General features: G+C 37.3%; 55 protein-coding genes (1 of these 55 running past the window's edge). 21 read left to right on the top strand and 34 right to left on the bottom strand.

Annotation, left to right across the window (positions count from 1 at the left end; all coding sequences use genetic code 11):
- Window positions 1-414: 414 nt before the first annotated feature.
- From ABS917_RS05580 to ABS917_RS05625, 10 genes are all read right to left on the bottom strand, one after another.
- Window positions 415-897 (bottom strand): flavin reductase family protein, encoded by a 483-nt coding sequence (locus tag ABS917_RS05580; RefSeq protein WP_350478069.1) that lies wholly within the window; start codon window positions 895-897, stop codon window positions 415-417.
- Window positions 898-917: 20 nt separating this feature from the next.
- Window positions 918-2,420 carry a 4-hydroxyphenylacetate 3-hydroxylase family protein gene (locus ABS917_RS05585; RefSeq protein WP_350478070.1) on the bottom strand — a complete coding sequence of 501 codons (1,503 nt, stop codon included), beginning with the start codon at window positions 2,418-2,420 and terminating at the stop codon, window positions 918-920.
- Window positions 2,421-2,587: 167 nt separating this feature from the next.
- Window positions 2,588-3,874, bottom strand: a complete 1,287-nt coding sequence (locus tag ABS917_RS05590) for a PucR family transcriptional regulator (protein ID WP_350478071.1) — start codon at window positions 3,872-3,874, stop codon at window positions 2,588-2,590.
- Window positions 3,875-4,033: 159 nt separating this feature from the next.
- A complete protein-coding gene (locus ABS917_RS05595; RefSeq protein WP_350478072.1) occupies window positions 4,034-5,506 on the bottom strand; it encodes an aldehyde dehydrogenase in 1,473 nt (490 codons plus the stop codon).
- The gene (locus ABS917_RS05600) at window positions 5,493-5,699 is read right to left on the bottom strand and encodes a tautomerase family protein (protein WP_350478073.1); all 207 of its coding nucleotides are present in this window, start codon (window positions 5,697-5,699) and stop codon (window positions 5,493-5,495) included. The genes ABS917_RS05595 and ABS917_RS05600 overlap by 14 nt, the downstream gene beginning before the upstream one ends.
- Window positions 5,681-6,493 (bottom strand): 2-keto-4-pentenoate hydratase, encoded by an 813-nt coding sequence (locus tag ABS917_RS05605; protein ID WP_350478074.1) that lies wholly within the window; start codon window positions 6,491-6,493, stop codon window positions 5,681-5,683. The genes ABS917_RS05600 and ABS917_RS05605 overlap by 19 nt, the downstream gene beginning before the upstream one ends.
- A gap of 10 nt (window positions 6,494-6,503) precedes the next feature.
- Window positions 6,504-7,280 (bottom strand): 2-keto-4-pentenoate hydratase, encoded by a 777-nt coding sequence (locus ABS917_RS05610; RefSeq protein ID WP_350478075.1) that lies wholly within the window; start codon window positions 7,278-7,280, stop codon window positions 6,504-6,506.
- A 4-nt stretch (window positions 7,281-7,284) separates the two neighbouring features.
- Window positions 7,285-8,295 carry a 4-hydroxy-2-oxovalerate aldolase gene (gene dmpG, locus ABS917_RS05615; RefSeq protein WP_350478076.1) on the bottom strand — a complete coding sequence of 337 codons (1,011 nt, stop codon included), beginning with the start codon at window positions 8,293-8,295 and terminating at the stop codon, window positions 7,285-7,287.
- Window positions 8,292-9,200 (bottom strand): acetaldehyde dehydrogenase (acetylating), encoded by a 909-nt coding sequence (locus ABS917_RS05620; protein WP_350478077.1) that lies wholly within the window; start codon window positions 9,198-9,200, stop codon window positions 8,292-8,294. Before ABS917_RS05620 ends, dmpG begins: the two co-directional genes overlap by 4 nt.
- A gap of 13 nt (window positions 9,201-9,213) precedes the next feature.
- The gene (locus ABS917_RS05625; RefSeq protein ID WP_350478078.1) at window positions 9,214-10,194 is read right to left on the bottom strand and encodes a catechol 2,3-dioxygenase; all 981 of its coding nucleotides are present in this window, start codon (window positions 10,192-10,194) and stop codon (window positions 9,214-9,216) included.
- 182 nt (window positions 10,195-10,376) lie between these two features.
- Between ABS917_RS05625 and ABS917_RS05630 the strand changes: the two genes are divergently transcribed.
- The 3 genes from ABS917_RS05630 (at window position 10,377) to ABS917_RS05640 (ending at window position 14,515) form a co-directional block, all read left to right on the top strand.
- Window positions 10,377-11,147 carry an IclR family transcriptional regulator gene (locus ABS917_RS05630; RefSeq protein ID WP_350478079.1) on the top strand — a complete coding sequence of 257 codons (771 nt, stop codon included), beginning with the start codon at window positions 10,377-10,379 and terminating at the stop codon, window positions 11,145-11,147.
- A gap of 88 nt (window positions 11,148-11,235) precedes the next feature.
- A complete protein-coding gene (locus tag ABS917_RS05635; RefSeq protein ID WP_350478080.1) occupies window positions 11,236-11,625 on the top strand; it encodes a (deoxy)nucleoside triphosphate pyrophosphohydrolase in 390 nt (129 codons plus the stop codon).
- Window positions 11,626-11,644: 19 nt separating this feature from the next.
- Complete coding sequence (locus tag ABS917_RS05640) at window positions 11,645-14,515, top strand: DEAD/DEAH box helicase (protein WP_350478081.1); 2,871 nt, start codon at window positions 11,645-11,647, stop codon at window positions 14,513-14,515.
- 54 nt (window positions 14,516-14,569) lie between these two features.
- On the opposite strand, the gene ABS917_RS05645 is transcribed toward ABS917_RS05640, so the two are convergent.
- On the bottom strand, window positions 14,570-15,481 hold the full coding sequence (locus tag ABS917_RS05645) for an HNH endonuclease (RefSeq protein ID WP_350478082.1): 912 nt from the start codon (window positions 15,479-15,481) through the stop codon (window positions 14,570-14,572).
- Between the two features lie 259 nt (window positions 15,482-15,740).
- On the opposite strand from ABS917_RS05645, the gene ABS917_RS05650 reads away from it, so the two are divergent.
- From ABS917_RS05650 to ABS917_RS05680, 7 genes are all read left to right on the top strand, one after another.
- On the top strand, window positions 15,741-16,493 hold the full coding sequence (locus ABS917_RS05650; protein WP_350478083.1) for a DeoR/GlpR family DNA-binding transcription regulator: 753 nt from the start codon (window positions 15,741-15,743) through the stop codon (window positions 16,491-16,493).
- A 15-nt stretch (window positions 16,494-16,508) separates the two neighbouring features.
- Window positions 16,509-17,795 (top strand): four-carbon acid sugar kinase family protein, encoded by a 1,287-nt coding sequence (locus tag ABS917_RS05655; RefSeq protein WP_350478084.1) that lies wholly within the window; start codon window positions 16,509-16,511, stop codon window positions 17,793-17,795.
- A gap of 12 nt (window positions 17,796-17,807) precedes the next feature.
- Window positions 17,808-18,821 carry a 4-hydroxythreonine-4-phosphate dehydrogenase PdxA gene (gene pdxA / locus ABS917_RS05660; RefSeq protein WP_350478085.1) on the top strand — a complete coding sequence of 338 codons (1,014 nt, stop codon included), beginning with the start codon at window positions 17,808-17,810 and terminating at the stop codon, window positions 18,819-18,821.
- A gap of 74 nt (window positions 18,822-18,895) precedes the next feature.
- Entirely contained in the window at window positions 18,896-20,269 is a 1,374-nt protein-coding gene (locus tag ABS917_RS05665) for a GntP family permease (RefSeq protein ID WP_350478086.1), read from the top strand.
- 199 nt (window positions 20,270-20,468) lie between these two features.
- Entirely contained in the window at window positions 20,469-22,172 is a 1,704-nt protein-coding gene (locus tag ABS917_RS05670; RefSeq protein ID WP_350478087.1) for an ABC transporter ATP-binding protein, read from the top strand.
- Window positions 22,173-22,245: 73 nt separating this feature from the next.
- Window positions 22,246-23,163: a dipeptidase gene (locus tag ABS917_RS05675; RefSeq protein WP_350478088.1), complete on the top strand. Its 918-nt coding sequence runs from the start codon at window positions 22,246-22,248 to the stop codon at window positions 23,161-23,163.
- A 70-nt stretch (window positions 23,164-23,233) separates the two neighbouring features.
- Entirely contained in the window at window positions 23,234-23,431 is a 198-nt protein-coding gene (locus ABS917_RS05680) for a YwbE family protein (RefSeq protein ID WP_340799923.1), read from the top strand.
- Window positions 23,432-23,709: 278 nt separating this feature from the next.
- On the opposite strand, the gene ABS917_RS05685 is transcribed toward ABS917_RS05680, so the two are convergent.
- The 4 genes from ABS917_RS05685 to ABS917_RS05700 all read right to left on the bottom strand — a co-directional run bounded on the left by ABS917_RS05685 (window position 23,710) and on the right by ABS917_RS05700 (window position 26,877).
- The gene (locus tag ABS917_RS05685) at window positions 23,710-24,063 is read right to left on the bottom strand and encodes a VOC family protein (protein ID WP_350478089.1); all 354 of its coding nucleotides are present in this window, start codon (window positions 24,061-24,063) and stop codon (window positions 23,710-23,712) included.
- A gap of 168 nt (window positions 24,064-24,231) precedes the next feature.
- Window positions 24,232-25,302: an anti-sigma factor domain-containing protein gene (locus ABS917_RS05690; RefSeq protein ID WP_350478090.1), complete on the bottom strand. Its 1,071-nt coding sequence runs from the start codon at window positions 25,300-25,302 to the stop codon at window positions 24,232-24,234.
- Window positions 25,302-26,057, bottom strand: coding sequence for an RNA polymerase sigma-I factor (gene sigI / locus ABS917_RS05695; RefSeq protein WP_350478091.1), 756 nt, complete (start codon window positions 26,055-26,057; stop codon window positions 25,302-25,304). Before sigI ends, ABS917_RS05690 begins: the two co-directional genes overlap by 1 nt.
- A 118-nt stretch (window positions 26,058-26,175) precedes the next feature.
- Window positions 26,176-26,877, bottom strand: a complete 702-nt coding sequence (locus tag ABS917_RS05700; RefSeq protein WP_350478092.1) for a hypothetical protein — start codon at window positions 26,875-26,877, stop codon at window positions 26,176-26,178.
- Window positions 26,878-27,231: 354 nt separating this feature from the next.
- Here ABS917_RS05700 and ABS917_RS05705 point away from each other — a divergent pair, with 354 nt between their 5' ends.
- The gene (locus ABS917_RS05705; protein ID WP_350478093.1) at window positions 27,232-27,633 is read left to right on the top strand and encodes a DoxX family protein; all 402 of its coding nucleotides are present in this window, start codon (window positions 27,232-27,234) and stop codon (window positions 27,631-27,633) included.
- Window positions 27,634-27,704: 71 nt separating this feature from the next.
- On the opposite strand, the gene ABS917_RS05710 is transcribed toward ABS917_RS05705, so the two are convergent.
- From ABS917_RS05710 to ABS917_RS05730, 5 genes are all read right to left on the bottom strand, one after another.
- Window positions 27,705-28,730 carry a M14 family zinc carboxypeptidase gene (locus ABS917_RS05710; protein WP_350478094.1) on the bottom strand — a complete coding sequence of 342 codons (1,026 nt, stop codon included), beginning with the start codon at window positions 28,728-28,730 and terminating at the stop codon, window positions 27,705-27,707.
- A gap of 272 nt (window positions 28,731-29,002) precedes the next feature.
- A complete protein-coding gene (locus ABS917_RS05715) occupies window positions 29,003-29,635 on the bottom strand; it encodes a 3-oxoacid CoA-transferase subunit B (protein WP_483316048.1) in 633 nt (210 codons plus the stop codon).
- A complete protein-coding gene (locus ABS917_RS05720) occupies window positions 29,635-30,333 on the bottom strand; it encodes a CoA transferase subunit A (protein WP_350478095.1) in 699 nt (232 codons plus the stop codon). Before ABS917_RS05720 ends, ABS917_RS05715 begins: the two co-directional genes overlap by 1 nt.
- Before the next feature lie 105 nt (window positions 30,334-30,438).
- A complete protein-coding gene (locus ABS917_RS05725) occupies window positions 30,439-30,621 on the bottom strand; it encodes a phosphomannomutase (protein ID WP_350478096.1) in 183 nt (60 codons plus the stop codon).
- A 52-nt stretch (window positions 30,622-30,673) separates the two neighbouring features.
- On the bottom strand, window positions 30,674-31,300 hold the full coding sequence (locus ABS917_RS05730; protein ID WP_350478097.1) for a YflT domain-containing protein: 627 nt from the start codon (window positions 31,298-31,300) through the stop codon (window positions 30,674-30,676).
- A gap of 276 nt (window positions 31,301-31,576) precedes the next feature.
- Between ABS917_RS05730 and ABS917_RS05735 the strand changes: the two genes are divergently transcribed.
- Entirely contained in the window at window positions 31,577-31,990 is a 414-nt protein-coding gene (locus ABS917_RS05735) for an MFS transporter permease (RefSeq protein ID WP_350478098.1), read from the top strand.
- Window positions 31,991-32,052: 62 nt separating this feature from the next.
- Here the strand turns inward: ABS917_RS05735 and ABS917_RS05740 are convergent, their stop codons facing one another.
- From ABS917_RS05740 to ABS917_RS05755, 4 genes are all read right to left on the bottom strand, one after another.
- Complete coding sequence (locus ABS917_RS05740) at window positions 32,053-32,580, bottom strand: hypothetical protein (protein WP_350478099.1); 528 nt, start codon at window positions 32,578-32,580, stop codon at window positions 32,053-32,055.
- A gap of 126 nt (window positions 32,581-32,706) precedes the next feature.
- The gene (locus ABS917_RS05745) at window positions 32,707-34,680 is read right to left on the bottom strand and encodes a methyl-accepting chemotaxis protein (protein ID WP_350478100.1); all 1,974 of its coding nucleotides are present in this window, start codon (window positions 34,678-34,680) and stop codon (window positions 32,707-32,709) included.
- 209 nt (window positions 34,681-34,889) lie between these two features.
- Window positions 34,890-35,453, bottom strand: coding sequence for a nitroreductase family protein (locus ABS917_RS05750; RefSeq protein ID WP_350478101.1), 564 nt, complete (start codon window positions 35,451-35,453; stop codon window positions 34,890-34,892).
- 179 nt (window positions 35,454-35,632) lie between these two features.
- Window positions 35,633-36,127, bottom strand: coding sequence for an amidase domain-containing protein (locus ABS917_RS05755; protein ID WP_350478102.1), 495 nt, complete (start codon window positions 36,125-36,127; stop codon window positions 35,633-35,635).
- Window positions 36,128-36,271: 144 nt separating this feature from the next.
- Here ABS917_RS05755 and ABS917_RS05760 point away from each other — a divergent pair, with 144 nt between their 5' ends.
- Complete coding sequence (locus ABS917_RS05760) at window positions 36,272-37,294, top strand: DUF2804 domain-containing protein (protein ID WP_350478103.1); 1,023 nt, start codon at window positions 36,272-36,274, stop codon at window positions 37,292-37,294.
- 20 nt (window positions 37,295-37,314) lie between these two features.
- Window positions 37,315-39,537, top strand: coding sequence for an RNA polymerase recycling motor HelD (gene helD / locus ABS917_RS05765; RefSeq protein ID WP_350478104.1), 2,223 nt, complete (start codon window positions 37,315-37,317; stop codon window positions 39,535-39,537).
- A gap of 182 nt (window positions 39,538-39,719) precedes the next feature.
- Here helD and ABS917_RS05770 read toward each other — a convergent pair whose 3' ends face one another.
- From ABS917_RS05770 to ABS917_RS05795, 6 genes are all read right to left on the bottom strand, one after another.
- Window positions 39,720-40,454: a LytR/AlgR family response regulator transcription factor gene (locus ABS917_RS05770; RefSeq protein ID WP_350478105.1), complete on the bottom strand. Its 735-nt coding sequence runs from the start codon at window positions 40,452-40,454 to the stop codon at window positions 39,720-39,722.
- Between the two features lie 5 nt (window positions 40,455-40,459).
- Complete coding sequence (locus ABS917_RS05775; RefSeq protein ID WP_350478106.1) at window positions 40,460-41,761, bottom strand: sensor histidine kinase; 1,302 nt, start codon at window positions 41,759-41,761, stop codon at window positions 40,460-40,462.
- Window positions 41,762-41,891: 130 nt separating this feature from the next.
- Entirely contained in the window at window positions 41,892-43,094 is a 1,203-nt protein-coding gene (locus ABS917_RS05780; protein ID WP_350478107.1) for an ABC transporter permease, read from the bottom strand.
- Window positions 43,087-43,986: an ABC transporter ATP-binding protein gene (locus tag ABS917_RS05785; RefSeq protein ID WP_350478108.1), complete on the bottom strand. Its 900-nt coding sequence runs from the start codon at window positions 43,984-43,986 to the stop codon at window positions 43,087-43,089. Before ABS917_RS05785 ends, ABS917_RS05780 begins: the two co-directional genes overlap by 8 nt.
- Before the next feature lie 113 nt (window positions 43,987-44,099).
- Entirely contained in the window at window positions 44,100-44,687 is a 588-nt protein-coding gene (locus ABS917_RS05790; protein ID WP_350478109.1) for a glycosidase, read from the bottom strand.
- A 172-nt stretch (window positions 44,688-44,859) separates the two neighbouring features.
- Window positions 44,860-45,735: a GNAT family N-acetyltransferase gene (locus ABS917_RS05795; protein WP_350478110.1), complete on the bottom strand. Its 876-nt coding sequence runs from the start codon at window positions 45,733-45,735 to the stop codon at window positions 44,860-44,862.
- Window positions 45,736-46,045: 310 nt separating this feature from the next.
- Between ABS917_RS05795 and ABS917_RS05800 the strand changes: the two genes are divergently transcribed.
- Window positions 46,046-48,049: a sensor domain-containing protein gene (locus ABS917_RS05800; RefSeq protein ID WP_350478111.1), complete on the top strand. Its 2,004-nt coding sequence runs from the start codon at window positions 46,046-46,048 to the stop codon at window positions 48,047-48,049.
- Between the two features lie 34 nt (window positions 48,050-48,083).
- Here the strand turns inward: ABS917_RS05800 and ABS917_RS05805 are convergent, their stop codons facing one another.
- A complete protein-coding gene (locus ABS917_RS05805; protein ID WP_350478112.1) occupies window positions 48,084-48,569 on the bottom strand; it encodes a threonine/serine exporter family protein in 486 nt (161 codons plus the stop codon).
- Between the two features lie 65 nt (window positions 48,570-48,634).
- On the bottom strand, window positions 48,635-49,381 hold the full coding sequence (locus tag ABS917_RS05810; protein ID WP_350478113.1) for a threonine/serine exporter family protein: 747 nt from the start codon (window positions 49,379-49,381) through the stop codon (window positions 48,635-48,637).
- Window positions 49,382-49,554: 173 nt separating this feature from the next.
- Here ABS917_RS05810 and ABS917_RS05815 point away from each other — a divergent pair, with 173 nt between their 5' ends.
- Window positions 49,555-50,946: a polysaccharide deacetylase family protein gene (locus ABS917_RS05815; RefSeq protein WP_350478114.1), complete on the top strand. Its 1,392-nt coding sequence runs from the start codon at window positions 49,555-49,557 to the stop codon at window positions 50,944-50,946.
- Window positions 50,947-51,286: 340 nt separating this feature from the next.
- Window positions 51,287-51,541 carry a GlsB/YeaQ/YmgE family stress response membrane protein gene (locus ABS917_RS05820; protein ID WP_350478115.1) on the top strand — a complete coding sequence of 85 codons (255 nt, stop codon included), beginning with the start codon at window positions 51,287-51,289 and terminating at the stop codon, window positions 51,539-51,541.
- Between the two features lie 137 nt (window positions 51,542-51,678).
- Here ABS917_RS05820 and ABS917_RS05825 read toward each other — a convergent pair whose 3' ends face one another.
- On the bottom strand, window positions 51,679-51,822 hold the full coding sequence (locus tag ABS917_RS05825; RefSeq protein WP_350478116.1) for a hypothetical protein: 144 nt from the start codon (window positions 51,820-51,822) through the stop codon (window positions 51,679-51,681).
- Window position 51,823: 1 nt separating this feature from the next.
- Complete coding sequence (locus ABS917_RS05830) at window positions 51,824-53,116, bottom strand: helix-turn-helix domain-containing protein (protein WP_350478117.1); 1,293 nt, start codon at window positions 53,114-53,116, stop codon at window positions 51,824-51,826.
- Between the two features lie 481 nt (window positions 53,117-53,597).
- Here ABS917_RS05830 and ABS917_RS05835 point away from each other — a divergent pair, with 481 nt between their 5' ends.
- The 4 genes from ABS917_RS05835 to ABS917_RS05850 all read left to right on the top strand — a co-directional run.
- A complete protein-coding gene (locus tag ABS917_RS05835; RefSeq protein ID WP_350478118.1) occupies window positions 53,598-54,998 on the top strand; it encodes a tetratricopeptide repeat protein in 1,401 nt (466 codons plus the stop codon).
- Window positions 54,979-56,139 carry an MFS transporter gene (locus ABS917_RS05840; RefSeq protein WP_350478119.1) on the top strand — a complete coding sequence of 387 codons (1,161 nt, stop codon included), beginning with the start codon at window positions 54,979-54,981 and terminating at the stop codon, window positions 56,137-56,139. The genes ABS917_RS05835 and ABS917_RS05840 overlap by 20 nt, the downstream gene beginning before the upstream one ends.
- A 400-nt stretch (window positions 56,140-56,539) precedes the next feature.
- The gene (locus tag ABS917_RS05845; RefSeq protein WP_350478120.1) at window positions 56,540-57,151 is read left to right on the top strand and encodes a hypothetical protein; all 612 of its coding nucleotides are present in this window, start codon (window positions 56,540-56,542) and stop codon (window positions 57,149-57,151) included.
- A 16-nt stretch (window positions 57,152-57,167) separates the two neighbouring features.
- Window positions 57,168-57,671 carry the 5' portion of a hypothetical protein gene (locus ABS917_RS05850; RefSeq protein WP_350478121.1) on the top strand. Its footprint extends 159 nt past the window's final position, so 504 of the gene's 663 nt are visible here — the first part of the coding sequence; it begins with the start codon at window positions 57,168-57,170; the stop codon falls past the right edge of the window.

Below are 57,671 nucleotides of genomic sequence, written 5' to 3' on the forward strand. Positions count from 1 at the left end.
GAAGTTGAAATCTATTGTTTGCTTCATTTAAGAAGCTTGTTTCATTAACGTTGCTTGTTCAGTTTTCAAGGTTCATTTTGTTTCGTTTGTCGCGGTAACTCCCGGCGACTTGTATAACTATACAGCCTATTCTATTAAACGTCAACAGTTTTAAATAACTTTTTTTATCTTTTTTATTTGACTCTGTTTTCTTCCTATTTAAAAGTTACCATAATAAATATTAAAACTAACCGATAAAATCCATATCTTTTACTCTATTCTAGTCAAACCCAATAAATAAAATCTCATTCTTACCACTTATCATAAGCTCACCTATATAAACGGAGAAATCAAAAAACTCCAATCATTCAAAATCCCAGCCTCAGCTTTGGAACCTTCGAATATTTGGAGCATTTTTCACTTTAATAAAATAATTTAAGTTTTTTGAATTACTTCCAGCTCTTCAACTTGCCGATATTTACCTTGGTAAAATAATAATGGCTCGCCTTCATTAACTTCGATCAACTTCGGCTTGCCTAAAAAGATTGTATGATCGCCTGCCTCGATTTGTTCAATTACTTCACAAACCGTGCGCATGATTGAATTAGGGATTAACGGAAAATTATCGACGTATTCAAATTCAAAAGGGCTATCTACTTGAATTTGACCTGCGAATCTTTTGGAAACATCGATTTGTTCATACTGTAAAATACTAACACCGAACATATTTGATGCTTTGATTTTATTTAATGTTGCTGCCTTCTGTCCGATTGAAATTGCTACTAATTCAGGCTCCAGCGAGATTGACATAAAACCGTTCGCCGTCATGCCGTGTGGCTCTGCATCATTTAGAGTAGTAATTACAGTCACACCTGTTGCAAATTGTCCCATAGCTTTCCTAAATGAAAGTTCTGTCATCAATTTCTCCTCTTTTCCTGTTATATTGTAACGTTTGATTTTGTTTTCCAGACCGGGTTCGTCCATCCATTTAAATCATAGTCAGACATCGCACTGTCCACGACAGATTTGAAATAGTCCACATTCCCAGTAGCCATACCATGGTATAATGCTTCCAGTCGAATGTTTTCATGGTTGCCTGCATAGTTCACTTCGTATAATTCATGGCGACCACCAAACTCAGACCCGATTGCATCCCATACCATTTTCAATAGTTTCACACGTGATTCAGCATCTACACCTGAGCCGCGATAATACTCATCTAAGTAAGGACGAATTTCAGGATTATTGAAATCAGCTGCACTTGATGGTAGCTGAATCAGACCTCCCGCAACTACTTGTTCGAAAATATGAACGACCTTTACCCATACTTCCGGTGCAAGGACGCGATATGCACTGGCAGCCTCACCATTTGGAACAGCAATTCCGCTCTTCCCTATATCAGGATTAGTAGCCATAGCTGTAGATAAAGACCAAATCATATTTCGCATCGCAACAATTTCACCTATATTTGCCTGAACACCTCTAAATTGATGCGTACCAGAAGACTCCGTTGCCTTTAAAATTAGTCCTAACATAAAGTCCAGTTTAACACCTAAACGCGTACACCCGTGGAAGCTGAAACGATTAACGAAATGTGTGGCCGGCACGAAATTGTTAGAGACTTCAACATTTTTATAAGCTAGAACATCTTCCCATGGGATAAATACATTATCCAAAACAATAACCGCATCATTTTCATCAAAACGGCTTGATAAAGGATAGTCGAATGGAGAACCGTTTACTTTAGCACTAAACTCATATGATTGACGACTGATCATTTTTAATCCCGGTGCATTCATTGGGAGAAGGAAGATCAATGCATGACTCACATCTCCATCACCAAGGGATTTCGGTCCATAGTTAGCGACAAAATTATAATGAGTCAAAGCTGCGGATGTCCCTACCATTTTTGCCCCTTTTACGATAATCCCGTCGTCCCGTTCTTTCACAACACGAACGAAAACGTCTTTATTTTCATGCAATGGTTTTGAACGATCCATTTGCGGATTAATGACCGTATGATTGACAAATGGCAGCTCTTTCGATGCTTTTCGATACCATGCTTTTGCATTCTCTTCAAACCCTACGTAATAATCCGAGTAGGCATTTAAATGGCCGAGGAACGAGGCTTTGTAATCAGGTGTGCGGCCCATAAATCCAAAATTTAATTTAGACCATTCTGCAATAGCATCACGCGCCCCTAATAAATCGTCCGCATTCTTTGGAGTTATAAAAAATTTATGTGTACGGTCACCATACTCATTAATTCCTGTTAATATTGATTGTTTTTCCGGATCATGCAATGAATCATAAAGACGTGAATATGATTTTGCAGAATTTTCATAGGCGGGATGTTCTACGACATTATCAATCTTTTCACCATTCAAATAAACCACACGACCATCATTTAGGCTTTCCAAGTAACTTTTACCAGTATACATAACTTATAACCCCCTTTGATTTAACTTTAGTGTAAATGAGGTAAGCGTTTTCACATATTGCAGTTCATGTCTAAATTTTTCGCTTTCACTAACAGCAAATGCTAGTTTCACAATAAAAAATCATTTAATGACCCGATTGAGTCGTTAAATGATTTATCAATACTAATTTATATTGCGGGGAGATTTAAAACTTTGAGTACTTTTAAATTTAATAAAAGCTGAAATCGGATTTTAGGACATCGTAAATCAATTTGTAATAACTCCTTTATATTTTGTAAACGATACCTGACCCCTCCGACCGATAAATTCGTTAACTTGGCTGTTTTCTCCAAATTACCGCCATTATCTAAAAAATAATAAAGTGTATGCATCAAGTCCTCTTCAGGGAGAATTTCCAGAAGATCTCTTTCTACTATACTTCTAAGTAATTGATGATGTTCCGTGTATAATAATGCTCCCAGTATGCCGATATCCCCGAACTGCATGACCGTCTCATTGGAAGTGGACACTCTTTCAGCAATAATTGCCTCTTTAATAGATTGATTAAGGCATTCCAATGTATTTGTTGTCGAACTTATACCGACACGACAAATAATCGAATCCTGATATTTATCAATTGAATGCAGAAATTTTTCCGGTGCCCCGTCTAAGAGGGGGTCATCAAAAGAAATGGGGACAAAACATAAAACCCCTTGCCCACGCTGAACAATTAATACTTCCAGATTTAGTTTTTTGAAAAAGGTAACGATTTCACGATACACTTTTACAAACATCTGTAAGTTATCATCACTTGATTTATCTTTGTAGTTAAAGGAAATATAGGCAATATGGTAACTTTCCTGCACATAAATATTCAATAATTTCAGTTCCCGTAACAGCTCTTTATAATCCGTAATTTCTCCAATAATAAGCTTTTCGAATAATACGGCTTTCATTCGTTCATTTGCATCGAACATCGCTTTTTTATTGATAAGAACAATACTGCAAATAGTGCTGATTCGCTCGAGTATCATTTTTTCTTCTTCTGTAATGATTTCATCTTTATGATAGAAAAATCCGCAATATTGGAATACTTCCTGATCGACCATTATCGGTGAAATAAGGATTCCCCCGCTGTCCAAACTGATTTTGCGTATCTCCCGGAACTTCCAATTCGCATATTTCTTCTTATATTCCAAAATAAATTTTTCCAGTAGTGCCGATTGAGAGGATGAATAGCAAAGGTCACCTTCAAGATCAAATAAAGCAATCTCTCTTCCTACCAATCGGTTGCATTCCTTTAATATTTCAATTAAATTTTGTTTATTGACGAGCATCTCATTTAATTTATTGTAGATTGTGATTACATTTTTCAGTTGCAGATTTTCCTTAACCATCTTATTCACATCGATTTGTTGCTTCGGTTTTTGCATTGGTATAAAGGTAGTAAGATTTTTTTCCAAATCAAAATTCAATAATAATCCACGCCTTTCAATATATAATTCAATTCCTACTCAATATTTAGAGCCTCAATAAACACCAGGAACATAACCACTTTTCAAAATCGATTTCTGCCTATAATATAAATAAAACCTATCACCCTATCCGGATTTCCAAATAGGATGATAAGCATTTTAGTTTAAGGAGATGCAAATATTTTTCGCTTCTGTAAAGAATTCCATACTGTGACGCCCGCCTTCTCGGCCAACACCGCTCTTTTTGAAACCGCCAAATGGAACACGTAAATCACGAACAAACCAGCAATTCACCCAAATTGTCCCTGCACGGACAGCATGTGACACACGGTGTGCTCGCTTTAGATTTTCTGTCCAAATGACCCCGTTTAAGCCATAATCCGTACTGTTCGCAATCGTTAAAGCTTCTTCTTCCGTATCGAACGGTAAAATCGTTACGACCGGACCAAAAATCTCTTCCTGGCATGTACGTGCATTCGGATCATGATGCAGGAAGATCGTCGGGGCAATGTAGTAGCCTTTCGCCAGATCATCCGATAATTGTAGCGGCTGGTCACCTGTAACCAGTTTAGCCCCTTCTTCCTTGGCTAACTCAATATAATAGTTCACTTTATCATACTGAACTTTACTTACTAACGGACCTGTTGTCGTTTTCGGATCTTGCGGATCACCAACGACTAATGCCTCTGCTGCAGCTTTAAATTTCTCCAAAAACTCATCTAAAATTGTACGCTGCACTAAGATGCGTGAACCGGCTAAACAAACTTGCCCGGAATTTAAAAATGCTGCCTGAATCGACGTCGGTACAGCTTTTGATAAATCTGCATCTTCGAAAATAATATTTGCCGCTTTACCACCAAGTTCGAATGATGTTTTCTTTAATGTATCCGCACCATTTTTAATAATCTGTTTTCCTGTAACAGTCGATCCTGTAAATGAAATCAAATCAATTTCAGGCTGTTCTGTTACCCAAGTACCGACTGTTCTTCCGCTTCCGTGAATCACGTTCACCACACCATCAGGGATACCTGCCTGTTGTGCAATTTCACCAAGCAACGAAACCGATAATGGAGTCAGTTCAGCCGGCTTAATGACAGCTGTATTCCCCGCTGCCAGGCATGGGCCCAATTTCCATGTTGTTAACATGAATGGTGCATTCCAAGGCGTAATCAAACCTGCTACACCAACCGGCTCATATCGTGTATAGTTGATAAAGTTTTCATCCATTGGATATGCTTCATCCCCCTGCTTCTCTACAAAATCTGCAAAGAACCGCAAATTATGGGCAGCACGTGGAATATCGGAGCCTACTGCATGCCGATATGGCTTCCCTACATCCATTGCTTCAAGGCGGGCAATTTCTTCTTTTCGTTCAACGATAATATCTGCCATCCGTCGAATTTTCGCACAACGCTCCGCTAACGGCATTGTACGCCATTCACTCTGTTCAAAAGCTTTACGCGCACTATTGGCAGCTTCCGTAACGTCCTCTTCCGATGCTTCCGAAACAATCGCAATTAACCGTTGATTAGAAGGATCATGTACTTCAAATGTTTTTTTTGTTGCAGACTGTCTGTATTGTCCATTAATAAAATGATTAACCGTTAACACTTCTTTTTCAGTTGTTAGCATCTGTCTCTCTCCTTTTGGCAACGGATTTCCCTGCTATGCCCCAATGTGTTGCAGCCGTTTCCTGTAAATGTACGCGCACGGTTTCCAGTGGCGCATTCAATACATCGCTGGCTGTCTTGCTCAATTGTTCGATAAGGCGCTCTTTTTGCTCAGGTGTACGGCCCTCTAAAATTGTTACTTGGATGAATGGCACTCTGCCGCACCTCCAGTAAATGAAACTGAAATCGTACCTAAGCTTTGGAAACTTGCATGGAAAAAATCCCCCGGTTTTATTGCAATTGCTTCACTAATGGATCCGCTTAAAATTAAGTCACGCGGTTTTAGATGCAAGTCACGCTCATGAAGCTTTTGTGCTAACCATTGAATGCTTATAAGCGGATTTTGCATGACCGCACCGGATGTTGTCGAAGCAACGATTTCTCCATTTTTATAATAAATAACCCCTAATGCATCAATAAAATCGGCATCCAGTTTTATTGGACGGTTGCCCAAAATATACCGACTCGAAGATGAATTATCGGCAATCGCATCTAGTAGTGTAAACTTGAAGCGTTCAAATCGACTGTCAATGATTTCGAAAGCCGGTAAGACAAAATCAATTGCGTCAATTACTTCTTCTAGTGATGGTGAACCTTTTAACGGCTTTTTTAATACGAAAGCGAGTTCAGGTTCCAGTTTCGGATGGATGTAAGGTGTTAAATCATGTTTACCTCCTTCGAATAAGTACATGTTTTTCAAAAGCACCCCATATGACGGTTCATGAACCCCCATCATCTGCTGTTTTGCTTTCGATGTTAGTCCCAACTTCCACCCGATCTGTTCCGTTTGTTCTTGCTCAATTTTTTTATCTACTAGTAATTGCTGGATTTCATAAGCTTCACGTTCTGAGATACCATCTATTTTATTCGCAAACTGTTCAAGTGTTTGCGCATTTTTTTCAGCCCAATACAACTCATCTACAACCGATAATTTCGTTATACTCGTCATATGAATCCCCCTATACAAACTTCACTTCAACCGAACCAATTTGTCCGAAGGCTGCCTTAAAATGATCACCTTTTTTTATTGGTACCGCCGATGTAAATGCGCCAGTTAAAATCACTTCGCCAGCAAGTAGCGGAACATTAAATTGTTGTAATGCGTTCGCTAACCAAACTGCAGAGTTAATCGGACTGCCTAAAACATTACTTCCTGTACCCATTTCAATGAGTTCGCCGTTCTGATACGTATTTAAACCGATTGTTGCTAAGTCAATATCATAAATCGAAAGACGTTGTTCCCCTAATACGACCAAGCCTGACGAGCCGTTATCTGATACCGTATCTTCGAATTTAATTCGCCAGTCTGCAATACGGCTGTCGATTATTTCAAATGCCGGCACAATATAATCAATCGCCAATAGGACATCTAGAGGTGTAATATTAGGACCTTTAATCTCTTCTTTTAAAACGAAGGCAAGTTCTGATTCAACTTTAGGCTGAATCAGGTGATCAATGTTGATCGTATCACCCGATTTGTATAACATATAATCGAATAAATGACCGTAATCCGGCTGATTAACGTTGAACATATTTTGAATTGCTTTACTCGTAGCGCCAATTTTTTTGCCGATTACTTTATGACCCGCCTGTTTTTTTTGCTCTACATAAGCAAGTTGGATTTCATAAGCCTGCTCTAAAGAAATTGTAGGCGCAAGCTGTGTGAACGGTTCAATTGGTACCTTCATCTGCTCAGCTTCCAAAAGCATTGAAGCAAAACCTTGTGCATTTGACATACTATCAGACCTCAACTTTCTTTGTAGATAGTTCCATTGCAACATCGATAATCCAGTCTTCCTGTCCCGCAACGGCATTTCGCTTCCCAAGTTCTTCGATAATACTTACCGCATCTACCCGGAATTTCTCTGCAGCTTTTCTTACGTGTAACAGGAAACTATTGTACACACCGGCATATCCTGATGATAAATTTTCACGGTCAATAAACGGCAAGTAATGCATTTCTGGAGCCACTAATTCTTCCGCAGCATTCATCAGTGTTGAAAGGACGATTGGTGTTTCAATATCCGATTTCATCATTGCTGCAATAAGGACTTCTAATGGTGCATTCCCAGCACCTGCACCTAATCCACGAAGTGTCCCATCAATTAATGTCGCACCATGTTCAATCGCTGTTAACGAGTTGCCAACTGCCAACCCTAAATTATTATGACCATGGAATCCTATATGAATTGACAGTGTCTCTTTTAATGCATGTATCCGTTCAATGACTGTTTTTGGCACTAATGCCCCAGCAGAATCGACGATATATACACCATCTGCACCGTACTCTTCCATTTTCTTCGCTTCTTCCGCTAAACGCTGCGGCGTCGTACTGTGGCTCATCATCAAAAATCCGTAAGCACCTAGATTTTGCTTTTTCGCTTCTTCGAAATATTGTTGTGAAATATTCGCCTCTGTACAGTGAACTGCGATACGGAGTGCATCAATTCCAATATTGGCGGCTTCTACAATGGCAGGACGTGTTCCAATGCCTGGAACGAACAGTGACGCAATTTTAGATTGGCCTTTTACTTTTACAGCAGCCTCAATCAGCTTCATTTCATCGTATTTAGAAAAGCCTTGCTGAATCGTGGAGCCTTGAAGTCCTGCACCATGACTTACTTCGATCAAAGGAACATTCGCTGCCGCTAATTCAACAACAATTTTTTCGACAAATTGCGGGGTAAATGAATGGCTGACAGCATGTGAACCATCACGTAATGTAGTGTCCCCGATTATGATATTGGTCACTTTAAAGCAGCCCCCTTCAGCATATTTTCTGCAATTTTTTCTCCTACTTGTAAAGCCGCAGCTGTCATAATGTCGAGATTACCGGCATATTTCGGAAAATAATCACCCGCGCCTTCCACCTCATTCATAATAATGACCACTTTACGGTTGCCCCAAGGTGTTTCGCGTTCATCGACAATCGGTTGCCCTTTCAATCGGTAACCCGGTACATATTGCTTCACCTTTTGCACGACATCTTCTACAGATTTCTGTAATTGAATTGGATCAATATCGTCTTCCAGTACCGCATAAACGGTATTGTTCATTAAAATAGGCGGCTCCGCTGCATTGATGACCGGCATGGCACGTGCTGATTGTGCACCACCAACTAATTTTGCGGCATTGGCAGTCGTAATCGTAAATTCATCCAAGTTCTGGCGGGTGCCTAAACCGATGGACGGGCTTGAAATCGTAGCGATAATTTCACTGTAAAGCACTTCTGCAATTTGGCTCACTGCATAAACAAGCGGCGTTGTCGCCTGACCGCTGCAGGACACCATATTGATATTCATTTCATTGATATGTTCTTCTATATTAATACTTGGAATAACATACGGACCGATTGCTGCAGGCGTTAAATCAATTGCCACAATGCCTTTTTCTTTTAGAATTTTAGCGTGTTCAATATGGGAATACGCACTCGTGGCATCAAAAACAATTTGGACGGAACCATGGTCGATAACTCCTTTAATACCCTCTGCAGTTGTTGTGATTCCGGCTTCTTTGGCACGCTTTAGACCATCTGAGGCAGGATCAATACCTGCCATCAGAACTAAATCTAAATGTCCATCAGCTTTTAAGATTTTCATCATCAAGTCTGTACCGATGTTGCCGCTTCCTAAAATTGCCACTGGAACTTTAGTCATCTGTTTACCCCCTCTATTCGTTTGTAACTTTTTCAGCGATTTTACCTACACCATATGTCCAGAATGAGTCAGGGAAAGCTGCCCCTATCCAAGTATCTCCGTTACCTGGAACATCGGCCATTTGCCAAGTAATCGTTTTCCAATCCGGGTCAAAGATCAAGTAGCCCGCATCCCCAAACAGCTCGACCCGTAATCCGCTAGGCTCATAGGCATACATACAAAATGCTTGGCTTACCCCATGCTTATTCGGCGGGATCTCAATAAAGTAACCATGGTCTTTCAACAAATCGCCGACTTCGTATAAGTTTTGAGGTACACCATACCAATAGCAAATATGATGCAATTTTCCTTTAGCCCCTGTAGGCTCAGCCATAAAAGCGATTTCATGAACAAGGTTAGAAGCACTAATCCAAGCCCCTACGACAAACTCACCGTCAACTATTTGTTCGCGAAGTTTAAAGCCTAATACTTCAACTAAAAATTCTGTATCGGCTTTCGGGTTCGAAGAGAATAAATTAATATGGTCTAGTCGACGCACTGGTACACCGCGATTTGGACGCTTACTAAATCGGGAAAGTAACTTAGACCTGTTCTCTTCAGGACAATCAAAGTACTCTACCTCCCAAAAGACTTCCATGTTATGCCCATCAGGAGTTGTAAATGCATAAGAAGGTCCATGTCCATAATTTTCGTTTTGCCAACCGATACCATACCCACTCGCCTCAATCGCCTTAACCCGACGCTCTAAAGCTTGTGGAGATGTTGTACGCCATGCTACATGTCCTAAACCTGAATAATCAGATTCAGTAATAATTAAGGAGTATTTATAATTTTCTTCATAAGCACGTAAAAATGTTTGATTTCCAATAACATCTACAACGGCCATACCTAACATTTCCGTGTAAAATTTAATCGATTCCTCCGGCGTGTTAGAAAGTACCTCAACATGTGCGATTTGTGCTACATCAAAGATTGGCTCTACATAATTATTCATGATTAATCCCCCTTGAATGTTATTCTTCGCTCTATTTTCTGAAAAATCGAAATAGAATGTAAATTAATCTTAACTGTTATTTTGTTATATACAACATGAAATTCCCTCCATGCGGGAAAGGTGAAAAATGTTTTTTAGAGAATAATATAAACATAAAATAGAATTTTGATGGAGGCATGCGAATGAAGAATAATGGCGAGCTTAATTCCGTTAAAAACGCCCTTAAAATATTGAAGGCTTTTAAAATAAACGACCATCAAAAAGGCGTGTTAGACCTTGCAGATGAATTGGGGATTAGTAAAAGCAGTGTACATAGACTATTAAAAACACTGGAATCAGAAGGCTTTGTAACAAAAGCTAGGAATAATGCCAAATATGAATTGGGCATGTCATTAATTGAATTGAACTCCATTTATTTAAAACATTTGGATATTTACGATGTGACGTTAGGAAGTATGATGAAACTCATTACGTTAACAGGAGAAACTTCTCATTTAGCCATTTTGAAAAATGATGCCATTGTTTATCTTAATAAATTATCAAACCAGCAAACGGTCGAAGTAGAATCACATATCGGGCATTCAAATTACTTGCACTGTACTGCAAGTGGCCGGGTATTATTGGCTTTCAGCAGCACTACTACGATTAAACGAATTCTCGAACAGCCTTTGGAACGGTTCACCCCCCGCACAATAGTAGATGCTAAACAATTGCAAAAAGAGTTGCAAAATACAAAAGAAAAGGGATATGCAGTTGTACGAGGCGAGTACCGCGCGAATATGACATCCATTGCCGTACCAATAAAAAACTTGCAAAGTAAAGTGATTGCAGCACTGAATTTAGTTGCCCCTACCAATCGGTTAACAGATGAAAAAATAAATTATTATATTAGATTACTTCGTGAAGAATCTGAAAAAATTACGAAGAAGATTGGGTATTTGTCTTTTCAGTGAGGGTTGGGGTTGCCAAATTTTATTGGCAGCAAATTCTTCCATGATCAGCTATATTATAGAGAGGATTAATAGATAGGATGGATGTAATATGAAAAAACAAGTACATGTAGTTGGAGCTATTATCGAAAACGATAAACAGGAAATTTACTGTGCACAACGTAGCCCTCAAATGTCATTGCCAAACTATTGGGAGTTTCCAGGTGGAAAGATTGAGGAAGATGAAACACCACAGCAAGCATTAAAACGCGAGATTTTAGAAGAATTTACTTGTGAAATAGCTATAGGTGATAAAGTTGAAGATACAACTTATGATTATGGTACGTTTATCGTTCGCCTTGAAACATATATGGCTAAAATTGTAAATGGAACACCAGTTGCTTTAGAGCATTCAGATACGAAGTGGGTAAAGCGTGCATCACTCAATGAACTACACTTTGCACCTGCAGATATTCCAGCTGTTGAAAAATTATTAAAATAAGTATAAAGGTGGTGCTTTTATGGAGCAGTTAGTTAAAAAACTTGAAGCCTCTTTACATAAAGGGTTTATCGATCAAACAAAGGCCGTCTCCTCACAGTTTAAACCGAAATTATTATCCAATAAAGCACATGAGAATGTCCTTTCGTCACTTTTACAAGAAATGAAAACATGTAAAACGTTCACCTTTTCTGTCGCATTCATAACTGAAGGTGGATTAGCAACAATTAAAACAATGCTGTATGACCTGGAGAAAAAAGGCATTCGTGGACGTATATTAACGTCTACATTTTTAAGCTTTAATCAGCCAAAAATGTTTAAAGAATTGCTCAAATTAACGAATGTAGAAGTTCGTGTTACCGATGTGAAAGGCTTCCACTCTAAAGGCTATATTTTTGAGCATGACCAACATTATTCTTTAATCGTTGGAAGCTCTAACTTAACGGATAGTGCATTGAAAGCAAACTTTGAATGGAATGTTTATTTAACTTCCCTTGAAAATGGTGAAGTCATCAACCATTTTAAAAATCAGTTTGAACAACAATGGAATAGTGCGATTCCGTTAAATGAAGAATGGATTGCTTACTATCAAATCAATTATGAAAAGCCCGAATTCAATAATAAAGTAGCTTCTCCACCTTTATATATAACGAACCCATTAAAAGAGAGTTTAAAAATACAGCCTAATAAGATGCAAACAGCTGCGCTTGAGCAGTTAAAGCTTCTTCGTCAAAGTGGTGCGAACCGTGGCCTTATCATTTCAGCAACTGGGACAGGTAAAACTTATTTATCTGCGTTTGATGTTCGAAATGCTGCACCAAAACGTATGCTATTTATCGTTCATCGTGAGCAAATTTTGAAAAAAGCGATGCAAGATTTCCGCAATATTTTACTAGGTGATCCGCAAGATTATGGGATTTTATCAGGCAACACAAAAGATTTAAATGCGCGATATTTATTTGCTACCGTTCAAACTATATCAAGAGATTCTTATTTACAGCAGTTTGCTAAAGATCATTTTGACTACATTTTAATTGATGAAGTTCACCGAGCAGGTGCGGAATCGTATTTAAAAATTATGAATTACTTTGAACCTCAATTTTTATTAGGAATGACGGCAACACCAGAACGTACAGATAACTTCAATATTTATGAACTATTTGATTATAATGTGGCCTATGAAATTCGTCTTCAAGCAGCATTAGAAGAAGATATGCTCTGCCCTTTCCACTATTTCGGTGTGACTGACTATGAACTTGATGGTGAACTTATTGATGAAACAGCAGATTTACAAAAGTTAGTTCATCGTGAACGAATCGACCATATTATCGAAAAAATTTCGTATTACGGGTTTTCTGGGGATCGTGTTCGTGGATTAATGTTTTGCAGTACGAAAGAAGAAGCCCATACTCTATCGAACTTACTGACTATGCGCGGATATAAAACGACTGCATTGACCGGAGATCACTCTCAAAAGGAACGCGAAGAAGCCATTGCTAAATTAGAAAATGGTGAGCTGGAATATATTTTAACAGTAGATATTTTTAACGAAGGTATTGATATTCCCTTCATTAACCAAATTGTAATGCTTCGCCAAACACAATCTAGCATCATTTTCATTCAGCAGCTTGGTCGAGGATTACGGAAACATAATGTGAAGGAATATGTAACCATCATTGATTTTATCGGCAACTACAAAAATAACTATTTAATTCCGATTGCCCTATCTGGTGATAAGTCGATGAACAAAGATAATGTTCGTCGCAACACGGTTAATACGGATTACATTCAAGGGGTTTCAACGATTAACTTTGAAGAGATTGCGAAGAAGCAAATTTATGATGCGATAAATAACGCGAATTTATCAACATTAAAAATGTTAAGAGATAGCTATTCTGAGCTTAAAAATCGGATTGGATGTGTTCCAATGCTTAAAGATTTTATTGAACAAAATTCTTTAGATCCCGAAGTCATTATTAGCTATACTCCTACCTATTATGACTTTTTAATGAAGATGAAAGAAGATATTGCTTCTATTACCGATTATGAAAAATCCGTTTTATCTTTCATTGGAAAGGACTTTTTATCAGGTAAGAGAATACATGAAATTTTATTGTTGAAACTTCTTTTAGAAGAAGAAACTATTTCAGAACAAAGTTATCTTTCAGCATTGCAAGCTCAAAATGCTTATATTCATAAAGGTACAATTGAAGGCATTGAAAATGTGTTTTCTTTAAGCTTTTTCGTAGAAGCTGACAATAAAAAATTTGGAAATAAACCTTTAATTATTAAATCGAATTTATGCTATATGTTTAATGAAGAATTGCAACTTTCACTTCAAGATGGAAATTTCAAACAGTACTTCGTTGATTTACTTGAATGTGCCTTTATGAAAAATAATCAATTCAATAATCACGAACCATTTAAACTATATGAAAAATACTCCCGCCGTGAAGTATGCCGCCTACTAGATTGGGAAAAGAACGAGGAAGGTACATTAAACGGTGGTCGTCCGAAAAATGGGGATTTCCCTATTTTCGTAAATTATCATAAAAATGATGAGAACGATCTTGAAACAAACTATATGGATGAATTTTTATCAGACGATACATTTAAATGGTGTTCAACAAAAAATCGTTATGTTGATAAATCAAAGGAAATGCAAATTCTCATTCACTCTGTTGAAAATGGGACAAATGTTTATCTGTTTGTAAAAAAAGACAATGGTGAAGGTAAAGATTTCTATTACCTTGGCCGATGTGCTGTAAATCCAAGTTCTGCAAAGCCAGAAAGAATTTTAGATAAAGGAAAATATTATCCTGTCGTTACAATGGAAATGTTTCTCGAACAACCAATCCAGTACGACATCTACCACTATTTAGTAGAGGAATAAAAAATAAAGCAAGGTGTAACCCAATTTTTGGTCACATCTTGCTTTTTCTCTTGATTATTCTTTGCCTCTAAATATCTCCCGCTTATGCCACTTGAAATATTTCTTATTCTCTTCTACCCTTGCAACGCGCATTTTCTCATGAATCCCGTATTTCACATAATCCATCTGTTCAATTTCAGAGGATATATGGATTTTCCCGGTTCCATCAAACGCGATATAGCCTTGGTCATATAACGCATCATGGTTATGACAGAGCAGAATACCATTGTATGGATCAAGCCGCTCATCATTCGTTGCATCTTTCCATGGTTTTGAATGGCTTGCACGTAATAACCCAGGTAACGAGATACCGCATAGCGCACATTGATTATTCCATAATGGCATCAGTTGCTTTCTAAATTTTTGCTGACCTTTACGGATTTTCACCTTTGCTTCCGCTTCTGTTTCAATTAATACAGGTGCCAGCGTATTGCGTTCTTTTTGTGCGATCAGGCCAATCGCAAATTCTAGCTGTTCTTCATTTTCCTCATAAATATTTGCATCACTCATAAGCTCAAGCAGCTTGATTGCTAGCATTTCATTACAAGGATATAAAAAGCCTTGGTTACCGTCACCATTATGTTGAAATGGCGAATATTTAACTGGGAGTAGTGGCTCGATTTCATTAAAATGTTCTTTTATCGAAATTGGAAAGTGTAGTTCCTCATAAATTGCGGGAAATTGGTGCCCCACCCCACCTGATTGATCAAAAGGATTCACACCTTCACCGCAATCTTCCTGAGCGGTACTGATCGCGACGATTTCCCCTTTAACACAGTGAAAAATCGCATCGCCTTTCTTTACTTCCTTCATCCGCTCCCAAGAATGTGGTGTTTGTCCACTATTATCTAAAATTGAGCACCATACGACCTGCTTTTCCTTCGCCTCATCGTATGTACGCCCTTGCATTACTATATAAAAATTCATACGTACACCTTCGCTTCTTTACTTTCTTTTAGTGTACCATTTTTTTAAATTGATACAGAATTTAAAGCACTTTAGAGTTATTTCTCATTAAATTCCGAGAAAAAATTATTTCCTCACCTAAACAAGTTCTATCAACAATTTTCGAACATTCAAATGTTTATAAATTACATGATTTTTCAAAAAACTCTTGACTTTATTGTTCGATTTTAACATTATAATAACTAATAGATGTTAAAAACGAACAGTTTAGGAGGCGAATATGTTACCTAAAGAACGTAGAGCTTTAATTTTAGAGCATTTAAACGAACATGAGAAAGTTGATATTGAACATATTGCTCATGAATTACAAGTTTCCACTATGACAATCCGACGTGATTTAAGTTATTTAGAAGAAAAGGATAAAGTCATTCGCACTCATGGCGGAGCTGTTTTAAATAAACCATTAGTAAACGAAACTTCTTTTTTAATTAAAGAGAGTAAAAATAATGCGCAGAAGCAGCTGATTGCCCAAATAGCTGCATCACTCGTTCAAGATAACTCAACCATTCTCTTGGATTCGGGAACGACGACAATTGAGATTGCAAAACTTCTAAGTAATAAGAAAAATGTAACCGTTATCACGAATGATGTATATATTGCCTCGGTGCTTATAAATAGCGAAGCAAAAGTCATTATTACCGGTGGCGAGCTTCAAAATAGTGTTGGCGCAATTTTCGGTTCCTTAACTGAAAGCTTATTAAAATCAATTCATGTAGATATATGTTTTTTAGGTGCCCATGCCTTCCATCCGGAAGCTGGAATTATGGCACCTACTTTCGAAAAAGCAGCGATTAAAAGGTTAATGATTGCCGCAGCTGAAACGACGTACTTAGTAGCAGATTCAAGCAAGGCAAATGAAAAGTCTACTGTCAAAGTTTGTGACTTTAGAGATATAAATGGTGGCCTTATTACGGATTATTTAGAAGAAGATCTTCATGTTCAGCTTTGTGAAAAAATAACAATCATTTCTTAATGAAAGGAGCTACCTATGAAAATTGGAATTATTGCAGATGATTTAACCGGCGCAAATGCAACAGGCGTTAAATTATCGAAACAAGGATTTTCAGCCACTACACTAACATCATTTCAAACCCCTCCTACTTTAGGGGCTTTCAATGCTGTATGTGTAGATACAGATAGCCGATATGTTCAACCAGATTTAGCAAAAGCACGTGTTCAAGCAGCCCTGCAAAATTTCCAATACTGGGAAGCTGATTTAATTTGTAAACGGATTGACAGTACGGTACGCGGCAATATCGGATATGAGGTCGATACCATCCTAGAGGCTTTAGGAGAAAAATCTATCGCAATTGTTGTAGCTTCATTCCCTGAATCAGGTCGTATCACATCTGGTGGATATTTATTAGTAAATGGTGTTCCATTGCAGACAACTGATGTCGCAAAAGACCCAGTTAACCCTTTGAAACAGTCATTTGTACCACATATCATTCAAAAGCAAAGTAAGTTTCCTGTTGTTCATATCGGTTTGGAAACAGTACTGCTAGAAGTACAACAACTGACAGATGCAATTAACAAAGAAATTTCCAATGGCAATCGCATAATTGTCCTTGATGCTGTGACAGATGATGATATTGATTGCATTACTGCAGCATTGTTGAAGATTAACAATTATACGTTAGTTCCTGTTGATCCAGGCCCTTTGACAGCAAAATATTCAAAAGCCATCTTAAATCAACAGTCGCAAAATAAGAAAATAGTGGCTTCCATCGGCAGTATTACACCAACTGCCTCCAAACAGATTCAATATTTACTGGAAAAAACAGATGCCTATCCGTATTACATTGATGCAAATCGTTTAACTCATCTAGACGAGAAATGGGATGCGGAAATTGAAGCGATATCACATGAAGCAGTTCAGTTTTTAGACACACATGACGTTTTAGTAATGACGACAAACTCACCACATCAGGACCAACTAAATTTAACTACCATTGCCAATGAATTCGAAACAACCGAAGAACATTTGGCAAAACGCATTGCAGCAGGCATCGGTATGGTCACGATGAAAGTTTTACAAAGTACAAATTACAGTGTTGGTGGCTGTTTCTCTTCTGGAGGCGATATTACTTCGTCCATTTGCACAATTAGTAATGCAGAAGGAATCAAATTGGAAGAAGAGGTACTCCCTTTAGTTGCATACGGTAAATTGATGGGCGGCGAGCTAGATGGCCTTCCTATCATTACAAAAGGCGGTATGGCTGGCGAAAAGGATGCCTTATATAAAAGTATAAAATTTTTAACAAATCATTGTTAGGAGGAACTTATTATGACAACAGAAAAACCAATTATCGCAATTCCAATGGGTGACCCGGCTGGCATAGGCCCGGAAATCACGGTGAAATCATTAACGAAAAAGGAAATTTATGATGTTAGTAAACCGCTAATTATTGGAGATTCAAAAGTAATCGAGCGTGCGATTGCTATCGTTAATGCAGACGTAACAATTAACGAAATCACATCTCCGGAAGATGGCAAATATGAGTTGGGTACAATTGATATCATCAACTTAAATAATATCAATATCGATAAGCTTGAGTACGGTGAAGTATCTGTTCAAGGTGGACAAGGTGCCTTCGAGTACATTAAAAAATCCGTTGAGCTTGCTTTAGCAGGTCAAGTTCATGCTTTAGCAACAACACCAATTAACAAAGAATCGTTAAAAGCTGCACAAGTACCATATATCGGACATACGGAAATGCTTGAAGATCTTGCAGGTTCAAATGACCCGCTAACAATGTTTGAAGTACGCGGCATGCGAATTTTCTTCTTAACGCGTCACTTATCATTAAAGGATGCAATTGGGCAAATGACAAAAGAACGTGTTGCAGACTATTTAGTACGCTGTGATAAAGCATTACAACGTTTAGGTGTAGAAAATAGACGTTTTGCTGTAGCCGGATTAAACCCACATAGCGGCGAAGGCGGACTATTCGGTATGGAAGAAGTAGAAGAAATCAAACCAGGTATTGAGATGGCTGTTGAAGCTGGCATTGATGCAGTAGGTCCAGTTCCTGCCGATTCGGTGTTCTTCCAAGCTTTAAACGGAAAGTATGACGCAGTGCTTTCGTTATATCACGATCAAGGACATATTGCTGCGAAGATGACAGATTTCCATAGAACAATTTCTATTACAAATGGTCTTCCATTCTTAAGAACTTCTGTCGATCACGGCACAGCTTTCGATATTGCAGGTAAAAATATTGCTGAGAGTATTAGTTTAGAAGAAGCAATCAAGCTTGCAGCACAGTACGCACCAAATTTCACTAGCTACAATATGTAATACCATTGGATTCTAGTAGTCATTGCAGACTATTAGACTCCATCTTTAAACAATACAATAAAGGGGTTATTCGGATGGATGTTTCAGGCACTCAGCTTATTGCAGGATTATTGCTAGGTGTAATTGTCTTAATATTATTAGTATTGAAAACAAAGATCCACGTTTTTTTAGCTTTGCTAATCGCTGCGTCAATTGCAGGTCTTATCGGGGGGATGGCTCCTGCAACGGTAGCAGATACAATTACAGCCGGATTTGGTAGCACATTAGCTTCCATCGGAATTGTAATCGGGTTAGGTGTTATGATGGGCCGTCTATTGGAAATTTCAGGTGCGGCCGAAACACTTGCCTATTCATTGATTAAATTTGTCGGTAAAAAGAAAGAAGAATGGGCTTTAGCGGTTGCCGGCTTTATCGTTTCTATTCCTATTTTCGTAGATTCGGCATTCGTTATTTTAAGCCCTTTAGTTAAAGCGCTTTCAAAAAAAACCGGTAAATCAGTTGTTGCATTAGGTGTATCACTAGCTGTCGGTCTCGTAATTACCCATTCATTAGTTCCACCGACTCCGGGCCCACTCGGTGTTGCGGGCATCTTCGGGGTTGATATCGGTATTATGATCGGGTTAGGTATACTATTCGGAATTCCGATGCTAGTGGCAGGTGTTCTTTACGCTAAATGGTTAGGGAAGAAAATCTACCAGATTCCCGATGATTCTGAATCCGGTTTTATTCGTCCAGATGCAAAAATGGCATATAATGAATTTGTCGCATTAGCAGATGAACGTTCAAAAGAATTACCTTCTTTAACACGTTCATTTATGCCTATTTTAATACCTATTATTTTAATATTTTTAAATACAACTCTAGAAGCACTAGAATTAACAGACGGATTTTATAGTTATTTAATTTTCTTAGGTAAACCGATTATCGCTGTTTCTCTCGGTTTAATTGCCGCGATCTACTTATTAACGGGCAAATTAAATCGTCTAGAAACACTTGAGCGTATGGAGGAAGGTATTCAAACAGCAGGTGTTATTTTACTTGTAACAGGTGCTGGTGGTGCATTTGGATTCGTTTTACGTGAAAGCGGTGCTGGTGATTTCATTGCAACGAAAATTGCAGATTTACCTCTCCCTGCTGTACTAATTCCGTTTTTAATTGCTACGATTGTCCGATTGATTCAAGGTAGCGGTACTGTAGCCATGATTACAGCTGCATCCATTTCGGCCCCTATTTTAGTATCGTTAGATGTAAATATGGCCTTGGCTGCTCAAGCCGCTGCCATGGGTGCCCTAATTTTCTCTTACTTTAATGATAGTTTGTTCTGGGTTGTTAACCGGATGCTAGGCATTAAAGAAGTGAAGGAACAGATTCTCGTTTGGTCTGTCCCTACAACAATTTGTTGGTTCGTAGGATTAATTACATTATTAATCGCTAATGTCTTTATATAAAAGATGGATTAAAGGCTGTTCAGAAAGGTAATCCTTTCGAGCAGCCTTTCGTTATTTTTATTTCTTTACGCTCCCCCAATCCATAAAAATTTCGCCTCTCGAAAAGCTCCCAAAAAATGTTATAATCCAGTAAGAATCATTTTCACCATTACAACCAGTTGCACTCAGTTTTTGAGTCGTTTAACAGAAAGGACTAGAAATGCTAGCAAGATTTTTTACGTATTATAAGCCGCATAAGCGATTGTTCATCATCGACTTTTCGTGTGCGGTATTTGTGGCCGTTTTGGAATTACTGTTCCCGATGGCTGTGCAGTGGTTTATCGATGATCTGCTCCCGACAAACGATTGGGGCATGATTACCAAAATCAGTGCACTTCTTTTACTGACGTATATTTTAAGTACAGGCATGAACTTTGTCGTGAACTATTTAGGCCATAAGCTTGGGGTCAATATCGAAACCGATATGCGCCAGCAGCTGTTCAATCATGTGCAGCGCCAACCTTATACGTTTTTCGATAATATGAAAACAGGTCATTTAATGAGTCGTATAACGAATGATTTATTTGATATCGGTGAGTTTGCGCATCATGGTCCGGAAGATTTGTTCATCGCGATGATGACATTTATCGGGGCGTTTACGATTATGTTCAATATTAATGCGACCCTGGCGACAATTATCCTGATTTTCGTTCCGTTTTTAATTGCGGTCATGTATTGGAGCAACAGACGAATGAAAAAAGGCTGGAGCGTTATGTACACTGAAATTGCGAACGTCAATGGCCGCGTAGAAGACAGCTTCTCCGGTATTCGTGTCGTGAAATCTTTTACGAATGAAGAATTCGAAACGAACCGCTTCAAAGACCAGAATGCCCTATTCCGTAAAGCGAAAATTTACGCATACAAAGTAATGGCAGGCACACATTCAAGCATTTATATTTTAACTCGTTTGCTGACTTTACTTGTGCTTGTCGTTGGGGCATGGCTTTCAAACAACGGCGACCTTTCATACGGGGAGTTTGCGAGCTTTATTTTATTCACGAATGTTCTAATTAAGCCGATCGATAAAATCAGTGCATTGCTTGAAATGTATCCAAAAGGAATGGCTGGCTTTAAACGTTTCTGCGATCTGCTGGACCAGGAGCCAACAATTGTCGACAGTCCAAATGCGATTGATGTTGACCATTTAAATGGCGATATAGAGTTTAAAAACGTGGACTTCAAATATGCAGACAGTAAGCAAGTACTGAACAATCTATCCTTCAAAGTGGAAGCAGGAAAAACGGTTGCCTTTGTCGGTCCATCCGGTTCAGGGAAAACGACGATCAGTGCGCTCATCCCCCGTTTTTACGATATTACGGACGGTGCGATTACAATTGATGGTTACGATATCCGCGATCTAACACAGCAGTCGCTCCGTAAGCAAATCGGTACAGTACAGCAGGATGTATTTTTATTTACAGGTACTATTCGTGAAAATATTGAATATGGTAAATTAGGCGCAAGCTTCGAGGATATTAAAGCAGCAGCTGAGCAGGCAAACTTGCTAGAATTTATCGAGAATTTACCGGATGGTTTTGAGACGGAAATCGGTGAACGTGGTCTGAAATTATCGGGTGGTCAAAAGCAGCGTCTTGCGATTGCGCGTATGTTCCTGAAAAACCCGCCAATTTTAATATTGGATGAAGCTACATCTGCTCTTGATACAGCTACAGAACGGATTATCCAGCAGTCATTAAATGATTTGGCGAAAAACCGTACGACATTAATTATTGCACACCGTTTAGCGACAATTCGCGATGCGGACTATATTTTCGTTGTCACACCAAATGGAATTGAAGAGCAAGGCACATATGAAGAGCTTGTCGCAAAAGGCGGTATTTTTGCAGGGCTACATCATGCATAAACATTAAAATTAAGATTAGGTGGATGATTGCGGTCATTCACCTTTTTTTCAACTAAATGGAGGGGGTTTTTTGATGAGTATTCCAGTAATTGATTTACATTGTGATGCATTATGGCGCATGCAGCAGGACGGCCACCGGTTTAACGATGGACTGCTTGATGTAAATGCCGATAAACTTCGCGCAGGAAATGTGATGGCACAGGCGTTTGCGATTTATGTTTACCCCACTTTAACATTGGATGAAAAACGGGCCGCTGCTTTCAAACAGATCGCACATTTTCAGCATGAAGTGCTAAATGAACAAGTTGTGCATATTAAGAAGTGGACAGATTTTGAGAAGCTTCAGCCGGGACAAACTGGCGCTTTTTTAACGATTGAAGGCGTAGATTTTTTCGGGGGCGATATTGATTTTTGGCACCAATTCCGTGAGCTGGGCGTGTTATCGATCGGGCTTACATGGAATTACTCAAACGAAGCAGCAGACGGTTTACATAGTACATCACAGATTGGCGTTACACCGTTTGGCAAAGAAATCATCCAGCTGAATAATAAGCATCGGCTGTTCACCGATGTCACCCACCTGCATGAACGAAGCTTTTGGGGGGTCATCGAGCATGCCGACTATGTAATTGCTTCTCACTCAAACGCAATGGCTATTTGCAATCATGAGCGGAATTTGAATGATGCACAAATAAAAGCGATGATTGAAAAAAATGCGCCGATTCATGTAGTGTATTATCCTGAATTTATAAACGGTACAAACAGAGCAAGCATGACTGACTTGATTCGTCATATTGACTATATTTGCACACTTGGTGGTAAGCATTTAATCGGTCTTGGATCAGATTTTGATGGGATCGATGCAAAGATTCCCCATCTTGAACATTCTGGAATGCATCAAAATCTCATTAATGAGCTGTTAAAGTATTACAGTGAACAGGACGTGCGTGGTTTTGCATCTGCGAATTTCTTGAAGCATTTGCCGAAATAGGCTGTAACATCAGGTCCTCTTCGGTTTCGTGCTATACTAGAGGAACTTATGAATGAGAGGACGTTTTACTATGAACGGCAAAAACCGAAGCGATGTCTATCCAGGCTTGGAAGTGGATATCATACTGAAACAAGACCAGCGTACAGGGAAAACAACACGCGGTGTCGTAAAAGACTTACTGACAAACAGCAGCTCCCACCCACATGGCATTAAAGTGCGGTTGGCTGATGGACAAATTGGACGTGTGTGTCAGACTTATCCGAAATAATTGTTGTGCTATCCTCGCTTGTGACGCAAGTTAGGAATATATTCGCATTTTGAGGAATATTTTCAGCTAAATGAGGATTATGAAGTGTAATTTGAGGATTATTTAGTATGGACTGAGGATTATGTTAATACAAGTGAGGATTAAAAATTTAACTTTAATCAAAACGTACTCCACCACTTACATTCGTAGGTAGTGGAGTTTTTTCAAAGAGCCATTGGAAATAAATAATAGCCTCAAGTGAGGACCAGATTATAATCCTAAAAAAAGTAATACGTCTTTTAACATTGACAAATCATTAGTATATTCCCATCCGGGTCTTTAAAATTAAAATAATGATTATGTTCAATTTCTGTAATCACTTCAACCCCCTTATTCCTCATAAAGTGAAATGCCTCTTCGATGTTTTTCGTATTTAAGTGGAACGCTGGTGTTTTAAATAAGCTGTGCTCTGAATAAATTTTGCTATCTAACACAATTCCTGTACCTTCCATAGGCAGAACATAAAGATGACCAAACTGAATTTCTCCATCTGCTGTCACCCCTAGAATGTCGCAGTACCAATCGCATGCGTTTTCAATATTACTTACGGGGATAAAGACTGTGCCAATCTGTTTTAAGATAGGATTATCCATAAAACACCTTCCTTATTAATTTTGGGCTCCTAAAGTATTCGGCTTAAAAAATTAAATCCCTTTATTTTTTCCTTCTTACACTAAGTGTCCATTAAATGAAAAACGAACCCTTACCCTGTTAAAGGATAAGAGCTCGTTTTGATAGATCAAGATTTCACTGAAGTACCCTTAAGGTGAATTAGGTTGATCTTTGTTTTTTGAAGCGGCACTTGCCGGATTAGCGTTTCCGGATTGCTTTTGTTCATTTTTATGTTCTTTAGGTTGTTGTGGTGCCGGGCTTTGGTTACCTTTATTGGGATTTCTGTTTCCTTGTTCAGGGTTACTTGATTCCCTCTTCTCCTTCTCTAGAGGAGATTCCTTGGGTTTTTCCTTTTGTTCTTTAATAGGCTTTTTAACCGTTTCGTTCGATTGTTGACTTTTATTTTCGCTTGCTTCCTTCGCATTTTCATTCTTGTTATCCATATCATTAGCCGGCAATGAAGGGGGTGATTCCTTATTGATAGAAGTATCCTTTTCTCTATGCTCATTTGCTGGATTGTTTTTCAGATCCTCATCGATTTCTGAAGACGGCTTTTTTTCCTTCTCCGGTTTAATTTGTTGGCTTTCCTGGAATTTATAAATCGACATTTTCTGCTCATTGGCAATCGTTCTTTCTTCAGTTGTGCTTTCGCCAATTTTTATAGTCAATTCTTCATTTGCGATTTGTACATCACGAACTGCATTTCCAACGATTTTTTGCACCTTTTGTTGTTTTTTTGTATTTTCATAGATAATGATTATTTTAATTGGCTCACTGATATCTTTTGCTGTTAATTTCTTAAAAGCCGAATTTAACACTGTGCTGATTGAACTGCCTTCCCAATGATCAAGGCCATTTTCCGTTTCAACAGACGTACCATTCAAATATCGTAAAATAATGACCTCTCCTGACTCATTAACACCAAGTTCCATTGCCGTGTCTGACTCCAATTGAACATAGGCCATCACTTCATCACCCCTAGGAATTAAAGATGCTACGATGGAAAGAAGAAGCACTGCCGCTATCATAACTGTTCCCAATAATCGCGGCTTCACTTTCCCCTCAAAAAGAGAAGGCGTATTTATTAGATGAAAATCGACTTCATCTCCAATATTCGATGATCCACCTATTGGAACACCACGTAAAAATTCGCCTTTTTCCGTTAGAAATACAGTATATTTTTCTTCTATTTCGAAAACAACACCCCTGTATGTCCGCATCATATAAATTCCCCTTTTATATATTCCTTTATGTACACAAAGTGACTATTAAGCAGTAACGCAACTGCGATTATATATTTTCTCTGTCGCTCGATCGTCTTTCTAGAAACTTCGATAGTCGATTCAAGTTCTTTTACCGGCAATTTTTTATTTGCAATAAGGTAAGTATAGAATTCAGGTGTTTCTGCGATGATTTGAGCAATTTGAATAGCCATCCTCCTTGAATCTGTATGTTTTGGAGATGACTTGGCCAGCTCTTGGAATGATAGACCATAACTCTTTAAAAGCCCGGTAAATTCTATAATCTCTTCACGACGTTCTGCTGCTTGTTGTTCTCTTGAATAGGAGACGATTGACGATTGATCAAATAGGTACTGTTGGACATCTAAGCCTGTAGTGTCATTCTCTTCTTTCAATAAATGAATGACATCGTTTCTCGTTGATTCTTTTCGAAAATAATCGATGAGCCTCCGCTTTATTATCAAATGTGAAAATGTCGTTAACGATGATTTTTCTTCCGGATTGAATTGTAATACCGCGTCATGAAAACCGCTCATTGCAATACTGAATTCGTCATCATGCTCATCAATTGCTCGTTTGCATACGAAAGAGGCAGTTTTTTTCATAAACGGAGTGAATTGGATAAGAAGATCGTTCATGACCTTCTTATCGCCACTCTTTGCCATCAATACAAGCTCATTCAATGCTGCATCTGATTTTTTATTGAATACTTCTTGCATGAATGACAAAAACATAGATTTCCCTCCGTTCCCATTAATATCGATTGTTCCTGATTTTAATGGGTTTAACTTAAATTTGAAAAGAAATTTTATATTATAAATCTGCTATTCTTTTCTTTTTTCAATTCTTTTATTATTCTTTATTCGTTTTACGTTCTTCTTTTAAAGCTTCACGCTCTGCTTTTTGTGTTAATTTTAGTTCTTGTCTTTGCTCTCTTTGTTGTGAATTTAATCGGGCTTGAGGAGCAGGAGCCTTTTCAGTTTTTTCAACTTTCTCCTGTTTCACTTTAGCAGGCTGTTCTTGTTTTGACGGCACTTCCTGCTTCACAGTTTCTTGTTTCACCTCATTTTGCTCAGAAATCTCTGTTTCCGGTTGCTCAGGTACTTCTACTTTTGGCTGTTCATTAGTTTTTGACTGTTTATTCTCCCATTTTTCAATGGAACGTTCCATATTGCGTTCGATTGCTGCCTTGGCAGTCGGATTTTGAACCTTTTCATATGCCTTTCCAAGCGCATTCAAATTTTCCGCAGTATACCCTTCCGGAACTTCTGGAAGAACTTTTTCTTTTACTTCTTTATTTTCTGCCGCATTATCTTCAGTTACTTTTTCTTCAGTCGCCTTTTCTTCTACCACTTTGTCTGTTTCAACCTTTTCATCAACTGGCAATTGAACAGTTTCAGTTGGTTCTTTTACTAAATCCGTAGTCAATTCTTTTTCATGTTGGGTTACTTCAATTGCTTGATTTTCTTTTTCATCCGCTAATGCATAGCTTGTCCCAGTTACTGCTAATCCTGCAATAAGTAGTGCTACACTCGTTTGTTTCCATTTCTGCATTATCAATCACCTCTATATTTTTTTGCCCTTTTTAGGACATACAAGTTATTCGTATGGGATTTATGTTTTGAGGGGGTCGGTAAAAAATTTTGTAATAACTTAACGGTGTTTATTGTTCTACCAATCTAGACAATATCCCTTAATATTGCTCTTAACTACTTCTTTTAGGTCAAAAATGTTTATTTTCTTTCTAGTTACGCTAACAATATTGAAACATCTAGATTACTTTATTAAACTTAGTTACGAAAAGTAATCATTAAGAGTGTGACCTACATATTGTAGATCACTTTATTTTTCACTCTTTAACTTACTTTTAATAAGTAATTTACCAAAGGTTATTAGGAGGCATTTATTATGACAAAACAACAATGGGCATCATTACTGGTACGGGTAGTATTTGGTTTTATGTTCTTTTACCATGGATTTGTTAAGTTTCAAGGTGGAATCGAGAATACAGCAGGTTACTTCGAGTCACTTGGTTTAATGAGTGGTCTTGCATTTGTAGTGGCAATCATCGAATTAGTTGGTGGTTTATTATTGATCCTTGGACTTGGTACTCGTGTAATTGGTGCATTATTTGCGGTAATTATGATTGGTGCAATCTTCACAGCTAAACTTTCACTTGGATTATTTGGTGACGGTACTTACGCTGGATATGAATTAGAAGTTGTATACGTAGCACTAGGCATTTATTTCATGTTTGCCGATCGTTCTCCATTATCACTTGATGCTAAATTAATGAACAAAGCAGATTAAACAGTGAATACAGAAAAGGAGCAAAAGATGTCCATATCACTCGACTCTTTTGCTCCTTTTTGCATTTCACTTTACTTTTGAGTATCCAATGTATCCCAGAAACTGATATCAGCAGTTTCAATTGAACGATCTGCTATTGCTTGAACCGCAGCATCAAGTGTTGTAATCGTTTGTTTGATTAAATAACCATTACTTTTTTGACCTATAACTGCCGATTCATTGAAGTGATCGGACATTCCGCGCATTTCAAAAAGAAGTGTAGCAATATCATATTGAACTGCGGCGCCATTACGACCGATATTCTCACCATTGCCGCCATTATATTTCGCTAAATGTCCCCATCCGGTAGAATCCACGGCATTAAATACAACAGCTCCCAATTTTTTCGATTTCTCTAATACTTCCGGCTTTACTTTATCATTTGTAGGATAAAGCATAGATCCAGATACTAATTTTCCGTCTCGTCTTGCTTGAGTACCTTGATGATGCAGATCAATCATGTAGTCAATTTCATACTTTTGTAAAACATTTTTATGAAGAGCCTGTGTTTCCGGGTGCACTTTATCAACATGATCACGATTTAAGTCTGCCCCTACTGCATTGTATCGGGTTAAATTACGTCCCCCGTCAGCGATATAATCATCAAGAGAAAAGTCGACATCTCCCATCGCACCATCTGCATTTAACATAGGCACAATAAGAATATTGACCTTATCAAGAACACCTTTTGTTTTACCTGTTCCAAGATGCTTGATAAATTCCAATGCACCTTCTGTAGTTAATTGTTCATTACCGTGCTGTTGTGTCAAAAATAGTATTGTCGGGTTATTTGGATTAGTAATATATTTTGCCATGTAAATATCTCGTTTTTTTACAGTTTGACCGATCACTTCGAGCTGCATAGCATCTTGTTTCGCGTCTTGCTTTTTTAGATAATTTACCATTTCATCGTAAGTATAAAGAATTGACGTTTGAATCGATTCATTTCCGCCATAATTCGGTCCTTCACCTACTGCATAGGCAGTTAATGAACCAGGCGTAACGGCTCCCAGTGCCAAAATACCAGTTAAGGATAGTGCTAATGCTTTCTTTTTCATAAGACCCCTCCATTACTTGAATTTTCAAAATTATTAAATAATAATTTATACTTTTAGAATATCCATCAATTTGATAATCGTATATAGAGGGAATCTATCAATTTACTTGCATCCCAGGTAGAGCTATTGTTTTAATTCTCCATTAATGGTGTATATTTTTTTACTCATTATTTCTCTGTTCTTTTTAAATTTTTATAGAGTAAAAGTCACTAAGCTGTTGTAAGGTAATTAAAAAATGCACAAAAAGCTAAGCTGCTTTTCGCGCATTATATTTACAGTTTCACTTCAAACATAGCCTCTGTTTTTTCCTGCACTTCCTCCAGTGTCACTCCGTCCTGAAGCTCCACTAGCTGCATCTTCCCATCTTGAAAATCAAAAACCGCCAAATCGGTAATTAACCGGTGAACGACACGTTTGCCTGTCAACGGCAATGAGCATTCACGTTTCACTTTCGATTCACCGTATTTGTTCGTATGTTCCATAATGACGATGACCTTTTTCGCGCCGACAACTAAGTCCATCGCCCCTCCCATCCCTTTTACTACTTTTCCGGGAATCATCCAGTTGGCCAAGTCCCCCTCTTCCGAAACTTCCATTCCACCGAGAATAGCCAAATCAATATGCCCGCCGCGAATCATCGCAAAGCTTTCCGCGCTATCAAAAAATGTAGCCCCTACTTTTGCTGTGACCGTTTCCTTCCCTGCGTTGATCAGATCTGCATCGACTTCTGTTTCTGTCGGGTACGGTCCAATTCCGAGCAGGCCGTTTTCCGACTGCAGCATCACATTATAATGTTCAGGAATTTCATTTGCGATCAAAGTTGGCATGCCGATACCTAAATTTACATATGTTCCGTCCTGAATTTCCTTCACTGCGCGTCGGATAATTTTCATGCGTGCTTCCATTATGCTTCCTCCCTTACAGTGCGGCGTTCAATTCGCTTTTCAAATGACTCGCTATGGACGATATGCTGCACATAAATGCCTGGCAGATGAATTTCGTCCGGATCCAGTTCGCCTGTTTCGACAAGCTGCTCCACTTCTACAATTGTCACTTTACCTGCTGTCGCACAGAGCGGGTTAAAGTTGCGAGATGTTTTACGGAACACAAGATTTCCGGAGCGATCCGCTTTCCAGGCTTTCACAAGCGCAAAATCCCCTGTAATCGCGCGTTCAAGCAAGTATGTCTTGCCGTCGAACTCCTTCGTCTCTTTCCCCTCTGCGATTGGTGTACCAACACCTGTTGCCGTATAAAATCCTGGTATACCCGCACCGCCAGCACGAATACGTTCCGCCAATGTACCCTGTGGTGTCAACTCCACTTCAAGCTCACCGTTTAAAAATTGCTGTTCAAATGTTTTATTTTCCCCTACATATGAAGCGATGATTTTCGTAATCTGCTTGTCTTGCAATAGAACACCGAGTCCGAAATCATCGACTCCACAGTTATTGCTGACAATCGTCAGATTTTTTGTTCCTTTATCTTTTACTGCCTGAATTAGATTTTCCGGAATACCGCATAACCCGAAGCCCCCCACTAATAATACAGCTCCATCGTCTATTGCCCCAATCGCCTGTTGTACAGAAGCTACTACTTTGTCCATGTCCTTATCCCCTTTCACATCCATACAAAATATTCTACAAAAAGACGAGATTCCCTTTAAAAATCCATTTTTCTTTATATAGTTTGGCGGTTCGGCAGGCGTTTTCTAATAAACTTTTAAATGTTCTAATATATTTTTATTTGTTCTAATATACTGTCGGTTTTCTAATATATTACCGAGATGTTCTAAAATGTCTGCGCTTTGTTCTAATATCTCCAGCACATTTTCTAATACCCACGCTGTTGTTCTAATATCCCGCTCAATTGTTCTAATAAAATCAGCCCCCATCTCCCTCAGCAAAAAAGCCAAACCGCCCCTGAAGAACAGTCTGACTTTCCTTTTAATTTTGTTTTTCATGAGGTGCTTGATAAATTCCAATTTCCTTTGTATTCGGATCGCGAACAATGCGCTGATCGTCTTTTAACGGAATAATATCCGGATCATCCACGTCACTGCTGCGGCCAAAATCTCCTGCAACACTTGTATTCGGCAATGCTTCATATTTTTTTTCAGGCTCGAATGGTACAGGACGTTCATCCATTACCTCTTTGTTAATGAGGTTCGAAGGATTGGAACGGTTTGTAATCCAATCATCAAGTGTATGACCTGTCCAATCTTCTTCATTAAATGGGTCGGTACCGGTTATTAGCAGTTTCCCGCCATCTTCAATTATTTTTTCGTATTCAAGCCGCTTATTGTCCGGTAAACCGAGGCGGCGAATTTTCTCTTCAATTGGCGATTCCTTCGTCAACGCTGTTTTCAATATACTGCGGACACCATTTGTAGTAATTAACGACACTTGCTGATCACGTGCGATTGAATGAAATTCATCTACATCCTTTGTTAAAACATAAATATGTGTACCTTCCAATTCATTATCCGGTCTACGTAATTCCTGGAGTTTTTCTAGCAATTCCTGTTTCGTATAGGCAACATCAATTTTCTGTTTCGGCTCATCAAAAAACATTTGCATCCCTCCATTAAATTATTCGTAAGTACCTTTTCCCCATCTACCTCACACAAAACCTATTTTAAAATAACATGCAGGCGGTAAACTCCAATTCCCATTCAAGTAAAAAACTCCTTTTCGTTTCGTTTATGTATTCATTTCCTTTTAAAATGGGATCTTCCTCTCTCCACTCAACACTTTAAAACATTCTGTTGATTGCTTCATATATGGATTCATTTTAAACTAAATACAGTAATCAACAAGTTGTTCAACACTTTTCAGGAGGAATCATATATGAATAAGAAATCAAAAATTATTTTTGCCGCTTCACTAGCCATTATTGCTTTTATGATCGGAAAAGCGTTTATTTTAGATGAGTCCAGCAAGATGTATTTGGTCATCTTTTCCTTTGTCGGATTAGGGTTAGCTATGCTGCGTCTCTTTATTAATGGGATGTTTAAAAAGGTGAAAGGTAAACCTGTCGGATTGAAATTGCTATTCTTTGCCGTTCTTCTCGGCTGCGGTATTCCGTTTCAGAACTGGTTCCGTACAGATATCCTGCTTTCGATGAACCGCGAATATTTAGTGCCTTGCATTATCGTAACTGTTGCTAGTGTATTTTTCATGACAGTTCTTTCCGGCGTAATCTTTCACCGTAAACGTGCACCTAAATTAGAAGAAATTTCTTTTGAAGAAATAGCAATATAAAAATAGCGAAATCCCGTTACAAAGCTAATAATATTCTGTAACGGGATTATTTTCCCTTCATATCAAGTTAACGTTTCGATTTTTTCATAAATTTCTTTCAGCATAATATCATAACGATCCCCGTTTAAATAAAAATTGCAAACATAGATCCCACTTCTTCTCTCTGTCAATTCATTCGCTACCGGAATTTCATTATGTAAATAAAGCGTTGAATGGGAACCGTTTATAAGATTTTGAAAATGCAGTGTATCGTACGTTATATTTTCTTTCGTAAAAGCAAAATGCCCTTTCGCTGCATCATAATAAACGATTGGAATGATTGCCTCTTCATAAATCTTAATATATTCATCCCGGGAAGCTTGTCCAAATTCAGTTGGCGTAATAAAAAGTGCATCAAATTGTAAAGTTGAATCCGTAACCACTTCTTCAATTGCCTCGAATGTAATTGATACAATTTCTATATTGGTATTATAATGATCTTGGAACTCTCCTAAAACAGCAATTTTTAACGGCATCCCCTCATACGCGACTATTTCATCCGAACACCCTGCTAATAATAGAAGTCCGACCAGAAATAATACTTTTTTCATGTATATCTCATCCTTTCTTAGATGAATTGTATACTAGGATGCTATCAAAACTTGCAAATTATTCGTCAGGGAATAATTAAAGGAGCTGCCGACAATGCGGCAACTCCTTTCGTTTTTTTATCAAAATTACACTTTATATTCTTTGACAATAACATCCAACTTCTCAGCCAATTCAGCAAGCTGTTCTGTCGTTGCCACAACACTTTCCATCGTGGCACTTGTTTGAACGACTGTGGCCGTCGTTTCTTCTACGCTAGCTGTTGTTTCCTCTGTAATCGCTGAAATTTCCTGCATGGAGTCATTGATTTCCTGCCCTTGCTTGCTCATCGATTGTAGCTGAACAAGCACTTGCTTCATAAACTGATCCATTTGCAGTACAGAGCGTTCAATTTCTTTAAACGTTTCGGCAGTAACAGCAAGCTGCGATGAACCTGCTTCAACTGTCGTAAAGCCTTGCTGTAATGAATGGCTTAATTCTTTTGTTCCGTACTGAATTGTACCGACAATCGTTGTGATTTCCGTTACCGATTTGCCCACTTGTTCGGCGAGTTTTCGTACTTCCTCGGCTACAACGGCAAATCCCTTTCCATGTTCGCCTGCACGTGCTGCCTCGATGGATGCATTTAAGGCTAGTAGATTTGTCTGATTGGCGACATCTTCAATGATTTTTACAAATGAGGAAATTTGGCCAACACGCTCGCCTAAATCCTCCATCTTTTCAATCGCTGTATGCATCATTCCATGAATTTGTTCCATTTGTCTATTTGAAGTTCCCATCATTTTTGCACCTTCTGATGATAGGGAAAGAACGTTATGCGATAGCATCCCAAGCTTCGTTCCTTGCTCAGTCGTTTCATTTAATGTATGAGAAAAGTCCGTTACCGCTTCGTACACTTCCGAAATCTCATTTGTCTGCGTCTCAATGCCGCGCGACAGTGCTTCCATCGTTTCGGCAATGGCCAGTGCTCCTGTAGAGACTTCATTTGTCGATTGGGCAAGCATTGTACTTTGAGCTGATACATCGCTTGATGCAGAAGAAACCTCCGAGATTGTCCCGTGCAGATTTTCCTGCATAACTTTTATATCCGTCATTAACCGCCCAATTTCATCTTGACGTCCATGGTCATCCATACGCTGTGTCAAATCACCTTTACTTAGCATATGCATCAATTGTGAAGTATGGAAAATCGGCTTTGTTAAGGAGCGACTATAGAATAATGCGACAAGGACAGCAAGAATGATTGTGGTGATCAAAATTATAACGCTCATGTTAATCATGCTGGCCATCGCGATTTGCGACTCTTCTATATTTTGTACGATATGTATTCCACCGATAACTGAAGTAGCAGCAGGATCCCTCATTGGTAAAAAGCTTTCGATTATTTGCCTGTCATCATTTTTCAGTCGGTTTGCTTTTCCGGCCAATACATCCGAAACCGCCTCACCAGTTAGTTTCATTCCGATATTTGCTTGCTCGGATGATTCGACAATTTCACCCTCACCATCAAGAAGTTGAAGCGACATACCTGGGAATAGATTTTGCACTTCTGCAATAAACTCATTGCCAAGGCCTATTTGCAATGTTCCAACGATTTGTCCATTTACTTTAATAGGGGCAAAAGCTCGTACAGCCAACCCACTTGAGCCATACTCAAATCCGCTGAAAGCATTTCCTTCAAGTGCACCTTGAATTGCGGAAATATCGGACTTATCATCCCCGAACTTTTCAGGGTTATGACCTCTTAAATACACCGTGCCCTTTTCATCGCCAATTTCCATAACCGCCAGTTTATGCTGTGCTTTTAATTTGTTAAATAATGCTTCACCATCAGAATGAACAGCAGCACGATCATCATTCATCAGCAATTGCTGAATCTCCTGATCTCTTGCATACAGCTCGACTAAATATTGCAGATCAGCTGCGGTTTGTTCAAAATATTGGGTAACACCTAGTTCGATTTCATTTTGCTGACCATATTGAACATCTTCGAAGCTGTTTGACGTCGCAAAATAATTGTACGTAACCATCGTAAAAACAGGAATAATTCCAACTAATAACAAAATGATCATTAGCCGGGTTTTTAAACTTTTAAATTGCATAATAACTCCTTTGGTGAAATCTCTCCGTATTTTTGAATAAATTCCTCATCTATATTTTTTTATACAACATTCAATTCTATTATGTAATTATCTCGAATTCAAATTAAGTGCGGGTAAATAATATTACACAAATGCAATATTAAGCAGCTACTTGCGTTGCAAATAAAAATGCATGAGGAAATCGAAGTTTCCTCATGCATTCATTCGTATTATTGACCAAATTCCGTTACGAATTCAGAAAGCTCTTTACGTACTCTTACATTTGGCACATTATCGTAATAACCAAACTGAAACATCGAAATGACACGCTCATGTGGCTGTGCGTTTAATGCTTCCCGGAATTTCGGGTTGTCTAAGAAGCCCGGTGTTTTCCAGCAAGTGCCGATGCCTTTTTCCCATGCCAGCAGTTGCACATTTTGCAAATAGCAAGCGGCTGCCGCATAGTCTTCCAATCGTTCTTTTTGACGAACGTCTTCTGTCACAAGCACAAATGCGTACGCACCGGCCAATGTGAATTTTTTCATTTGTATTTCAAGCGCATCTTCTGAAAGCTCCTGCCATTTCGGAACTGCAAGGTCTCGAAGCAGTTCATGTACTTTTGGCAGCTGCTCCTCTGCACCTACTACAATACGCCATGGTTGGCGGTTGCCGTGATTCGGTGCCCATTTTGCATCATCCAAAATATCCATTACCGCCTTTTTGTCAACTTGCTGTCCGTTAAACAGTTTAATCGAACGGCGTTGCAATACTGCATCTCTTACTGATAAAGTCATCGCCAAATCCTCCTTCAATTACTACTATTACATTAGCATGAATGATCTATATTTAACATATTACAATGAGGATATTCTTTTAAAAAGGTTCATTATGAGGCAGGTTACCACAACTCGGTTAAGCAACCGATTAAACAGGGGTGAAAACTATGCTTATTCATTCCCCTCCCTAAAGTCACTCAAAACTCATCTTCAATATGGTAATAGTAATACTGCATGTTCGGAGTATAGGCAGTGGAATCTTCATACGTATAGAGGCGGTCACTGCTGTTGGAGGTATGAGCATTTACATACGGAACCCCCTGCTCAATTCGCGTCACAATTGTACTGTGATCTATACGACCATCCCCTGTAAAATCGTAAAAAATAAGATCCCCAAGCTGCAGTTCACTTGCCGAGTTTACCCTTGTCGCACGTAAACCTTGCGTGGACGTTTCCAAATACCAGCGAAGGGAGTGTGCAACTGACCAGCTATAACTCCAGCGCTCCGGTTGTCCGATCATCCACCAGCCTCGTCCCCGGTTCGGTGCCCCATGCATTGGAGCCCCTCCAGCACGTAAACATTGGGAAATAAAGTTCGTACAGTCATCCCGAAATACCGGATATTCAGGATTAAAGCTGTCCCACCACCTATTTGCATAAGCAACTGCAGCCATCCGATTATAAGTAGGCAACGATCTTCTCCTTTTTTTCACAGCGTATGTCGAGTACTTTCTAATTATGAAAGTGTTGTGAATGTAGAGCAAAAATCCCCTGTTTTTGTAAATGTTTGATACAATTATTTTATTGAAATTATGAAACGGTTAGGGGGAATTATGATGACACAACATGCAGAAAGGGAAATTTTTCTTCCTATAGCCCTTTGCGATAAAAAAGGTAATTTAAATCCGGAAGCAATCGGTTTTGCACGAAGACCTATTATCGACAGTAATTTGTCAGGGCATTTTATGCGCAAGAAAAAATGGAATTACTGGTGTGTATATGGTGAGGAGATTTTATTTTCCGCGACAATCAGTCATATGGATTACGCGGCTGTATGCTTTGTTTATTTCCTCGAATACGAAACACAACGTTACTTTGAAAAAACAATTTTAATTCCTCTTGGGGCTAAAGTAAAAATGCCGACACAAGTGCTGGAAACAATTCAATATAAAAATACGGAAATGTCCATTCAACTTACATACTTCAACCGCGAGACCCATTTAACAGTGACCGCGCCTGATTTTGACGGTGACCCTTTACATGCTGAACTGACGATTGCACACCCGAAAGACGATGACTCTCTCAATGTTGTCATTCCATGGAATCGCCGAACATTCCAATTCACGGCGAAACATCACACATTACCAACTTCGGGAACTGTAAAAATCGGGAACCGCACATTTACGTTCGCACCGGAAGAAAGCTTTGCTGTACTCGATTATGGCCGCGGTGTATGGCCTCGCGAAGCAACATGGAACTGGGGCATGGCATCACAGCGAGTTCGTGGGCAGCGTATTGGTTTAAACTTTGGCGGTAAATGGACGGATGGAACAGGCATTACCGAAAATGCCATCTTTATCGATGGTCAAATGACTAAAATTCATGAAGATGTTTTATTTCACTATGATCGCACTAATTTCATGCATCCGTGGACCATCAGATCTAAATTTAGCGGACGCGTCAACTTAACTTTCACGCCATTTTTTGAACGTGTGGCAGAAACGAATGCAAAACTCATCGTTTCCTCTGTACATCAAATGGTAGGTTATTACGATGGATTTATTCAGCTCGACGATGGCAAAACACTGCATATCCAGCAAATGCTTGGCTGCATTGAAGAACATGTTGCAAAGTGGTAACACCTAGGGGGGAAAATTTAGTGACAGTTCAAGATTTTAAGCAGGAACAACAGCGTCTGCACGAAACGATTCATTATATGGACCGGATTTTAAATAGCTCAAAAAGAGATATTGAGACGGCACAGGAAAATATTCGTACAGCGATGGCCAATGTGGAATATTTGGATTCCAGTGACAGCTTCCTGAACATTTTAATGAATACCCGTTTTTTCGAGCTTGCCCGTAATCAAAAAGAAGGGTTGGAAGCGATTCGGCAAAAACCGTATTTTGCACGAATCCATTTTCAGCGTGAAAAAGAAGATGAGGAATTTCTTTATATCGGAAAAACCTCGCTTTTTCACAGCGAAACACATGAACCGATCATTGTTGATTGGCGCTCCCCTGTCGCAAACGTCTACTACGATGGCCGGCTTGGCGATATTACATACGATGTCCGGGATGAAACACATTCCGGTCATTTGTTTGCCAAGCGCCAATATAAAATTGAAAATGGCGAGCTGATTAATTACCGCGATGTCGATTTAACAACAAACGATGAGCTCCTCCAGGAAGCGCTCGAAGGAAAAGCCGATGTCCGGTTAACGGAAATCGTCTCCACTATCCAAAAAGAACAAAATGAAATTATTCGTGCACATCTACGTCAGCCGATTCTTGTACAAGGTGCGGCCGGTTCAGGGAAAACAACGATTGCCCTCCACCGGATTTCGTATTTTCTTTACACGATGGGCGAACATTTCAATCCCGAACAGTTGATGATTCTTGCACCGAACCGGTTATTTATCGACTATATTGCCGATGTATTACCGGAGCTTGGTGTCGATAAAATTTGCCAGACAACGTATGCGCAATATGTGCTTGATGCACTGAACCTGAAATTAAAACTCCAAAATCCGAATGAACAACTTGAGAAGCTCATTGCAAACCCTTCTCTACAGCAAGAGAGTGCCATGATTTCGAAAACAAAAGGCAGTCCATTTTACGAGCTTATGATGAACCGCTATATCGTGCACCACGAACAGAAGCTTGCCGTATTGTTTGACGATGTATTCATTGAAAAATACCGCATTATGAAGGGCGAGCATTTACGAAAGCTATTTTTGGTGGAATTTCATTATATGCCTGTGGAAAAACGGCTTGAACGTATTAAAAAGGTAATTCAAACAGAGGTGAAACGGAAAACGGCAGCAGTGCTTGCGACATTGAATACCCGCTATGAAGATGCAATTGGTCGTGCACTGAGTGGTATGCGTGACGCAGACAAACGCCGTCGTACAGTGACAAAGCTCATTGATGAACGGGATGCCCGCATTCCAAAAATTAAGCAGGAAGCAAAATCCGTTGCAACAGTCTATATGAGAAAATTCCAGAAAGTAAAAGTGAAACAGATGTACCGTGAGCTTTTGACGAATCGTGAATTATTGGGTGAAGTTGCTCCTGAATGGCCTTTGGAAGAAGTAGCGCATTTTATAAAAGCTCACCAGAAAGAACGTTGGGTGCTGGAGGATTTGGCGGCCCTTTACTTTTTACAGGCTAAAATCAAAGGCATTGATGAAAAGTGGAAAATGCGCGTAGTTTTTATCGATGAAGTTCAGGACTACAGCTATTTTCAGCTTGCTGCACTAAAAGCCGGCCTTGAAACGGATATGTTCACAATGGTTGGAGATCTTGCTCAAGGAATCCACAGCTACCGGTCACTTACAGAGTGGCAGCCGGTACTCTCTCTTTTCCCGCGCGCAACGTATGCAACACTACAAAAAAGCTATCGAACAACAATCGAAATTATGGATGTTGCCAATGAAATCCTGATGCAGATGGATGAGGATTTACCGCTTGTTGAACCTGTTGTCCGTCATGGGAAATTACCGGAATTTATCGCAGCAGAAAGTTTTGATGCCACTATTATTCAAGACGTCCTTGTAAAAATCCGCGACAATCAGCATCAATCCATTGCACTCATTTGTAAAACAACTGAGGAAGCCGTTCAGTTAATAGAACAGCTTGAAAAATCGGTTATCCCTGCTCAGCTGCTCGACGAAAATTCAGCAATCGACCAGCAAAAGCTTCTCGTTATTCCAAGTCACTTGGCAAAAGGCTTAGAGTTTGATGCGGTCATTCTCACGTCATTTGACACACCTTACGATGACAATCCTCTTGACCGGAAACTGCTTTATGTTGCCTTAACCCGTGCCATGCACGAACTTTATCTAATCGGCCCATCGAAAGAGGCTTTTTTGATGAAGTGAGTGAAGCATATCATGCGTTTTTTCTTACAAAGTTAAAGAGCGTTCGCATGTAGCTTCATATTTAATTCCGATATATTTTAGCGAAAGCCGCATAGCAGCAATAAAGGCACACCGTAAACGGTGCGCCTTTACTGCTGCTTTTATTGTAGCATGAGAAATGCATCTATTAATCACAACACCCCTCAAATTAAAGTAGTTTCCTTTAATAAACCTTTAATAAGCCTTGCTGATGCATAGCAAAGTTCCCCATTATCTAACATAATAGACCTCTCTTTTAAATCGATGTTTTTTATTTTGCTCTTATTTACAATAAAAGATTTATGGCACCGGTAAAGATCAGAATGTAACCCTTCAAAATTTTTTAACCGTCCGTAAAATTCAATGTATTCATTTTCCAAATGCAAAATAATCTTATGCGAGTCTGGTGAAGCTTCGAAAAAATAAATGTTTTGAAAATCTATATTATGCGTACGTCCAGTAGTTTTAATTTGCAGTTTTTGAACGCTTTCTTGTTCGCCTATCTTTAAATAACGTCGATGAGCTTCTTTTAAAGTGGATAGTATCTTTTCCTTTAACGTATCCGGATTATCTTTAATAATAAAATCGAGTGCAGCCAATTTATAAATAAACGTAAGAAAGCTCATTTCAGCATGTGTTGTAATATACACTAAATTGGCAATAGGATCATCCTCCCGAATTTTGCTTCCTAGTGTAATACCAGTAATTTCGTCTTTTAAATCTATATCTAAAAAGTAACAATCCGCCTTGTCTTCTTGTAAAAATGAGACAACATCATGAGGATTAGTTGTAGCAAGTACTACTTTCATTCCGTTAGCTTCTATCATAGCGTAGTTCTCGATTATTTCTTTCGTTTTCCCCAATTGAACTCGATCATCTTCACAAATAACAATATTCATATAATCTACCCCTTTTTAAACTCCATTTCCTGAATAAAATAAGGAGGGCTAATTTTCGTGTTTAAGCTAACATTTTGTAAATTATTTTTCATTTGACGTAAATTAGCTAAGCCTATACCACGACTCTCTCCCTTTGTTGAAAAACCCTCTTGGTAAATTTCATGTACTTTTATATTTGTAGATTCATCAAATCTGTTAGTTACGACTAATAAAATGGCTCCATTTATGTGAATAAAGGCAACGCGTACTTGGCCATTCTCAATTTCCCGTGCTGCTTCGATTGCATTGTCCAGCACAATACCTACCATACGGTTTAAAATAATCGGGTCTACCGGGATTTCAGTGATTTCTTCCACGATTTCAATATGAAACGGAATTTGATGGGATTGAGCTTGTAAAATCTTTGTCGTTAATAACCCTTTTAAACTATTGATTTTCAGGTTATTCAATACCATCATCGAGTGCTGATTTAATTGTTCCTGATAATTCGCTTCTAATATATGGTCATAAAAGTATGTATGGAGACCCTCATAATTTTTGTCATCAATAAATGTACGTAAAGAAGATAAGATATTGACGTAATCATGTTTAAACTTACGCATATCCTGATTAATTTGTTCAAGTGAGGCAACATAGGATTCGAAGTTATTTATTTCTTGTTCCCTTTGTTCAATTTTAAATTGTTTAAATGCTAAAAAGACAATGACAAAAATACTGATTGTCAGTAATGCTAGATAGATTAAAAACATTGCCAAATTATCCTGGACGCTCTCATTAAAATTTTCATGGTCAATTTTCATGATATTGATATACATAAACACTACTGTAACTACACTGAGAAACACTAGTATATAGGATACGTAATGATGAAATACCCACCGATTGATCAAATACTTCGCAATGCGTTTATAACAAAAAGCAAAAAGTAAGCCTAATAAGATGAAAAATATCGTAAAACTGAAAAATGTCAGTTGTTCATTGCTGATTCCACCAAGCAAATAGAATATCACTATACTTGAAATATTATCCGAAACAACTAAAAAAATTAGGGACATAAATACATGAAAAATATGAATAACGATTCGGGTTTTGCGATAAATCATTATTGCCAATATAGCTAAATAATATAAAACCGACACTGCATCTAAAAATTGAAACAATATAAAAGTTGGTATAAATATAATTAGTACAATCGTTAGTAATTGTTTTTTTGACCATGACAGGTCCAGTACATAGGTGTTAAAAAATAGTAGCATTAAATATTGAATAATGAACAATATAATCATTTCAATTGTGAGTCCTTCCACTCATCACCACTCCGTTATAATTTTACTATATAACCATTATATACTAATTATTGAAATTAAAAAGTCTTCCCAAAAGCTGCCTTAGCTTTCGAGAAAACTCTTAAAACATTGTGAGATTTTGGAACGGTTTTTATTTAAATTGCATTAATTGTTTTAGCGTTAAACTATCTGATTTCAGAACACCTTTTGGATATATTTTTGCGGCTATCCCGGCAAATAAGCCAATAAATAAAATCATAACCACCAATGAAATAATAATCTCTCCCGGGGCAATCGTATTATAAACTATACGAATCAGTACACTCATTGGTGCTGTAAATGGAATATACGATGTTACTTTTGTCAAAATACCTTCGGGATAATCCATGACAAACAATATTTCTACTGTTAAACTCACCATCAATAAAATGACAATTGGCATTGTTGCGCTTGATAAATCATCAGGACGACTTACCATCGATCCTACAATTGCAAATAAAGTAGCATAGATGAAGTACCCAATGATGAAGAAAATGAGGATATATGCGGCTGTCCCCCACGTAATTGTCTCAATTAAAGTCTGTACAAATGACCCTTCAGGAATTTCAAAAATACCTAAGTTCGCCCATAATAGGAGACCGCCGATAAAGATGAATAATTGCGCTAAGCTAGCTAGACCAATCCCCAAAATTTTCCCATACATCATCGGTACTGGCGCTACCTTTGTAATCATGACTTCCATAACCCTAGAAGATTTTTCAGACGCAATTGCTGTTGCAACATTATTCCCGTAAGTGGAAATGGCTAAAAACATAATTGCAATCAATCCATAAACGATAAGTAAGGCATTTGGCTCTGTTTCATATAACGATCCAAAGCTTGTCTGTAATGGGGCGTTTAGTGCTTGAACAACCGATGGATGAATGGATTGAGCTTCTACAATAGATGCCACTCTCTTTTGTTCAATATAGGATTCTAACGTGAACAGTAGTTCATTGTTCACTTTTGGCACAAAAATATTCAGCTGCATCATATCCACTCGATCTTCCAACACAAAGAATCCTGCTATTTCTTCTGATTTAATCTCTTCTTTTAGACTTTCTATCGTTGCATTGTTTACAATATCCCAGTTTCCATCTAATTTAGCTAGATCTTGTTCAGATAACCCCAGTGATGTTCGATTGACGAGTTTATATGTTTCTTCCGAGCTATCCTTCGCAAAATTGCTCAAAATCGTTGGTGATGCAAAGAGCAGTACACTTAGCACGAGCAGACCGAGCGTAATATATACATATGCCTTTGTTTTAACCGCTTCTTTGAATACGGTGCTGAATACAATGCTGAAATTACGCAATGACATCCCCTCCTGTCCGCTCAATAAAGATTTCATGCAGGCTCGGCTCTTTTAATGAAATTCCCTGCAGCTCGAATTTCTCTCCGAATTCCTGAATGAGCTGATATATTTTTTCGCTTCTAGGAATCCTTAACTTATACCGATTGTTTTCCTGAGTAAATTCATATTGTTTAAGCGTAAGGTAATCCTTTAAGTCGGCAGCCGCTGTTTCCAATTCCAAGTAGCGATAATCATAGGAGCTCTTAATATTCACTAACTCATCAGAAACTATCAGGTTTCCGTCCTTTAAAATACAAATCTGGCTGCAGAAAGATTCAACCTGTTCCATTTGATGACTGCAGAAAATAATTGTTTTCTTTTTAGCAATCAATTCTTTTACGACGCTTTTCAACATATCTGCATTAACAGGGTCTAACCCGCTGAACGGCTCATCTAAAATAATAAAATTCGGATCATGTATAATTGCAGTAATTAATTGTACTTTTTGTTGGTTCCCTTTCGATAATTGTTCGGTACGCTTTTTTGCGGCATAAGAGATTTCAAGCTTTTCCAACCACTTTAGTGCCTCTCTTTTCGCTTCTTTTTTGCTCATACCTTCCAACATACCAAAATAAATAATTTGATCCAAAACATTCATTTTAGCGTAAAGTCCACGTTCCTCCGGCAAATAACCAATTTTCAAGTTTTTCTTAGAGAAAGGCTTTCCTTTCCATAAAATTTGTCCGCTATCTTTAGGAATCAGTTCTAACATCATACGAATGGTTGTTGTTTTTCCGGCGCCATTTCGACCTAACATCCCAAGGATTTGCCCTTCTTCTAAATGTATTGAAATATTGTTCACTGCTTTTTTACTGCCAAAGCTTTTACTTACATTTTGAATTTGAAATGTCATTATGAAACGCCCCCTTAAATGAACATCTTTACAATAGAAATTACGACGACTCCAATAACTACTCCAACTATAGCCCTTAAAATGTTTTTCACTTTATTTGCCTCCTTATATGTTTAATACGCAATGATCTTCTGCTCAAATGCCTTACTGATCGACTCGATATAATTTGGCACTTTAAAATAGGTGGTAATCCGGTAAAGGACCTGATCGATCTCTTCAGCCGTTAATCCTCTTGTACGCTGAATAAATTCAAATGTATGGCCTACTGCTAAATCTTTCAGAATTTGTTTATCCAACTCTTTTAAAGAAGCCTCAACTAAATGAGGTGTATTACTTTTAAATGATTCCATCAGTAATAAAAATTCGTCCAACCCAGTATTTTTTGTGACACTTGCCCAGCGCTCCTCATCCTTTAAGTGATGGTAAACCTCTCCCATTCTAGAATCTACAAGGAGCATTATGTCTATTTCGGGACCCTTCACTTTCTTTAAACTTTCAATAATCAGTGCGAAATGCTGGTTTGTTGTTTCAATCACCACAATATCAATACACAGTTCTTTAATTTTTTTCAGTAATGCCTGATTAAATATAGGGGCTTGAATGGGATAAGTATCTACTTGCCAAGTCGGACGCTTATCCTGAATAGCTATTTGTAATGCTTCAATAAACAAAGTAGACATTGAAACAATCAGTACTTTCAAAATATCCCCCCTTCCTTGAAAATTGCCTAATTCCACTATACTTTCGTTCGACTTATACGTGTTTAAAGGCTCTTGAAAACGAATTAACCAATCATAACCGTTCTTTTTTCGTATAAAAAAAACGTTCATAAAATCATGAACGTTTACTTTGTAAGCACTTGAATTTACTCGCCTACAATCCAATAAAAATGTAATAATCAAGTTGGGATGACTTCATAAAGCCGGCTTTTTCGTATACATGAAGGGCTGCCATATTTTCGACTTCCACATCGAGTAAAATTGTCTTGTCACCCGACCGAAGCGCATAATCTTTCACTAAATTCAAAATTTGCGTGCCGATCCCTTGGCGTTGTCTCTTCGGAGAAACCGCAAATGCCGTAATCCACTGTACTTCGCCTTCTTTGCGAGTTGTCACTGTTCCAACAACTTCACCATCAATTTCGGCTGTCCACATGACTAGGCCTTCAGTCGTTGTATTAAACTCGATCAGTTCCAATGATTCCTCACGAATATCGCCAAACGCATCACTGAAAATCGAGACAAGTGCTTCCGTGTCCTTTTGCATAAACGGGCGTAAAGTAACTGGCCCCTCTTTTTGCAGAACTTCTGCTCGGGCTTCCAATGTTGCTTCAGAAAAGCTGTATAAATACCCGTTCTTTTGAAGAAATTCTTTGCCGTAATACGAGCCTTCCACGATTAATGCAAGCTCCCCTTCACTTTCACGCATCGCCAATCCTTCTTTCAGCACGTTCAATATCGCCGTACCAATTCCAAGTTGACGATACATCGGTGCAACAAGCATCGACCATTCATACGTATTCAATCCCATCAAATCAACTGCAGTACCTGCTCCGACCAGCAAATTCTTTTCATCATCATATACAAGTACATAAAATCCCCGTATTTCATAGCTTTTCGCTATCGGTAAATTCATGATTTGATTTAATAGTACGCCATCACAAACGGCCGCTGTTTTACATAATTTCTGTACCTCTTCATATGTTTCTTCATCTAAAGGAAACGACACTGTTATTGCCGATAAATTCATTCTTTCTACTCCAATTCTAACTACTATAATTTCTTTATTTTAGTAAAGCTGTCGAAGTAACGCAATACTCGCGCGTGAATCCATTCAAATTTATCTTTCTGAAATTATTATTTCCATTAAAAATAAAACAACTTCATGATACAATTTTTCTAGTAAAGATGCATAAATTTAACTACTTATTACCCAATAATAAGGTATAATAATCCTATGCATGATTAATTTTTACAAATAAAAATTCATCTTAAATGACTAAATGATGTTATTTAATTATAATTGCAATATGAATTAATTAATTAAGGAGACTTAACTTATGACAAAAGAACAAATCTATTCTACTAGTACTGAGCCACTACTAGATACCCCTTTTCCTTCTTTTGTACTTTTACCTAATGGTACACTCGTTCATGGAAATCTCCGTCAATTAGACTATCCAACACAAGAGACAAAAGAACTAATCGGAAGTTCCATACACGACACGCTATTTTCAGAAGTAGGTGACGATGTCATTGAATCCATTTTAACAAGTTCAGTAGCGTTATGTTTGAACAACATTCCTCTTTCACTGAAAGGTCAATCTTCCAAAACTTGCACTCTTTATACGAAGCCGATTGTCTTTGCAAATGAGCAGGCAATTTCTGTTCTTTGTATTCCAAATGAAGAAGTTCGTTTATTAGATGAAGAACAGCAACATTTAGTCGACCTTAAAAATGGCATCCACCAATCATTTATGACCGTTACACTTGACCAGGACGGCTTTATTACTCAAACAAATCAGCCGTTTTTAACAGCAAGCCGATGGACACCAAAACGGGTCATCGGTAAAACATTGTGGCAATTGTTCCCGCAAAATCCCGAATCGGAAAAAGTCGTCCTTGAAATATGGAAAACCTTGCAAAACGGGCAAGTTTGGCAAGGTGAAGTTGAGAAATTGACAAAGGATGAGCAGCTTTACTGGGTACATTTAACGGCGATTCCAATGATGGGCCAAACATCTGAAAAAAACGAGTATTTGCTGATTGAGCGGAATATTACAAAAGAGAAAAAGATTCAGTTCCAGCTGGAGAAAATCGCATATATCGATACAGAAACAGGGATGATGAATGTTCACCGTCTGGAACAAATTATCGGGGAAATGATTGAAGAAGAGCGTAATTTTTCATTCGTTTACTTAAGCATCGATAAGTTTTATACAATTAAGGATTTACATGATGGCGTCGCCGGGAATTCCCTTATCGTAGAATTTACGAAACGCATGAAAATGTATTTCCAAGATAGTACAATGGCTCGTATTAATGAAAGTGAATTTGTCGTAATTACACCATTACCAGAGTGGTTTACACAAGGTTTCCTGAATTATTTACAGCAAAATCCAATCTACAGCGGTAACGTAGCAGTCCCACTTTCATTAAGCGGCGGGATTACACGCTTCCCGGAAGATCAATTGACATTCTCTCAATTAATGAAGGCCTCATTGGCTACGATTGCTTCTGTACGCAGTGCGGGCGGTGACAGTATTGTCTCTTTATCAAAATCTTCACATGCTGCATTAAACCGCAGATCCATAGTTGAAAAGCGATTACTGCTTGCATTAGATCAGAAAAACCTTCATGTTCTGTACCAGCCTCAACTTGATTTAAGAAGCGGTAAAATCACAGCTGTCGAGGCATTAGTTCGTTGGGATGATGAAGAAATCGGAGCTGTATCACCTGATGAACTGATTCCTATCGCGGAAGAAACAGGCCTCATTAATAATATCGGTTCGTTTATGCTGGAAAAAGCATGTGAACAAGCGGTCCTATGGAAGAATGCTGGCCATCCGATCAAAGTCAGCATCAACTCTTCTGTACGCGAGTTCCGTGATAAAAATATGGCCAAGTCCATTTTAGAAACACTTGACCGTACTGGATGTCCGGCAAATTTACTGCAAATCGAAATTACCGAAAAGTTTGCATTGGAAGCTGAAGCTGAAACCGGAATTATTAAACAGATGCGTACACTTGAAAATGAAGGGATTGTCTTCGCGCTTGACGACTTCGGTACAGGTTATGGGTCGTTCCGTTACATGCAGCTTCTGCCGATTTCAATTTTAAAAATTGACCAGACATTTATCCGATCGCTGAAATCGGAAAAAAACCAGCAGCTCGTAAACGGTATGGTACAGCTAGGAAAATCAATGAATCTGACGGTCGTTGCAGAAGGTGTGGAAACAGAAGAACAAATGCAGTTCCTGACAAGCATCGGCTGTGAAGTCATCCAAGGATACTTTGTAAGCAAACCAAGCTCTACAGAAGAAATTTCGTCGTTATTAGGATAAATAAAAGCTCGTAAGGCAACTGATGATCAGTGCTTTACGAGCTTCTCTTTTTTACTTTTGTAAAGGATTGTATCGAAGTTCTTCCTTTTCTCATTATACGCAGGATAATCTGCATCATTACTTCCGCAAATACAAGTCCCATCGCAATCGCACCGGAAATCATAAATGCCCGCATTCCATTTTCCAGACCTGCAATATAGTCGAGCTCCATCACATTTCGCATCGTACTGTATGCAATACCACCAGGTACAAGCGGAATAATTCCCGAAACACTAAATATGATCATCGGCATCCTAAACTTGCGTGCAAAGAAATATGCTACTAATGAGACGACAAACGCTCCAAGAAAGGATGCTCTTACTTCATCTATTCCGACTTCGAATAGAACATAATATACTGCCCATCCTACTGCACCTACGAAGCCACATGCCGGGATTGTTTTAATAGGTGCATTAAAAATGACCCCAAAACAGGCAGTCGCAATAAAACTGATAACAATTTGAGCTAAAACATGCTCCACCAACGAACGCTCCCCTCCAATCGATCATACCCTGGAATGACCGCACTTTGTATTGATTCAAAAACTTATAGCGAAAGCACAAGTGCAATACCAGAACCAATCGCAAACGCTGTTAAAAAGGCTTCGGCACCTTTTGCCATCCCTGCTGTGAAATGACCAGCCATTAAATCACGGACTGCATTCGTTATGAGCAGACCCGGGACTAGAGGCATGACCGAACCAATAATAATTTTGTCTATTTCCGTCCCGACATTAAAATGCACTGCGAGATATGCAACAGCACCTACTCCTACTGATGCTAAAAATTCCGAGAAAAATTTAACGCGGGTCATATTATGGAGAATCGTCACTATATACAGACCGACGCCTCCTGCAACAAAAGCCGCAGGGATATCCGAAATCGTTCCTTTAAACAGCAATAAAAAGGCACTGCTCGCTATACATGCCGCCAAAACTTGAACGGAAATCGGGAGGAAATAATTTGTTTTTTCTATCTTCTTTAACTCGTCATACGCCTGCTCTAATGTTATCATTTGAGATGTAAGCTTACGTGAAACATTGTTTACAAGCACAATTCGATGTAAATCTGTAATTCGTGTTGGAATCGATGTAATTTGTGTAGGCTGTGTTTTACCTAGAGAGAAAATAATACCTGTCGGCGTAACATAGCTTTGTGCATTCATCATATTTTGAGAACGGGCCATTCTTAGCATCGTATCTTCCACCCGATACGTTTCAGCACCGCTTTCAATCATAATACGACCAGCAAGCAAAAAGCAGTCAAGCGCCAGTTCAGTATTTTCAGCATTCATTCAAGGGACCCCCTTCCACTTCTTAGCTCATATTACTTGAAGCAATCGGAAAATAACAGTCTTTTTTCGTACAATTTATGCTGACAGAACAGCGTATTTTCTTAAAATTTACAATGATCATCATTCAGGGTACAGAAATAGATTATCCCAATTAGAAAGGAACCCGATACATCATGACAAACCCATACAGAAAACGGCGTGGTCCTTGGATTGACTTACTTCTTATTGGCGCTATCGGTTTTTTAGGTGCCATTATCGTTTTCTTAACTTTTTTAAGCGATGATCCGATTTTCCTGCACAGCGATAAAACATCGGCTAAAGAACATACTATTACGGAGGAAGCATCAAAACTCACCGGAATAAAAATTGTCACAGATCGCTCTGACGACAAGAAAATGCCTTACACCGTTCAGTATCCGCAAATGGATTATGAAACTTTTAATAAAGCGGTAATGACTTATATAGAACAATCAAAACAATATTACATAAGCATGATGCGCCCGCAGCAGGACTCAAAGAAGCTAAAAGGCGATCTATCGATAACTGTTGAAACATTCGAGTATGATCATTATTACTCCTTTGTTTTAACGAATAAAACGATTATAAATACCGAGGAAAAGCAAACAACGATTGAAACATTTCTAATTGATTATGAAACAGGAGATTTAATTGATATTCGTGCACTTTTAAATGGAGATTTAGAAAGTCTGAAAACTTTTGCAGCACATATCCAATCGGAAATGCTTAAAAATCCAGCTTATAAAGAGTATGTATTAGAAAAGGAGCTCGCATTCGCTACCGAGCCAAAATGGCGTATATTTAAACGTTTTGCATTGAAAGATGACTCTCTTTTCATTTACTTCAATAAAGGTGAAGTGGCAAAACCGGAAGCAGGTGTACCGGTAATTGAAATTCCTTTATCCTTCATCAATCCGCTTTTAGCATCTGAATTTCAAATACCGATGCAATCCGAAAATACGATTATTCCCAGTAATAAAGACTCATCAAAAAAACGGATTGCCCTTACATTTGATGACGGTCCACACCCAGAAGTGACAAAACAGATTTTAGCTCTTCTGAAAAAATACAATGCAAAAGCAACATTCTTTATGCTTGGAAGCCGTGCGCAATATTTTCCAGGCTTAGTACGGAAAGTCCGTGATAGTGGTCATGAAATCGGCAATCATACTTGGTCACATCCCGTTTTAACGGAAATGTCTCATACTGAAATTGAAAAGGAGTACAATTCCACAGAGGAAGCAATTATTCATGCGATCGGTCAACATTCTACAGTATTCCGTCCTCCATATGGGGCGATTAATGAAGATGTTCGTAACGCAATTCCATGTAAGTCGGTCAACTGGACAATTGATACTCTCGACTGGAAATACCGAGATTCAGAAAAGCTGTTCCCGATGGTAAAAAAGGCATTGCATAATAATGCGATTGTGTTAATGCATGACATCCACCAATCTACAGCAGATGGACTGGAGCCTGTTCTTGCCTACTTACAAAAAGAAGGCTATGAATTTTTAACGGTTTCTGAAATTTTGCCGTATCATTAATCTAAAAATGACTTTTAAAAAGAGTGGTGATTTTTTATCGCCACTCTTTTTGCGTTAATCCTCATTTTTATCGGAATAATCCTCAGATGTTTGCTCTTAATCCTCAATTGAGGGAAATTAATCCTCACTTCCATCAGGATAATACTCACTTCAACCCTGTTAATCCTCAATGCAACTTTTCACTGCAAAACTAGACATTTCTCAACTGTTCATCGGTATCACCTGCTAGTTCCTCAAAAATTTTCGCAACTTTTTTCCTCTGAAATGTTTGAAAAAAGTTAATAAAGGTTATAAACCACTATCGCGAAATAATTAAAATAAGAAATAGGAGATGGACAGTATGAGTTTTCTTTGGTTTTTAATAATTGGTGGAGTTATCGGTTGGCTTGCAGGAGTAATTTTGGGTAAAGATGTCCCAGGCGGAATTATTGGTAATATTATTGCAGGTATTGTTGGTGCATGGATTGGTGGTATGCTTCTAGGAAGTTGGGGACCTAAAGTTTCTGATTTCTATATCTTCCCTGCTATCATAGGTGCAATTATACTTGTATTCGTTGTAAGCTTTATTATGAAATCAATGCGTAGAGCTTCATAAGCTTAATACATCTTTAATCTATTTTTAATTAAATAATTAGATGTAAGCAGCTAAAAGCGGTCTTTCCCATTTTAAATTGGGAAGGACCGCTTTTACTTATAATTTAATATAAAGAAACCTCTTTTATAATAAAGTTGTTAATTTCTCTCTTTATCTTTCTTTATAAAATTGTGTGTCATTCCAGGTAATTCATCTTCTGCAGATACGACATTAATAGATAATGAACTTACAATACCTATCAACATAATTGTAATAATTAATGACTTCAATATTTTTTTCATATCAAATATCCTCCCAGTTCCTAATTTCTTGTATAGTATTTTGGTAATTAAAAGCTTTTTCAAAATAAGTTGTTGCCATTTTGTATTTCTTTTTGTTTTTTAGTATTAAAGCCATTTTAATACAATATTTGTATGTATGTCTATAGTCATTTATTTTTTCAAAATATTGTATAGCTTTAGGTAAATATAATTCTATTTTTTCACTATCCCCCTCCCCCATTAGTTTATACACGTTAAAATGTATTATATATTGTTCATATTCTTTACTTTTACCAATTTCATCAAAACCTTTTTTAACCCAATTAGTTACGTTTTCATATTCTTGCAGTCTTGAATATATCTGTATTATAGAAAAAATGGTGATGAGTTTTTTATCTAAGGAATTTTTTAAATTCAAACTCTTTAAATAATATTCTAAGGCCAAATTATAATCGTTTAATTTAGTATATAATGAACCTAAATTTTGAAATATTATAGATTTAAATTTAACAACATCGAATTTTTCTGTAATTTCTATAGCCTTTTTATAATTTCTTAAAGATGCTCTGAAGTCAAAACTATTCTTATAAGCTATGCCTTGTACAATGAGTGATTCAATCGAGCGTTCAAAAAGAAAATTGTCGTTAAAATATTTTAGTGACATTTCACTATACTCTATAGCTTTAATATTTTGTTGATTAGATAAGCTTGCTAAAGAATACATATAGTATAAGTCTGCTTGATCCCAGCTCTTTAAGTTTATTTGTTTTGAAAGATTCAATGCTTCTTCAAAATTTTCAATAGAGTCTTTGATATTATCATTTACAAAATGAAAAATCCCTAAAGTTTTCGCCAATAAATATTTTTCGTAATCGTTTAATTTTTCTTTGTCTCGCATTAAGGGTTCCAATAAAACCAAGATAGATTTATTGTCCTTTAAAATAACTAAAATCCTAATATTAACTAAACAATATAAGTAGAAATCATTTCCGTTAAAAGAAAACCTTAATTCCGAAAGCTCCTTATAAACCTGTTTTGCATATTTTTCACTTCTCTTAATAGAAATTTCTTTATATATTTCATTTAAATATTGTCTATTGTCTTTTTCATACTCTAAATTACCATGATTTTTACCTTTAAAATTCAATTCAATCCCTAATTTTTTAGAAATTAAATATAAGACCTCTTCGCTCGGTTCCGTACTATTATTTTCAATCTTACTAAGGTAGGATGGTGAGCAAATTCCTTTAGCTAAGTAACTCTGCTTCATATTTTTTTTCAATCTTTCACTACGAATAAAATGACCTACCATCATTTCATTTCTCACCCTTTCCATTCTTATTCACTGTTTATGTATTTAAAGTGCATTTTGCTAATGGTTGCTTCACTACTCTATTTATACCACAAATTGGTTAATTATTAGATCAATCGTATTGTATCAAATAGTTTGTGTAAAATGTATTTAATCAGCTAAATTAACCATTTAACTTTATTGTTTCCTAATTATTATGAAATCCAGATATTTAAGTATAGATATTTATTATTAAATCTGCGTTTTTTTCCCAACTTATATATTACATTACAAGCATTAACTTCCAGTATAATTTAATTATCGGAATTGTATATCCGACATGTAATTAATTACAAATAATTATTAGGAGGTGAAATAATGCGTAAACCTAAAGTACTTAAAAAAACAAACTCAGTTACTTACAAATAATTAAAAATAAAAAATGATGTCGTGTAAAAGCGCCATCATTTTTTATTTTATATTTCACTTAGGGAGGTATATTATTATGGAAGTTAAAAAGACAAGCATGATAAGTACAAGTATAATAGCAAATACTGTTAAGTGTTTTGAAAAGGATTTACTAACTACTGTTGAAAAAAACTTTTTAGATCCAAAGAATTTAATAATTACATCTAAAATGTCCATAACAGATAGTCAAAATATTAATCATCAATTAAGGTACTTTGATTTACATAGAGCTTTACGTTTAATAAATTTTATAAGTTATAAGGTTTGGAAAGAATTACAAACAAATAAAATTCAAGCAATTTCTTTTCATTTTAATACTTCACAAGTATCAGAACCGGAGCTATTTTTTATTGACCGGTTAAAACATTACTCTCAGGAAAGTATAGAGGTTAAAGTATTTCCACAATTAGATAAGATTGTTGATGAAAACAATATTGAAGATATGCCCTATTATTTAAGTGTAGGTGACTTATGGACATCCTTAAATATTGGTAAAGACTACCTTAATTCTAAGGTAAGCAATGTAAACTCTCAAATACTGCTTAATCTTGCTATTACCCAAAACAATTTAGGTAATACAATGGCTGGTGAAGCCTTATTAAATCAAATTCTTGAAAAGGACATAAATAATAGTTGCGAAAATGAAATAAAAATTACTTCGCTTTATATCCTTTCAATGTTGTATTTGAGGCATCACAATAAAAAGTTTCACAGCATTGAAAAAGCAGAAAATTTTTTAAATAAAGCATTAAATTTATTAAATGAACCTTCTTTCATTCATAATGATAAAGAGTTTAAAAGGATTTTTAATCGGAATGGTTATGCGCTCCTATTATTTAAAAAGAATCAAATAGAAGAAGCCATTAATTTATTAGAAATTAAAATTCGCGAATTAGATATATTAATTTCAAGTGGGAAGGAGTATGCAATCTTACACAAGACAGTATTACTTTATAATATTTCCCAGTGTTATAATATATTAGGGGATTTTAGAAAGAGTGTTAATTTGTTAAAGGAAATAATAGAAATTGATACCTATGATGCGGATTATCACTATGAAATAGTAAAAATTCTCTTTGATAATGATTTATTAGATGAAGGATATGAATGGTTAGAAATTATAGAAGATAAAAAAATAGTTGACTTATCTATTCAATCTGCAATGAAAGGCTATTACTTCTTAACAAAGGATGATTATCAAGAAGCCGCTTTACATTATAAAACTGCATATTATTTAGAATACAATGAAAGATATACTGGCGAAATTCTATATAGTTATTTATATACTCTATTTAAATTAGAACAGTATGAGACAATTTTAAATATAGATGTTTCAGTAGTTAATTTAGATGATGATTATAAATCTGATATCGACTATTTAATAAATGAAACAAATGAGATGAGGTTTAATAATAATTGTGAAGGCCTTAAAGTATAAAGGATTAATATCTTTCTTGCTGATATTCTATCTAAGTATGGGAATATCACGCTATGTACAAATATTATGGTTTGAAAAAAATGATGCCGTTTTCGCTTATTCTCTTTCATATGCTTTTATGGCGATAGCAGGTTCTTTATCATTTCTGCTAGGAAGTAAAATTAATGGACAAAAATTATTAAAGTCATTCGCTTTTTTTATTCCAATATATTCCTTAGGGATGCTGTTAAGGGTCTTCACTGGCCCACTTGTATTGCCAATATTATCAGGGTTTATTTCAGGTATAGGCGCTTCTACAGTAATACTAATTGTTCGTACTTGGATATTTGTTATTGCAAATGAGCAAGATGAAGATAAAGAGTTTTTAATTTCATCTAGGGTAGTAGCTGGTCAAATAGGAGCCGTAGTTTCTGTACTTTTAGCAGGACAACTTCTGGTTATTTTTCAAGAATCCAGTTATATATATATAATATTATTAATAGCGTCTGCTTTGAGTCTATATACAGTATTCCTGGTAAGAATACCAGACAATAAAATTAATGAAAGTAGGAACAGCATTCTTCCTACCGATAAAAAACTTACATTTATAGCTTTAATAAGTAGTGTAATTTTAGGGACAAGTAATGGTATGTTTGAGCCCTATTTGCCAATAATCCTAAAAAATATAGGATTTAGTTTATCTACTGTAAGTATAATTATGGCAATTTACGCCACAATTAAAATTATCAGTGGCTTAACTTTTCAAAATAAAAGACTGTTAACATATCCTCACTATAATATTTTAGTTGCAGAAGTCCTGTTATGTCTATCTGCTATTTCACTGGTTTTGTTAGAACAAAAATATATAATTTTATGCTTGATATTTATAATAAGTGTTTTAATTTCCATAACAAATATTTCAATTGAAATATGGGAGTATAGAGTTTTCCCTTCTAAAGAACTTCCAATATATTTCGGAATAATTCATTCTTCATTTTTTATTGGAGATGCATTAGGCGGAACAGTCGGGGGTTATCTGTATACTTATGTAAATATAGAAATGTTATTTATCGTATTTTCTGTATTAAGTCTAATATTAGGTATTATATATTTTACAATGTACAGAAAAATTACTTTGGCTAAAGGTGAAATAGTGAAATAGTGAAATAATCATTCTTAATAACTCAACATATTAAATGCTATTGATTTTATATAACTCAATAGCATTTTTGGTTTGGAAAATTACTGAAGTATTACCCACTAACACTCATTTAATTAATCATTCTTATACATCGAAAATACAAAACTTTGATACTCCGAATTCTTTAACATAACTAATTATTATAGGAATCATTTAATATTTCCTGAAATTCAGTGAAGCAACCTATTTTTTCCTCTTATATGTCATTATTATTAAAACTTTTTCCCAACTCATACTTAAACCCAAATATGTATTATTTTGTTATTATCTTATTACACAAAAGAAAAAATGTGATTATCCAATTGAAAGAAGGTGCTTCAAAAAATAAGAATTACAAAATATTTTTCTAAGGGTTGGTAATATGAAGAAAAAAGCTTTTTCACTAGTTGTAATACTCCTGATCATAGTTTTTCTTGTATTTATATACGAAAAAAATTACTCAGTAGAGAGCAAATCTAAGGTAGATCATTCTTTAGAACAAGAAAGTGCCATAAATGATTTATCAAACTACAAAAAAATTGTAGGTTCTATTCAAAATGAGTTTGCTATTGATGGTTATACTGAAATTTTAGGTGATCGTGGGGACATAGTTGTAGTACCTGATAGTATTACTGGAAAAGACGAAAGTATTGGGCAATATGGTTTTTATCAAAGAAGTAAAAAGTTTGTATACAAAAACCCAGATAATGCCGTTGTAATTATCTTAAGTATTAGTGCTGATGAAAATCGAGGAAATAATGTCTGGGAACATAGTATCAATTACACTGAAGACTTATTTAATCCAGCGACCGGTCCTCTAAGTGAAAGTTATAATGAAGTTTTCCCTTCAACTGAAGTTGCTCAATATAGTTTCGCTGGAGATGGTTTTTCCATTTCAGTACTTGGTATATCAGATAATTTAAATGGTGAAGAAGTTTTCACTATAAGTGAGATTGCTAAATTTATTGATCAAATAAGTAAGTATTTAAAATAAAAAGGAGCGTTATTAAATGAAATTACCTATTAAATTTTTGTCTTTATTACTAGCTTTAACTTTTTTTACAACAAATGATGCAGCAAATGCTGAATCTAATGTCGATCCTCATTCTATTTCTATAAATGGTGAACTAATTCAAGGTGATGATAATATTCCTGTTACTAAAGAAGACAATTCAATAATCCAGCCATTATCTACAATTACTTACCCAGCTGATGGTTATGTTGCAAATTCAGCGAAATTTACTAATAGGGGCTATGTAAATATGCATAAGCATTTTCACAATACTTCAGTAACCTTACCAACTGGAACCGCTTATAAATATACTTGGGAACGTACTGTAGAAAAAACATCAACAAAGACTTCTAATTGGAGTGTTGGAGTTAGTGGATCAGGTGGTGTGAAGTTCCTTACAGAAGTAGAAGGTTCGTACAGTTATGGTCGCGCAACATCAAAAACACTTAAAATAACACAGGGTTCTAAATCAGAAACTTCAATAACACAACCTGGTACCTAT

This window comes from Solibacillus sp., from assembly GCF_040273735.1.
Classification (GTDB): domain Bacteria; phylum Bacillota; class Bacilli; order Bacillales_A; family Planococcaceae; genus Solibacillus.

Excerpts from the sequence above, each read along its gene's own strand:
- ABS917_RS05645 (WP_350478082.1), bottom strand. The coding sequence starts at position 15,481 with ATGAATTTTTATATAGTAATGCAAGGGCGTACATACGATGAGGCGAAG.
- ABS917_RS05810 (WP_350478113.1), bottom strand. The coding sequence starts at position 49,381 with ATGAATGCTGAAAATACTGAACTGGCGCTTGACTGCTTTTTGCTTGCT.
- ABS917_RS05655 (WP_350478084.1), top strand. The coding sequence starts at position 16,509 with ATGAAAATTGGAATTATTGCAGATGATTTAACCGGCGCAAATGCAACA.
- ABS917_RS05585 (WP_350478070.1), bottom strand. The coding sequence starts at position 2,420 with ATGTATACTGGTAAAAGTTACTTGGAAAGCCTAAATGATGGTCGTGTG.
- ABS917_RS05760 (WP_350478103.1), top strand. The coding sequence starts at position 36,272 with ATGACACAACATGCAGAAAGGGAAATTTTTCTTCCTATAGCCCTTTGC.
- ABS917_RS05605 (WP_350478074.1), bottom strand. The coding sequence starts at position 6,493 with ATGACGAGTATAACGAAATTATCGGTTGTAGATGAGTTGTATTGGGCT.
- ABS917_RS05830 (WP_350478117.1), bottom strand. The coding sequence starts at position 53,116 with ATGATGGTAGGTCATTTTATTCGTAGTGAAAGATTGAAAAAAAATATG.
- ABS917_RS05825 (WP_350478116.1), bottom strand. The coding sequence starts at position 51,822 with ATGAAAAAAATATTGAAGTCATTAATTATTACAATTATGTTGATAGGT.
- ABS917_RS05620 (WP_350478077.1), bottom strand. The coding sequence starts at position 9,200 with ATGACTAAAGTTCCAGTGGCAATTTTAGGAAGCGGCAACATCGGTACA.
- ABS917_RS05640 (WP_350478081.1), top strand. The coding sequence starts at position 11,645 with ATGGAGCAGTTAGTTAAAAAACTTGAAGCCTCTTTACATAAAGGGTTT.
- ABS917_RS05610 (WP_350478075.1), bottom strand. The coding sequence starts at position 7,280 with ATGTCAAATGCACAAGGTTTTGCTTCAATGCTTTTGGAAGCTGAGCAG.
- ABS917_RS05715 (WP_483316048.1), bottom strand. The coding sequence starts at position 29,635 with ATGGAAGCACGCATGAAAATTATCCGACGCGCAGTGAAGGAAATTCAG.
- ABS917_RS05675 (WP_350478088.1), top strand. The coding sequence starts at position 22,246 with ATGAGTATTCCAGTAATTGATTTACATTGTGATGCATTATGGCGCATG.
- sigI (WP_350478091.1), bottom strand. The coding sequence starts at position 26,057 with ATGTTTTTGTCATTCATGCAAGAAGTATTCAATAAAAAATCAGATGCA.
- ABS917_RS05835 (WP_350478118.1), top strand. The coding sequence starts at position 53,598 with ATGGAAGTTAAAAAGACAAGCATGATAAGTACAAGTATAATAGCAAAT.
- ABS917_RS05800 (WP_350478111.1), top strand. The coding sequence starts at position 46,046 with ATGACAAAAGAACAAATCTATTCTACTAGTACTGAGCCACTACTAGAT.
- ABS917_RS05710 (WP_350478094.1), bottom strand. The coding sequence starts at position 28,730 with ATGAAAAAGAAAGCATTAGCACTATCCTTAACTGGTATTTTGGCACTG.
- ABS917_RS05770 (WP_350478105.1), bottom strand. The coding sequence starts at position 40,454 with ATGAATATTGTTATTTGTGAAGATGATCGAGTTCAATTGGGGAAAACG.
- ABS917_RS05705 (WP_350478093.1), top strand. The coding sequence starts at position 27,232 with ATGACAAAACAACAATGGGCATCATTACTGGTACGGGTAGTATTTGGT.
- ABS917_RS05670 (WP_350478087.1), top strand. The coding sequence starts at position 20,469 with ATGCTAGCAAGATTTTTTACGTATTATAAGCCGCATAAGCGATTGTTC.
- ABS917_RS05720 (WP_350478095.1), bottom strand. The coding sequence starts at position 30,333 with ATGGACAAAGTAGTAGCTTCTGTACAACAGGCGATTGGGGCAATAGAC.
- ABS917_RS05595 (WP_350478072.1), bottom strand. The coding sequence starts at position 5,506 with ATGCTAACAACTGAAAAAGAAGTGTTAACGGTTAATCATTTTATTAAT.
- ABS917_RS05690 (WP_350478090.1), bottom strand. The coding sequence starts at position 25,302 with ATGCGGACATACAGGGGTGTTGTTTTCGAAATAGAAGAAAAATATACT.
- ABS917_RS05845 (WP_350478120.1), top strand. The coding sequence starts at position 56,540 with ATGAAGAAAAAAGCTTTTTCACTAGTTGTAATACTCCTGATCATAGTT.
- ABS917_RS05650 (WP_350478083.1), top strand. The coding sequence starts at position 15,741 with ATGTTACCTAAAGAACGTAGAGCTTTAATTTTAGAGCATTTAAACGAA.
- ABS917_RS05740 (WP_350478099.1), bottom strand. The coding sequence starts at position 32,580 with ATGAAAAAAGTATTATTTCTGGTCGGACTTCTATTATTAGCAGGGTGT.
- ABS917_RS05815 (WP_350478114.1), top strand. The coding sequence starts at position 49,555 with ATGACAAACCCATACAGAAAACGGCGTGGTCCTTGGATTGACTTACTT.
- ABS917_RS05725 (WP_350478096.1), bottom strand. The coding sequence starts at position 30,621 with ATGGGGGCTGATTTTATTAGAACAATTGAGCGGGATATTAGAACAACA.
- ABS917_RS05635 (WP_350478080.1), top strand. The coding sequence starts at position 11,236 with ATGAAAAAACAAGTACATGTAGTTGGAGCTATTATCGAAAACGATAAA.
- ABS917_RS05680 (WP_340799923.1), top strand. The coding sequence starts at position 23,234 with ATGAACGGCAAAAACCGAAGCGATGTCTATCCAGGCTTGGAAGTGGAT.
- ABS917_RS05795 (WP_350478110.1), bottom strand. The coding sequence starts at position 45,735 with ATGAATTTATCGGCAATAACAGTGTCGTTTCCTTTAGATGAAGAAACA.
- ABS917_RS05745 (WP_350478100.1), bottom strand. The coding sequence starts at position 34,680 with ATGCAATTTAAAAGTTTAAAAACCCGGCTAATGATCATTTTGTTATTA.
- ABS917_RS05685 (WP_350478089.1), bottom strand. The coding sequence starts at position 24,063 with ATGGATAATCCTATCTTAAAACAGATTGGCACAGTCTTTATCCCCGTA.
- ABS917_RS05785 (WP_350478108.1), bottom strand. The coding sequence starts at position 43,986 with ATGACATTTCAAATTCAAAATGTAAGTAAAAGCTTTGGCAGTAAAAAA.
- pdxA (WP_350478085.1), top strand. The coding sequence starts at position 17,808 with ATGACAACAGAAAAACCAATTATCGCAATTCCAATGGGTGACCCGGCT.
- ABS917_RS05625 (WP_350478078.1), bottom strand. The coding sequence starts at position 10,194 with ATGAATAATTATGTAGAGCCAATCTTTGATGTAGCACAAATCGCACAT.
- ABS917_RS05735 (WP_350478098.1), top strand. The coding sequence starts at position 31,577 with ATGAATAAGAAATCAAAAATTATTTTTGCCGCTTCACTAGCCATTATT.
- ABS917_RS05730 (WP_350478097.1), bottom strand. The coding sequence starts at position 31,300 with ATGTTTTTTGATGAGCCGAAACAGAAAATTGATGTTGCCTATACGAAA.
- ABS917_RS05580 (WP_350478069.1), bottom strand. The coding sequence starts at position 897 with ATGACAGAACTTTCATTTAGGAAAGCTATGGGACAATTTGCAACAGGT.
- ABS917_RS05665 (WP_350478086.1), top strand. The coding sequence starts at position 18,896 with ATGGATGTTTCAGGCACTCAGCTTATTGCAGGATTATTGCTAGGTGTA.
- ABS917_RS05630 (WP_350478079.1), top strand. The coding sequence starts at position 10,377 with ATGAAGAATAATGGCGAGCTTAATTCCGTTAAAAACGCCCTTAAAATA.
- ABS917_RS05820 (WP_350478115.1), top strand. The coding sequence starts at position 51,287 with ATGAGTTTTCTTTGGTTTTTAATAATTGGTGGAGTTATCGGTTGGCTT.
- ABS917_RS05700 (WP_350478092.1), bottom strand. The coding sequence starts at position 26,877 with ATGCAGAAATGGAAACAAACGAGTGTAGCACTACTTATTGCAGGATTA.
- ABS917_RS05750 (WP_350478101.1), bottom strand. The coding sequence starts at position 35,453 with ATGACTTTATCAGTAAGAGATGCAGTATTGCAACGCCGTTCGATTAAA.